The 56,013-nt window shown below is 45.6% G+C and carries 60 protein-coding genes and 1 riboswitch (1 of these 61 only partly in view); of the genes, 36 read left to right on the forward strand and 24 right to left on the reverse strand.

Translation table 11 applies throughout. From position 1 onward, the window contains the following. Positions 1-160: 160 nt before the first annotated feature. Positions 161-1,117 (reverse strand): UV DNA damage repair endonuclease UvsE, encoded by a 957-nt coding sequence (gene uvsE, locus BLQ53_RS00005; protein ID WP_093724737.1) that lies wholly within the window; start codon positions 1,115-1,117, stop codon positions 161-163. Positions 1,118-1,311: 194 nt separating this feature from the next. On the opposite strand from uvsE, the gene BLQ53_RS00010 reads away from it, so the two are divergent. From BLQ53_RS00010 to BLQ53_RS00030, 5 genes are all read left to right on the forward strand, one after another. Continuing rightward, positions 1,312-1,824 (forward strand): DUF4178 domain-containing protein, encoded by a 513-nt coding sequence (locus BLQ53_RS00010; protein WP_093724739.1) that lies wholly within the window; start codon positions 1,312-1,314, stop codon positions 1,822-1,824. Between the two features lie 23 nt (positions 1,825-1,847). Next, on the forward strand, positions 1,848-2,516 hold the full coding sequence (locus BLQ53_RS00015) for a PspA/IM30 family protein (protein ID WP_093724741.1): 669 nt from the start codon (positions 1,848-1,850) through the stop codon (positions 2,514-2,516). A gap of 94 nt (positions 2,517-2,610) precedes the next feature. After that, on the forward strand, positions 2,611-3,264 hold the full coding sequence (locus BLQ53_RS00020) for a DUF4247 domain-containing protein (RefSeq protein WP_170829520.1): 654 nt from the start codon (positions 2,611-2,613) through the stop codon (positions 3,262-3,264). A 32-nt stretch (positions 3,265-3,296) separates the two neighbouring features. Continuing rightward, complete coding sequence (locus BLQ53_RS00025; RefSeq protein WP_093724745.1) at positions 3,297-3,692, forward strand: DUF350 domain-containing protein; 396 nt, start codon at positions 3,297-3,299, stop codon at positions 3,690-3,692. Between the two features lie 27 nt (positions 3,693-3,719). Beyond that, positions 3,720-5,270 (forward strand): polyamine aminopropyltransferase, encoded by a 1,551-nt coding sequence (locus BLQ53_RS00030; RefSeq protein WP_093724747.1) that lies wholly within the window; start codon positions 3,720-3,722, stop codon positions 5,268-5,270. On the opposite strand, the gene BLQ53_RS00035 is transcribed toward BLQ53_RS00030, so the two are convergent. Continuing rightward, on the reverse strand, positions 5,264-5,707 hold the full coding sequence (locus tag BLQ53_RS00035) for an Lrp/AsnC family transcriptional regulator (protein ID WP_093724749.1): 444 nt from the start codon (positions 5,705-5,707) through the stop codon (positions 5,264-5,266). The two genes, BLQ53_RS00030 and BLQ53_RS00035, sit on opposite strands and share 7 nt — an antisense overlap. 203 nt (positions 5,708-5,910) lie before the next feature. Between BLQ53_RS00035 and BLQ53_RS00040 the strand changes: the two genes are divergently transcribed. The 4 genes from BLQ53_RS00040 (at position 5,911) to aguB (ending at position 9,388) form a co-directional block, all read left to right on the forward strand. After that, positions 5,911-6,522: a YitT family protein gene (locus tag BLQ53_RS00040; RefSeq protein ID WP_244499187.1), complete on the forward strand. Its 612-nt coding sequence runs from the start codon at positions 5,911-5,913 to the stop codon at positions 6,520-6,522. Positions 6,523-6,577: 55 nt separating this feature from the next. Then, positions 6,578-7,399, forward strand: a complete 822-nt coding sequence (locus BLQ53_RS00045) for a DUF2785 domain-containing protein (RefSeq protein WP_170829521.1) — start codon at positions 6,578-6,580, stop codon at positions 7,397-7,399. Between the two features lie 76 nt (positions 7,400-7,475). Next, a complete protein-coding gene (locus BLQ53_RS00050; protein WP_425288269.1) occupies positions 7,476-8,507 on the forward strand; it encodes an agmatine deiminase family protein in 1,032 nt (343 codons plus the stop codon). Between the two features lie 5 nt (positions 8,508-8,512). Continuing rightward, complete coding sequence (gene aguB / locus BLQ53_RS00055) at positions 8,513-9,388, forward strand: N-carbamoylputrescine amidase (protein ID WP_093724755.1); 876 nt, start codon at positions 8,513-8,515, stop codon at positions 9,386-9,388. Between the two features lie 84 nt (positions 9,389-9,472). Here aguB and BLQ53_RS00060 read toward each other — a convergent pair whose 3' ends face one another. Beyond that, positions 9,473-10,480, reverse strand: coding sequence for a YeiH family protein (locus tag BLQ53_RS00060; protein ID WP_093724757.1), 1,008 nt, complete (start codon positions 10,478-10,480; stop codon positions 9,473-9,475). A gap of 111 nt (positions 10,481-10,591) precedes the next feature. Between BLQ53_RS00060 and BLQ53_RS00065 the strand changes: the two genes are divergently transcribed. Further along, positions 10,592-11,449 (forward strand): LysR family transcriptional regulator, encoded by an 858-nt coding sequence (locus tag BLQ53_RS00065; protein ID WP_244499188.1) that lies wholly within the window; start codon positions 10,592-10,594, stop codon positions 11,447-11,449. A 350-nt stretch (positions 11,450-11,799) separates the two neighbouring features. Here the strand turns inward: BLQ53_RS00065 and BLQ53_RS00075 are convergent, their stop codons facing one another. Genes BLQ53_RS00075 through BLQ53_RS00090 form a run of 4 tightly spaced genes read right to left on the reverse strand, consistent with a single transcriptional unit; the run spans position 11,800 to position 15,198 of the window. Then, positions 11,800-12,699, reverse strand: a complete 900-nt coding sequence (locus BLQ53_RS00075) for a glycine betaine ABC transporter substrate-binding protein (protein WP_139180821.1) — start codon at positions 12,697-12,699, stop codon at positions 11,800-11,802. A 19-nt stretch (positions 12,700-12,718) separates the two neighbouring features. Next, a complete protein-coding gene (locus BLQ53_RS00080) occupies positions 12,719-13,468 on the reverse strand; it encodes an ABC transporter permease (protein WP_093724765.1) in 750 nt (249 codons plus the stop codon). A 13-nt stretch (positions 13,469-13,481) separates the two neighbouring features. Beyond that, positions 13,482-14,453 carry an ABC transporter ATP-binding protein gene (locus BLQ53_RS00085; RefSeq protein ID WP_093724767.1) on the reverse strand — a complete coding sequence of 324 codons (972 nt, stop codon included), beginning with the start codon at positions 14,451-14,453 and terminating at the stop codon, positions 13,482-13,484. Between the two features lie 13 nt (positions 14,454-14,466). Further along, on the reverse strand, positions 14,467-15,198 hold the full coding sequence (locus BLQ53_RS00090; protein ID WP_342005024.1) for an ABC transporter permease: 732 nt from the start codon (positions 15,196-15,198) through the stop codon (positions 14,467-14,469). A 285-nt stretch (positions 15,199-15,483) separates the two neighbouring features. Here BLQ53_RS00090 and BLQ53_RS00095 point away from each other — a divergent pair, with 285 nt between their 5' ends. The 4 genes from BLQ53_RS00095 to BLQ53_RS00110 all read left to right on the forward strand — a co-directional run bounded on the left by BLQ53_RS00095 (position 15,484) and on the right by BLQ53_RS00110 (position 19,941). After that, the gene (locus BLQ53_RS00095) at positions 15,484-16,656 is read left to right on the forward strand and encodes an iron-containing alcohol dehydrogenase (protein ID WP_093724771.1); all 1,173 of its coding nucleotides are present in this window, start codon (positions 15,484-15,486) and stop codon (positions 16,654-16,656) included. Positions 16,657-17,022: 366 nt separating this feature from the next. After that, positions 17,023-18,042 (forward strand): PTS sugar transporter subunit IIC, encoded by a 1,020-nt coding sequence (locus tag BLQ53_RS00100; RefSeq protein WP_093724773.1) that lies wholly within the window; start codon positions 17,023-17,025, stop codon positions 18,040-18,042. 99 nt (positions 18,043-18,141) lie between these two features. Then, complete coding sequence (locus BLQ53_RS00105) at positions 18,142-19,089, forward strand: bile acid:sodium symporter family protein (RefSeq protein WP_244499189.1); 948 nt, start codon at positions 18,142-18,144, stop codon at positions 19,087-19,089. A gap of 108 nt (positions 19,090-19,197) precedes the next feature. Continuing rightward, positions 19,198-19,941: a ZIP family metal transporter gene (locus BLQ53_RS00110; RefSeq protein ID WP_093724775.1), complete on the forward strand. Its 744-nt coding sequence runs from the start codon at positions 19,198-19,200 to the stop codon at positions 19,939-19,941. A 195-nt stretch (positions 19,942-20,136) separates the two neighbouring features. On the opposite strand, the gene BLQ53_RS00115 is transcribed toward BLQ53_RS00110, so the two are convergent. The 5 genes from BLQ53_RS00115 to BLQ53_RS00135 form a co-directional block, all read right to left on the reverse strand. After that, positions 20,137-21,465 (reverse strand): ABC transporter substrate-binding protein, encoded by a 1,329-nt coding sequence (locus BLQ53_RS00115; protein ID WP_093724777.1) that lies wholly within the window; start codon positions 21,463-21,465, stop codon positions 20,137-20,139. 19 nt (positions 21,466-21,484) lie between these two features. Beyond that, positions 21,485-22,297: a carbohydrate ABC transporter permease gene (locus BLQ53_RS00120; RefSeq protein WP_093724779.1), complete on the reverse strand. Its 813-nt coding sequence runs from the start codon at positions 22,295-22,297 to the stop codon at positions 21,485-21,487. Further along, entirely contained in the window at positions 22,294-23,217 is a 924-nt protein-coding gene (locus BLQ53_RS00125; RefSeq protein WP_093724781.1) for a carbohydrate ABC transporter permease, read from the reverse strand. The genes BLQ53_RS00120 and BLQ53_RS00125 overlap by 4 nt, the downstream gene beginning before the upstream one ends. Continuing rightward, the gene (locus BLQ53_RS00130; RefSeq protein ID WP_093724783.1) at positions 23,214-24,338 is read right to left on the reverse strand and encodes an ABC transporter ATP-binding protein; all 1,125 of its coding nucleotides are present in this window, start codon (positions 24,336-24,338) and stop codon (positions 23,214-23,216) included. Before BLQ53_RS00130 ends, BLQ53_RS00125 begins: the two co-directional genes overlap by 4 nt. Positions 24,339-24,522: 184 nt before the next feature. Beyond that, positions 24,523-24,774: a GlsB/YeaQ/YmgE family stress response membrane protein gene (locus BLQ53_RS00135; RefSeq protein ID WP_093724785.1), complete on the reverse strand. Its 252-nt coding sequence runs from the start codon at positions 24,772-24,774 to the stop codon at positions 24,523-24,525. Positions 24,775-25,033: 259 nt separating this feature from the next. On the opposite strand from BLQ53_RS00135, the gene BLQ53_RS00140 reads away from it, so the two are divergent. After that, the gene (locus BLQ53_RS00140; protein WP_170829522.1) at positions 25,034-25,846 is read left to right on the forward strand and encodes a glycerophosphodiester phosphodiesterase; all 813 of its coding nucleotides are present in this window, start codon (positions 25,034-25,036) and stop codon (positions 25,844-25,846) included. 92 nt (positions 25,847-25,938) lie between these two features. Here the strand turns inward: BLQ53_RS00140 and BLQ53_RS18795 are convergent, their stop codons facing one another. Beyond that, positions 25,939-26,079, reverse strand: coding sequence for a hypothetical protein (locus BLQ53_RS18795; protein WP_170829519.1), 141 nt, complete (start codon positions 26,077-26,079; stop codon positions 25,939-25,941). A gap of 196 nt (positions 26,080-26,275) precedes the next feature. On the opposite strand from BLQ53_RS18795, the gene BLQ53_RS00145 reads away from it, so the two are divergent. The 4 genes from BLQ53_RS00145 (at position 26,276) to BLQ53_RS00160 (ending at position 29,780) form a co-directional block, all read left to right on the forward strand. Then, positions 26,276-26,602 carry a MerR family transcriptional regulator gene (locus BLQ53_RS00145; protein ID WP_038563668.1) on the forward strand — a complete coding sequence of 109 codons (327 nt, stop codon included), beginning with the start codon at positions 26,276-26,278 and terminating at the stop codon, positions 26,600-26,602. A gap of 481 nt (positions 26,603-27,083) precedes the next feature. After that, a riboswitch (SAM riboswitch) is annotated at positions 27,084-27,191 on the forward strand. A gap of 91 nt (positions 27,192-27,282) precedes the next feature. Continuing rightward, positions 27,283-28,092: a MetQ/NlpA family ABC transporter substrate-binding protein gene (locus BLQ53_RS00150; RefSeq protein WP_093724789.1), complete on the forward strand. Its 810-nt coding sequence runs from the start codon at positions 27,283-27,285 to the stop codon at positions 28,090-28,092. A gap of 12 nt (positions 28,093-28,104) precedes the next feature. Continuing rightward, positions 28,105-29,118 carry a methionine ABC transporter ATP-binding protein gene (locus tag BLQ53_RS00155; RefSeq protein WP_093724791.1) on the forward strand — a complete coding sequence of 338 codons (1,014 nt, stop codon included), beginning with the start codon at positions 28,105-28,107 and terminating at the stop codon, positions 29,116-29,118. Beyond that, the gene (locus BLQ53_RS00160; protein WP_093724793.1) at positions 29,115-29,780 is read left to right on the forward strand and encodes a methionine ABC transporter permease; all 666 of its coding nucleotides are present in this window, start codon (positions 29,115-29,117) and stop codon (positions 29,778-29,780) included. The genes BLQ53_RS00155 and BLQ53_RS00160 overlap by 4 nt, the downstream gene beginning before the upstream one ends. A gap of 39 nt (positions 29,781-29,819) precedes the next feature. Here the strand turns inward: BLQ53_RS00160 and BLQ53_RS00165 are convergent, their stop codons facing one another. Further along, entirely contained in the window at positions 29,820-30,818 is a 999-nt protein-coding gene (locus BLQ53_RS00165) for an inorganic phosphate transporter (RefSeq protein ID WP_093724795.1), read from the reverse strand. A gap of 10 nt (positions 30,819-30,828) precedes the next feature. Further along, positions 30,829-31,446, reverse strand: coding sequence for a DUF47 domain-containing protein (locus tag BLQ53_RS00170; protein ID WP_093724797.1), 618 nt, complete (start codon positions 31,444-31,446; stop codon positions 30,829-30,831). Between the two features lie 183 nt (positions 31,447-31,629). Between BLQ53_RS00170 and BLQ53_RS00175 the strand changes: the two genes are divergently transcribed. Next, positions 31,630-31,926 (forward strand): HesB/YadR/YfhF family protein, encoded by a 297-nt coding sequence (locus tag BLQ53_RS00175; RefSeq protein WP_093724799.1) that lies wholly within the window; start codon positions 31,630-31,632, stop codon positions 31,924-31,926. 31 nt (positions 31,927-31,957) lie between these two features. Here BLQ53_RS00175 and BLQ53_RS00180 read toward each other — a convergent pair whose 3' ends face one another. Next, on the reverse strand, positions 31,958-33,208 hold the full coding sequence (locus tag BLQ53_RS00180) for a M20/M25/M40 family metallo-hydrolase (protein ID WP_093724801.1): 1,251 nt from the start codon (positions 33,206-33,208) through the stop codon (positions 31,958-31,960). Between the two features lie 208 nt (positions 33,209-33,416). On the opposite strand from BLQ53_RS00180, the gene BLQ53_RS00185 reads away from it, so the two are divergent. The 12 genes from BLQ53_RS00185 to BLQ53_RS00240 all read left to right on the forward strand — a co-directional run bounded on the left by BLQ53_RS00185 (position 33,417) and on the right by BLQ53_RS00240 (position 44,305). Then, positions 33,417-34,226, forward strand: coding sequence for a basic amino acid ABC transporter substrate-binding protein (locus BLQ53_RS00185; RefSeq protein ID WP_425288278.1), 810 nt, complete (start codon positions 33,417-33,419; stop codon positions 34,224-34,226). An 80-nt stretch (positions 34,227-34,306) separates the two neighbouring features. After that, positions 34,307-35,020, forward strand: a complete 714-nt coding sequence (locus BLQ53_RS00190; RefSeq protein ID WP_093724805.1) for an amino acid ABC transporter permease — start codon at positions 34,307-34,309, stop codon at positions 35,018-35,020. Then, a complete protein-coding gene (locus tag BLQ53_RS00195) occupies positions 34,959-35,681 on the forward strand; it encodes an amino acid ABC transporter ATP-binding protein (protein WP_093724807.1) in 723 nt (240 codons plus the stop codon). Before BLQ53_RS00190 ends, BLQ53_RS00195 begins: the two co-directional genes overlap by 62 nt. A 377-nt stretch (positions 35,682-36,058) precedes the next feature. Further along, positions 36,059-36,835 (forward strand): ABC transporter ATP-binding protein, encoded by a 777-nt coding sequence (locus BLQ53_RS00200; protein WP_093724809.1) that lies wholly within the window; start codon positions 36,059-36,061, stop codon positions 36,833-36,835. Next, entirely contained in the window at positions 36,822-37,637 is an 816-nt protein-coding gene (locus BLQ53_RS00205; protein WP_093724811.1) for an ABC transporter permease, read from the forward strand. Before BLQ53_RS00200 ends, BLQ53_RS00205 begins: the two co-directional genes overlap by 14 nt. A gap of 10 nt (positions 37,638-37,647) precedes the next feature. Next, a complete protein-coding gene (locus tag BLQ53_RS00210) occupies positions 37,648-38,658 on the forward strand; it encodes an ABC transporter substrate-binding protein (RefSeq protein WP_093724813.1) in 1,011 nt (336 codons plus the stop codon). A 174-nt stretch (positions 38,659-38,832) separates the two neighbouring features. Continuing rightward, a complete protein-coding gene (gene zupT / locus BLQ53_RS00215) occupies positions 38,833-39,633 on the forward strand; it encodes a zinc transporter ZupT (protein WP_093724815.1) in 801 nt (266 codons plus the stop codon). Between the two features lie 68 nt (positions 39,634-39,701). Then, a complete protein-coding gene (locus tag BLQ53_RS00220; RefSeq protein ID WP_093724817.1) occupies positions 39,702-40,652 on the forward strand; it encodes an aminopeptidase in 951 nt (316 codons plus the stop codon). Between the two features lie 115 nt (positions 40,653-40,767). Further along, positions 40,768-41,892, forward strand: a complete 1,125-nt coding sequence (locus BLQ53_RS00225) for an ABC transporter ATP-binding protein (protein ID WP_093724819.1) — start codon at positions 40,768-40,770, stop codon at positions 41,890-41,892. A 69-nt stretch (positions 41,893-41,961) separates the two neighbouring features. Further along, positions 41,962-42,483, forward strand: a complete 522-nt coding sequence (locus BLQ53_RS00230) for a YfiT family bacillithiol transferase (RefSeq protein ID WP_093724821.1) — start codon at positions 41,962-41,964, stop codon at positions 42,481-42,483. 100 nt (positions 42,484-42,583) lie between these two features. Beyond that, positions 42,584-43,369 (forward strand): SDR family oxidoreductase, encoded by a 786-nt coding sequence (locus tag BLQ53_RS00235; protein WP_093724823.1) that lies wholly within the window; start codon positions 42,584-42,586, stop codon positions 43,367-43,369. A 33-nt stretch (positions 43,370-43,402) separates the two neighbouring features. Next, positions 43,403-44,305, forward strand: a complete 903-nt coding sequence (locus BLQ53_RS00240) for an NAD(P)/FAD-dependent oxidoreductase (protein WP_093724825.1) — start codon at positions 43,403-43,405, stop codon at positions 44,303-44,305. A 14-nt stretch (positions 44,306-44,319) separates the two neighbouring features. Here BLQ53_RS00240 and BLQ53_RS00245 read toward each other — a convergent pair whose 3' ends face one another. From BLQ53_RS00245 to BLQ53_RS00260, 4 genes are read right to left on the reverse strand one after another with little or no spacing between them, the layout of a single operon-like run. After that, positions 44,320-45,471 carry a mannitol-1-phosphate 5-dehydrogenase gene (locus BLQ53_RS00245; protein ID WP_093724827.1) on the reverse strand — a complete coding sequence of 384 codons (1,152 nt, stop codon included), beginning with the start codon at positions 45,469-45,471 and terminating at the stop codon, positions 44,320-44,322. Further along, the gene (locus BLQ53_RS00250) at positions 45,471-45,902 is read right to left on the reverse strand and encodes a PTS mannitol transporter subunit IIA (RefSeq protein WP_093724829.1); all 432 of its coding nucleotides are present in this window, start codon (positions 45,900-45,902) and stop codon (positions 45,471-45,473) included. The genes BLQ53_RS00245 and BLQ53_RS00250 overlap by 1 nt, the downstream gene beginning before the upstream one ends. A 2-nt stretch (positions 45,903-45,904) precedes the next feature. Beyond that, positions 45,905-47,989 (reverse strand): BglG family transcription antiterminator, encoded by a 2,085-nt coding sequence (locus BLQ53_RS00255; protein ID WP_244499227.1) that lies wholly within the window; start codon positions 47,987-47,989, stop codon positions 45,905-45,907. A 22-nt stretch (positions 47,990-48,011) separates the two neighbouring features. Continuing rightward, entirely contained in the window at positions 48,012-49,499 is a 1,488-nt protein-coding gene (locus BLQ53_RS00260) for a PTS mannitol transporter subunit IIBC (protein ID WP_093724833.1), read from the reverse strand. A 314-nt stretch (positions 49,500-49,813) separates the two neighbouring features. Between BLQ53_RS00260 and motA the strand changes: the two genes are divergently transcribed. The 3 genes from motA to BLQ53_RS00275 all read left to right on the forward strand — a co-directional run bounded on the left by motA (position 49,814) and on the right by BLQ53_RS00275 (position 52,345). Continuing rightward, entirely contained in the window at positions 49,814-50,605 is a 792-nt protein-coding gene (gene motA / locus BLQ53_RS00265) for a flagellar motor stator protein MotA (protein ID WP_093724835.1), read from the forward strand. Beyond that, complete coding sequence (gene motB / locus BLQ53_RS00270) at positions 50,602-51,408, forward strand: flagellar motor protein MotB (protein WP_093724837.1); 807 nt, start codon at positions 50,602-50,604, stop codon at positions 51,406-51,408. Before motA ends, motB begins: the two co-directional genes overlap by 4 nt. Positions 51,409-51,538: 130 nt before the next feature. Next, complete coding sequence (locus tag BLQ53_RS00275) at positions 51,539-52,345, forward strand: hypothetical protein (RefSeq protein WP_093724839.1); 807 nt, start codon at positions 51,539-51,541, stop codon at positions 52,343-52,345. Here BLQ53_RS00275 and BLQ53_RS00280 read toward each other — a convergent pair. Both BLQ53_RS00280 and BLQ53_RS00285 read right to left on the reverse strand, forming a co-directional pair. Then, on the reverse strand, positions 52,337-53,122 hold the full coding sequence (locus tag BLQ53_RS00280; protein WP_342005030.1) for a histidinol-phosphatase HisJ family protein: 786 nt from the start codon (positions 53,120-53,122) through the stop codon (positions 52,337-52,339). The genes BLQ53_RS00275 and BLQ53_RS00280 overlap by 9 nt on opposite strands. 130 nt (positions 53,123-53,252) lie before the next feature. Continuing rightward, complete coding sequence (locus BLQ53_RS00285) at positions 53,253-54,185, reverse strand: nucleoside hydrolase (RefSeq protein ID WP_093724843.1); 933 nt, start codon at positions 54,183-54,185, stop codon at positions 53,253-53,255. Between the two features lie 99 nt (positions 54,186-54,284). On the opposite strand from BLQ53_RS00285, the gene BLQ53_RS00290 reads away from it, so the two are divergent. Next, on the forward strand, positions 54,285-55,229 hold the full coding sequence (locus tag BLQ53_RS00290) for a fumarylacetoacetate hydrolase family protein (RefSeq protein WP_093724845.1): 945 nt from the start codon (positions 54,285-54,287) through the stop codon (positions 55,227-55,229). 34 nt (positions 55,230-55,263) lie between these two features. On the opposite strand, the gene BLQ53_RS00295 is transcribed toward BLQ53_RS00290, so the two are convergent. Together BLQ53_RS00295 and BLQ53_RS00300 are read right to left on the reverse strand one after the other, a co-directional pair. Next, on the reverse strand, positions 55,264-55,518 hold the full coding sequence (locus BLQ53_RS00295) for an HPr family phosphocarrier protein (protein ID WP_093724847.1): 255 nt from the start codon (positions 55,516-55,518) through the stop codon (positions 55,264-55,266). Positions 55,519-55,704: 186 nt separating this feature from the next. Beyond that, on the reverse strand, positions 55,705-56,013 hold the final stretch of the coding sequence (locus tag BLQ53_RS00300; protein WP_244499228.1) for a GntR family transcriptional regulator. Its footprint extends 423 nt past the window's final position; the window shows 309 of its 732 coding nt (coding positions 424-732); the start codon falls outside the window, past its right edge — the gene reads right to left on this strand; its stop codon occupies positions 55,705-55,707.

The following is a 56,013-nucleotide window of genomic DNA, read 5'->3' on the forward strand; positions in this document are numbered from 1 at the left end:
AGAAAAATTAGGCTACCACACACCAAAAGAGTTTGGTGGCATGGCAGCCTAATAAGGGTGTTTTATTTGTGTCTCACATCGCTATGTCAGTCTAAGTAAACAGTTTTATTTTTCACTGTCTACTTAAAGGGGAGCATATCATCTATGGAATGCCTTTTCTTTATAGTTCTACTGTCGCTTCGCCGATTCGCTTCACGCCGCGAATGCGGGAAATATCCTCTGCCAGCCGTAACGCGGCCTTATCCTTTTGTTTTGCTTCGATCATGAAATCCACGGATTGACCGATATCCTTCAAATGTTTGATTAACGGCATCAGAAATTCCACATCTACATAATCGGCGTGACTGCGAAAAGCCTTTTCTGATTTTGGTGAAGAGGTGTGGATTTTCGGCACATGTTTGCGGTTCTGCCAAGTGGCCATGAAGCGTGGAAGAACTTTCTCCAGTGGCTCCTCTCCAGTGTGGTTCGCCATGTAATGGTGGATATCGAACATCATTGGTATCCGATGCCTTTCACATACGTCCAGGGTTTCGGTTGTCGTATAGGTTTTATCGTCATTTTCCAATGTCATTTGTGCCTTGATCGGATCAGGAAGCTGCTTGATGTTTTCGTGAAAACGTTCCAGGGCCAGCTCTTTGTTTCCATATGCACCGCCGACATGGATGTTGATATATGCTTCATCTTCTAATCCCATAGCAGTCAGCATATTGTAATGGTATTGCATATCTTTCACAGCATTTGAAGTAATATGCGGTTTATCGCTTGTGAAAAGGGTAAACTGATTCGGATGAAAGCTAACACGGATGCCATATTCGCGAACCAACCGTCCTATTTCTCCGTACAAGTCGGTGAAGGGTGAAAGATAGTCCCAGCCGGCTTCTTCATGGGTGGCTAGCGGGGCGAGCGAGGAAGAAAAACGGTAAAGCTTGATTTGGTGAGCGATATTATAATGCAGGATTCGGATTGTGCGCTCCAGATTCTCTCTTGTCAGCGCATGCAGCTTTGCTTGCCTCTTTGCTTTCTCAAGCTTGGACCACCTGGCAAATGTCATCGTCTTTGCCGGTGAAGCTTCATATAAATTCAACGCAGTTGATACGTAGCCGAAACGGATGATCATACATTTTCTCCTTTGTGACAATCTATAGCTATTTTCCCCTTCTTTTGACGTTGGTAATCTTATTTTATCGCAGCAAAGTTCATGCATGTCAGGCTGTACACCTGTATAATTAAAACCGAGCAGGAAAAAAGTTTTGAAACCTTTTGTATCCCTGCGCGTATAGAAGGTACAAGATAAGAGGATGGTGAAAGGTTTTGGGTATTCTTTCCCGTATATTCAAGAAAAAAGCCCCGGAGCGTCCTGCTGTGAAGGAACGTCATGCACTTTCCATCCAAGTGGGGGACATTGTCGAATATGACTTGGTCACCTATGAAGTAGTCGGCAAAATCACATCCCGTCAAGGGAATTACGAATGGTTCGATTACCAGCTGGTGGAAGGGGATACAACATTATGGCTCTCTGCGGAAATGGATGACGAATTGGAACTGGGTATATATAAAAAAATCCCACTTTCGGTATCGAAACCGTATCCGAAGCAGTTATCCCATGAAGGCCGGACTTACTATCTTGATGAGCAAGGTGAAGCCCGGGTCGTAGGTGAAGGAAGAAGCCGTAATGTGAATGGCTCGATCGTCCATTTTGCGGATTATTATGATGAAGATGAAGAGCATTTCCTGGGCCTTGAAGGCTGGGGGAGCGAGATTGAAGTCAGCTATGGCTACGAAATCAAGCCGCGTGAAATAAAAATCATTGCGGGTTCAAACTAAATCAATTAAAGGAGCGAATTGTTATGTTTAAATTTTTTAACCGAGTAAAAACAGTCGTAAGCTCAGAATTGAATGCAATGCTGGATAAAGCAGAAGATCCGGTGAAAATGCTGGATCAGTTCATGCGCGACATGGAAGCGGATATCCGTGAAGCGGAGACAGCTGTTGCCAAGCAGATTGCCAATGAAAAGATGCTTAAACGCAAGTATGATGATGCCAAAGCTATGGCGGATAAGCGCCAGCAGCAAGCGGAGACAGCTATTGAAGCAGGCAATGATGATTTGGCTCGTCGTGCTTTGGAGGATAAGCAGACACATCAGCAGACAGCTGATACACTTTACGCCTCTTGGGAGCGTGCATCAAGTGACGCAGCATCCATCCGTCAGAAACTGGATGAAATGAAAAAAGAATATGCTGAAATGAAACTGAAAAAAGATTCCTTGAAAGCACGTGCCGAATCTGCCAAAACACGTACGAAGATGAATCGCACAATGTCAAATATCGGCAGTGATGAATCACGCAGCGGCTTCGATCGTATGGAAGAAAAGGTACTCCAGTACGAGGCGGAGGCAGAAACTAGCGAGGACCTTTCCAAATCGAATCGTTCCCTCGACGATGAATTTGCTGCTTTGGAGAAAAACGGTGTCGACGATGAGTTAGCTGCCCTTAAAAAGAAAATGGGTAAAGAGTAAGCAGCCATAGCCACCGGCAGGCTGACCCTTGCGTGAAGCAAGGGTCTTCGTCTGTCTGCTGTACATAAGAAAAATGGAGAAGGGAGGAGCTTTCATGAAATACTGGCTGGCAGGTATTTGCCTGTGTTTTGTCCTCACTCTGGCTGGCTGCGGTAATTCCGATGAACCGTCTGCTTCTGTCAGTGATATACCTGATGAGCCGGATAAGGAAACGGTCACTTCTGAATTTGAAAACAGTGTAGGGGAATCGATTGAAACGCTGATAGACAACAACTTCTATTTGCTCGATGTTGTTTCAGGAGATAGAAACGGCAGTGCGAATGTCTATGCAACACGTCTTTATACAGTGGACGAATTAGAAGAGCTGTTCAAGCAAGCCGAAGGTCCTGATGAAATCAGCGACAAGAAAAACGGACAGCAGATCATGATTTATGACGATGTCTTTATCACGTTGAAACCAAGTGAAGAAGATGAGGATGTCACCTTGATTGAAGTGGCAGATCGCACCTTTGTAAGGGAAAACTACTCACCGAACTATTTAAATACATTCTTTACATTTGCTCTTTTGAACTCCCTTTTCGGCAGCAACTGGAGCCAGTCTAGAATGGATACTTGTCAGAACGGCGGCTGTTATGGGGGCTATACGTCGACATATCGGTCGAATGATGACGGCGGCGGGTCAGGCGGCGGCACGACACGACGCGGAACGTCCAGCTATCGTGGCGGCGGACCAGATGCTGGTAAATAAAGATAAACCAATAAATAAGGAGGCATAGAATCATGAATCCATTTCTATCGACGTTTTTGTATTTTGCCATCGCGGTTGTGGTCGTCATCATCGGTCTTATCATCTTTGAGCTGATCACACATAAGTACCGGGACTGGGAGGAAATCGAGAAAGGCAATACAGCAGTGGCATTGTCGATTGGCGGTAAGGTCATCGGGATCTGTCTTGTATTGTCATTCTCCATTTATCACAGCAGCGAACTTTGGGAAACGCTTATCTGGGGTGCTTATGGTGTCGTTCTTCAGATGGTTGCCTATTTCATATTCGAAGGGGTGACGAGACGTTTCTCGGTTCAATCCAAGCTGAAAGAAAACAATATTGCTGTCGGAATTATTTCCTTGGCAGTTTCAGTCGGACTTGGATTTGTCATCGGTGCGTCCATTACGTAAGTTAATACCAGTTCGGAGATGAAATAGATGCAACAGAAAGTATCGAATAAAACGTCATTCATATATTGGGCTTCAGGTATCGTTTCGATTTGCGGTATCATTTTCGAAGTCTTATTCGGGGCTCTTGGCTCTTATATTCTCGGAGATGGTGTGAAGCAATATACACTCACCATCTCTTTGTTTTTGACTGGAATGGGGATCGGTGCCAGTGTCAGTGAACGTGTTACGAAGCGCTTGATCCTGGCATTCATTTATATCGAATTCTTCGTGGCCTTGATCGGTGGGTTTTCAAGTTTCACCATGTTCGGAATCACGGCATACACGCCCGATGGCACGGATGCATTCTATCTTTATTTCGTGACACTTATTGTCGGGGCGCTGACTGGTGTAGAGCTGCCGATCCTGATCCGTAAAGCAAATGAGATCGGGGAGACGCTCGGCCGCAGTACCGCCCGTGTCCTATTCAGTGATTATGCTGGAGGATTGATCGGCGGCCTGCTATTTGCCTTCTTGCTTCGTCCGCAGTTTGGCATCGTCAAATCGGCATTTTTAGTCGGTCTTGTCAATTTAGCAGTGGCACTCATCGTTCTCTGGCTGTTTCGTGAGGAAGTGAAGCGCGTTGCCTTGCATGCCACTGTCGGCATTGTCATTGGGATCCTTCTCATTCTTGGTGTCTTTTTCGGAGAAGAGACCGCGTTTTCCTTCGAACAGAAACTGTATCAAGATCCGATTATCCATATGGAGCAGAGTCAGTATCAGAATATCATCCTTACCAGGAATGGGGATGACCTGCGGCTGTATTTGAACGGCGGCTTGCAGTTCAGCTCATTCGATCAGCATCGATACCATGATGCGCTCGTCCATCCGGTCATGTCTCAAGCCAAGCAGCATGATCAGGTGCTGATTCTTGGGGGAGGGGATGGTTTGGCAGCGAATGAAATCCTGAAATATGAGGATGTGCAGGATATCACGTTAGTCGATCTCGACCCTGCTGTGACTGAATTGGCGAAGACAGAGCCCAAACTGCTTGATTTGAATAACCGGTCTTTGTTAAACGATAAAGTGACCATCCATAATCAGGATGCTTTTAACTATTTGAAGGAGACGAATCAAGTATATGATGTTATCATCGTTGATTTGCCCGATCCGAATGATGAGAGTCTGAACAAGCTTTATACCGAGGAATTCTACTCATTAGTACGCAATCACATGGAACCCGAAGGAGCGATGATCGTCCAAGCGACCAGTCCGGTGTTTGCGACCGAGTCTTATTGGACGATTGATGAAACCATTCGAGCAACAGGGCTGGAAACGGAAAATCTGCATCTGGATGTGCCGAGCTTCGGCAACTGGGGCTTTGTCATGGCCAGCAGGAACCCAATCGATCCAGCTAAACTCGAGGTCACGGTGCCGACAGAGTACTTGAAATCATCCATGATTCCCGGCATGACTGAATTCGGGAAGGATGAAGACAGCGAGATTACCAATTCAGACGGAGAAACCGTGACCCTCCGGCCGAATACGTTGGTGGATCCACACTTGATCGAGATTTATCAGCAGGAATGGAAGCACTACTGATTTTCTCTTGGCAGCAGTGCCCGATAGGCTACCGGGGAAGTCAGTACAGTAGATGTATTGAATGCCCCATATGGGATCAGCCGGTCGATCAATTCGCGCATGCCGTTCATATCAGGAACAGCTGCTTTCAGCAGGTAATTGATCGGACCTGTCACCCGGTGGCATTCGAGTACTGCTTCTTCTTGTGCAATCAGATTTTCAAACTCCAAATGGGATATCTTCAATTCACTGACTTGGATGAACAGCAGGATATCCAGGCCAACCTTCGCATGTGCCACTCGGGCAGTATAATGCTCGATGACTCCGCGCTCCTCCAATCTTGCCATCCGTTCCGATACGCTCGGTCTGCTCAAAGCAAGTTTCTTGGATAATTCACTGATCGTGATGCGTCCATCATGCTGCAGCAATTCGAGTAAAGTGCGGTCGATATGGTCCATAAGTTACCTTCCTTTCACATTGCAGGTCAGTGCCGCATATAATTTTCATTATGAATATCAAATCAATGTATTGCCTTCAAAAACCTATTCATTTCTTATGTTATTTATTCTAACATAGAAAGTGAATTAACAGGATGTCGTGATTTATATGTGGCCATATAAGATTTTCAGGCTGATTTTTAACTTGGAGAGGAGCAAATCGCTTGCTGCAGAAGTATTTGAAAATCGTTCTCGGCTGTTTCCTGGCCAGCCTCGGCTTGTATATGCTTAAAAGTGCAGAGCTGGTAACAGGTGGAACAGCGGGACTTTCTTTAGGGTTATCTTATCTGCTGTCCATGCCTTTCGGTGTCGTTTTCTTTATCATCAACATTCCTTTCTACATCTTTTCATTCATTAATATGGGATGGCGTTTCACTGTAACGACAATAGCATCCGTAACCATCCTGACCTTGTTTTCATTTCTTCATCCGTTTTATCCCGTCATTGAACTTCCGGGTATCGTCGCAGCGGTTGCTGGCGGCTTGATTGTCGGATTTGGCTTAATTCTTTTATTCATGAATCAAGCATCTCTTGGCGGAGCGAATATTCTCGCCTTGTTCCTGCAAAAACGATTTGGAACAAATCCAGGAACAATCAACTTTATATTTGATTTTTGTGTGGTAATGGTAAGCCTTTATTCGGTCGGTCTTATCAAAGGTATTTATTCCATACTCTCAATAGCGGTGACATCGTTTGTCATCAGTTACTTCAAAGAGAAGTTTGCCAAACCATTGCCAACACCTAAAGCAGCACCAGTTGCCCAAGCGGCAGAGTGACGAAGGAGAAATCCTTCTTTTTTTAATGGTACAATCTGGCTATGGGGAATGGAAAATGGACAGAGAAGTCTTAAAGCAAAAGCTTACGCAATTAAGGGTAAATGATCAGATCGACACGGCCGTTTCTATGGAAGAACTATTGTTCTCCATGCTGCCGCATATTGGTGATCACGATCCTTCTTTGCGGGATGAGCTGATATATGGTTCGGCTAGCAACTGGATAACAGAAGGATTGGTTTCTCCTAAGGTGATGAGTGAGTTACTGGTTGAGCTCCTGACAGATCGGTATCTATTCAACGAAGAAAAATATACTAGAAGTTTTGCAACATTGTGGATTGCAGCCATTCTTTTTCGACACAGAAACAAAGCATTTCTGTCTGAGTCTGTAATAGAGAAAGTTTATCAAGCTTTGCTTGCTTATATCCAGCAAGAGACCGTCGGAGGGGGATATGATGAAACATTTGGCTGGCTGCATACATTGGCGCATGCTGCAGATGCATTGGATGAACTGATTCTATTGACAGAGCTGACGGTCGATCATCGCCAGCAGCTTGTAAAAGCGGTGATAGATAAGATGGCTTTCCCTTACCACATCCTCTCGCATGAAGAAGATGAACGAATGACAATTGCGATCCATTCAGCCGTAAAGAATGGGCTGGATCCTGCGGTGGTCGGATTTATGGTGAAAGACAAAGCGTCGCAAGTAATTGCATGTTGGCCAGATGTAAAGGAAACGAATCTGCGTATGCGCTCAAATTTCAAGCAGTTCATCCGCAGCATGTATTTTTGCTTCGCTGACTATTCAGCCTTGCGATCCACCTTATATGAGTGCGAACAGTTATTTTCTGGTATCTATCATCAAAAGCCTTCTTGCTGATTGTTGTTGAGATACTTTTGTTATATGATAATCCCGAAAGTCTGTTTTAAAGAATCTATGATAAAGAGTGATGAAAATGGAACAACATTTGACATATATTATGCCTCCGGAATGGGAGAAGCATGAGCGTACACTGATCAGCTGGCCTGTGAAGGACTCCATGGTTTACCCGGAGGACTGGGAAGCTGTTTGTAAAGGTTATGCAGATCTGATCCTTGCAATTGCGGAATTCGAACCGATTACTGTATTGGTGAACAAAGAGGACCATGATGCAGCGGCCGCTTATGTGGGACAAGATGAGAATGTGACATTGCTCGAAGTCTCCCATGACGATGCGTGGCTGCGTGATAATGGACCGACATTCGTCCGCGATGAAGCGGGCAAACTTGCTGGTGTGAACTGGCGTTTTAATGCATGGGGAGAAAAATATTTCCCGTGGGATCTCGATGATGCTGTAGCTCCTGCGGTCTTGCGCCACCTGGGTATCAAGCAATTGGACGCCCCATTAGTGTTAGAAGGCGGATCCATTCATGTTGATGGGGAAGGGACGCTGATCACTACCGAGGAATGTCTGTTAAACCCGAACCGTAATCCGGATCTGTCTAAAGAAGACATCGAAGCTTATCTCCGTCACTATCTTGGTATTGAAAAAGTGATCTGGCTAAAACGCGGAGTCGCTGGAGATGAAACAGACGGACATGTCGATAATATCGCTTGCTTCGCAGCGCCTGGTAAGCTGTTGCTGCAGGTAACAGATGACCCTGAGGATGAAAATTTTGAGATCACACAGGAGAATCTGCGGATTCTTGATGAGACGAAGGATGCGAAAGGCCGTCAAATCGAAGTGATTGCAGTCCAGCAGCCGCCGAAAATAACTTGGAATGACACGCGTTTGACGTTGAGCTACATCAATTTCTATTTCGTAAATGGCGGCATCATCCTTCCTGTGTTCGGCAATACCGCAAAAGGAACGGATGAGCGGGCGATCAAGCTGCTGCAGGAGCAGTTCCCTGAACGCCGGATCCGTACGATTGATGGACTGGCTATCATCAAAGAGGGCGGAAATGTGCATTGTACGACACAGCAAATGCCCGCAATGGAGGAGTGAAGTAATTGAGGAAGGTAACAGTAGCAGCTACACAGATGGCTTGTTCTGGTGGGGTGGAAGAGAATATTGCTCATGCTGAGAAGCTCGTCCGCCAAGCGGCTGCCCAAGGAGCAAATATCATTTTACTCCAGGAATTATTTGAGACACCTTACTTTTGCCAAAAGGAAAAACCTGCGTACTACGCGTATGCAACAGAGCTGGATCAGAACAAAGCAGTGCAGCATTTTAAACAAGTGGCAAAAGAGCTTGGCGTGGTGCTGCCGATCAGCTTTTATGAGAAAAAGAATAATGCGAACTATAATACAGTCGCTATGATAGATGCAGATGGATCCGTGCTTGGCATCTACCGGAAAACGCACATCCCTGATGGACCTGGCTATGAAGAGAAATATTATTTCTCTCCTGGCGACACTGGATTCAAGGTGTGGAATACAAAATTCGGAAAGATCGGCGTAGGCATTTGCTGGGATCAGTGGTTCCCGGAAGCAGCGCGCAGCATGGCGCTTCAAGGGGCTGAACTCCTGCTGTATCCAACAGCAATCGGTTCAGAACCGGAGGATGCTAGCATTGATTCAAAGGATCATTGGCAAATGTGCATGCGAGGACATGCAGCATCCAATCTGATGCCTGTTTTAGCATCGAATCGGATTGGTGTGGAAACCGATGATGATTCCTCCATCACGTTCTACGGTTCTTCGTTCATTGCCGGACCGCAAGGCAATTTGCTAGCGGAGGCAGGGCGTACAGAAGAGGAAATCCTGACAGCCACCTTCGATCTGGATGAACTCGCGATGCAGCGTGTGGAATGGGGTCTCTTCCGTGACCGCCGTCCGTCGATGTACCGGAATATCCTAAGCTCCGATGGTTCTACGACAGTGTGAAGCTTGAGGCTTGTAAAATGCACCCTGCAGTGAACTCGTTAAGAGTTTGCCTGCAGGGTGCATTTGTATATGGATAGATTCTTATTACAGCCCCATCACGTAAATCAAACAGTACCCAGTTCCTGCCAAGACAATTGATCCCAGGAAGGCAGCATAGAAGACATGGAACCCCAATTTTTTGAAAACTGTCAGTTCCACATTCAATCCTAATCCCGCCATAGCCATTCCGAGAAGCAGATACGAGAATGTCACAAAATTCTCCACTATATTTACTGGTATGATTCCTGCTGTATTCACGGCACTCATGAAAAGAAAACCAAAGATGAACCAAGGTATAGGTAGCTTTTTAAAGGCGAAACTTTTCTTCTCTTCCTCCTTCTGGTCCAACCTTTGAGCAGTTATGCCGATCAGAAGTGCAACTGGAACGAGAAGTGCTACTCTTGTCAGCTTAACGACAATAGCAATGTCCTCGGATTCTGTACCTCCTGCGGAAGATGCAGCTACTGCATGAGCAATCTCATGCAGTGTACCGCCAGCAAACATGCCATATTCATAAGGGCTTAGGGGTAAGAATGGAAATAAAAATGTATAAATCAGCGTGAACAGCGTACCAAGCACAGCAATAACAGCCACACTTACTGCTGTAATACTTTCTTTTGCTTTGAGGAGCGGGGCTATTGCAACAATTGCTGCTGCTCCGCAAATTGCTGTACCGCAAGCCGTCAATAGGCTTAGCGTTTTATCTACCTTACATAATCTTGATAATGCGTAAACAAAGGTCAGTGCAATACTTAATAAGATCCCGGCAAACAAGAAAGTCCTCCATCCGGCATGATATATATCTGCCATATTCAGTCTTAACCCCAATAGGATGATCCCCACTCGTAAGAGTTTTTTACTGGAAAACTCGATTCCTATCCTATACTGTGGCTTAACCTTGCATGTATGACCCCATACGATGCCAATCAATATTGCAATAACCAGCTGCCCCACTATATCCAAATACGGCAATTTGGCCAGCAGTGCGGCTAGTATGGCAATAATGAGGGTGATGAATAGTCCTTTCGCGTAAGAATCTTGTCTTTGGCGCATGTGATCCCTCCTGTCATAAGTAAAGTATGGCACCTGGCTTTCTATTTGTGAAATTGATATATATAATCATACTTATTAATCTTATTAATAAGTGAGGTCTTGAGGATGCATATGGATGAGCTTGAAACGTTTCTAACTTTAGCACGGGAAAAGAATTTCACGAGGACAGCAGCGATAAGGGGGCTATCGCAGCCTACGGTGACAGTCCATATCAAGAATTTAGAAAATGAATTTTCTACCGCTTTCATCACACGGACGACCAAGCATGTACAGCTTACGACCGAGGGGGAACTTTTCTATGACCATGCATTACAGATGATGACTTTGTATAAGAACATCAAAGAGACATTATACGAACAGAAAAATCATGTTTCCGGTCTGCTCAGGATAGGCGCCAGCTATACAATAGGCGAGTACTTGCTGCCTAAGGTCCTTGCACATCTTCATGCAGTCTATGATCATTTAGAGTTCCAGCTGACCATCGGTAATTCAGATTCGGTAATAGAAACAGTCCGGCGTTTTGAGGTGGATATTGGTTTGGTGGAGGGAGAAATTCATTCCAGGGAAGTGCTTCAGGAATCCTTCCAGGAGGATCAGCTTGTGATTGTATCTTCCTCTGCAAAGCCGATTCGGACAGTGGAGGAACTCAGCGAGCAGGTATGGATCATTCGCGAGGAGGGTTCAGGTACAAGACAAGCATTCGACCATTTTGTATCGGAAAAAGGCCTTCGGATTAAGTCCAGATTTATTTTTTCTTCTACACAAGCAATCAAGAATGCAGTAAGCAGCGGAATGGGAATTGCTTTACTATCACAAGCTGCAATTCAAGAAGAACTTCGTTATGGGACACTGCAGGTCGTTTCAATCAATGGATTTCAAGAAAAGAGATCTTTTTCATATGTCATTGCGAAAAAGAAACAGATTACAAAAAATATGGAATTGTTTTTAGACAGTTTACTATCAGGATGATAGATTTGATTAGAGTATGGCTGCCGGGTAGTTTGTGTGTCAGTGGGGCCACGAGGTATGTTCCTTGTTTGTCCTATAGGTCATCTATCACATGATATTTTTTCCATTTCATCACATCTGAAGTCCTTTTATGGCTGTGTCACCAAAAGCATTGCGGTGTACATAGTCCAACACCAATCCAATCATACTCCTTTAACGGTGAAATGGCCAAAAAAGGAAAAGGGCAATGAACATGCAGCCACATCCCAAGAAGCCGGCAATCTCCCTGCGATCATGAAACATAGATGAAAACCGGTGAATTTGTGAAAGCGTGATATACATACAAAAAACGGCCCTGTGAGGGCCATTTTTCAATCTTTGAGTAAATCATTTTCGTCGAGGAAGTCCTTGGCTACACGTTCTACACTTTTTTGCTCAATATCTACCTGGTAGTTCAATTCACGCAAGGAATCTTCTGTCAGTGCATTTTGGAGCGGCTCCAATATTTCGGTTATTTCTGGATAATCATCCAAGGTTTCTTGATTGATGGTGGCAGCATAGTTGTAAGAAGGGAAAAATTGCTGATCATCTTCCAATATTTTCAGATCCATGGAATTAATCTGTGGATCAGTTACAAAGGCTTGGGTGACGTCGATTTCATCATTTTCCAATGCTGTATAATAAAGACCGATTTCCATTTCACGGATATTGGAAGGAGGGACATCGAATCCATAATATTCTTCTAATCCAGGCATCCCATCTCTCCGATTTCTGAATTCCGTCTCCATCCCGAATCGGAGATCCTCTGGATTTTCTTTCGCATAAGCTGCCAAATCACTTAACGTCTCAATGCCTAACGCATCTGCTTTTTCCCGTTCCATAACCAATGCGTACGTATTGTTGGCGTCAGTCAAGTTAGTCCATGCAATGCCGTTTTTCTCATCCAATTCCTGAACCTTTTGCATCGCTTCATCTTTATCGGCAATCGGCTCTTGATCCAAATAGGTGACAAGTGCTGTTCCAACATATTCCCATGACATATCAACTTGGCGGGTTTCGATTGCTTGACGCATGGCGGAGGAGCCTAAATTTTGAATTTCTTCAACATTATAACCGTTATCCTCCAATATGAAGGTCGTCATTTTGGCTATGACCAGCTGCTCAGTGAAAGTTTTTGCTCCGACAGTGATGCTCTTGCCACCAGGGGCGCATGCGCTTAGTACGATCAGCAAAGCCGTTAATAGGGCGAATAGGGTTAATCGTTTTCTCATGAATTGACGTATCCTTTCTTTACGAATTTTTTGCTTTTCTGGCAAGTCGGAGTCCTTTTGGCACTAAGGCAAACTGCAGCCATTTGAAGAGATAGTCGATCACGATGGCAAGCAGCGTGACGGGAACGGCTCCAGACATCAAGAAAGCATTATCGAAGAGACGGATACCAGTGAAAATCCATACACCCAGACCGCCGGCGCCGATTAGATAAGCAAGTGCAGCAGTTCCGATATTGATGACCAATGCTGTCCGCACTCCTGCGATAATCGAGGTGAGCGCATTCGGCAGTTCTATTTTCCAAAGGATCTGTGCATTGGTTAGTCCCATGCCTTTGGCTGCATCAATCATGTTGTCATCAACGGAATCAAGGCCAGCAATCGTATTTTGCAAAATAGGCAAAAGGGAATAGACGAATAAGGCAACGACTGCTGCGCTGATTCCAATACCCAAAAAACCCATGGCCAGTGCAAGCACAGCTAAGCTCGGGATCGTCTGCCCAAGATTCGCGATGCCTACGATCAGCCATTCCGATTTGCGGAACTTAGGCCGTGTAACGAAGATGCCTAGTGGTACTGCAAGCAGCACAGCAGCAGCTCCTGAAAGGAGTACAATCGTAATATGCTCACCGAGTAAGCGCAGGAAGGTATCCGGCTGTTCCCAGATTTTGCTGAACATATTATTGGCGAATGCCCAAACAAAGAAGGCGATGAGCAGCGCCCAGAAGATAAGCTTGATAATCAAGGCAATGGTTTTGTTTGTCCGTTCCATGATTGAAGCCTCCTCAGACGCTCTCCTTGATCTCACGGTGCAGGAACTGCTCGATCAAGTCCAAAGTAATACTTCCCTTGCGTGTACCATTGTCGTTCTCTACGATCAGCTGATCCGCTTCCTGGTTCAAGATCTTCGAAATAGCCACTCGCAGGGAAAGATTTTCGTTGATATTCTGAGAGTCTGGAGATTCAAGGACAGGTTTCAATGTCAGCGCATCGGCCAGGTCTTTCACTGTATATAGACTCATGCTTTTCAGCACACGGTCCTGGCCAACGAACTCTGCAACAAAGCTGTTGGATGGTTTGTTCAGCATCCTGGCGGGTTCGGCATATTGCATCATCTTGCCGCCTTTGAGCAGGGCGATTTTATCGGCCATCTTGACTGCTTCGTCAATGTCATGGCTCACAAAGAGAATCGTTTTCTTAAGTTCTTTCTGAATTTGCAGGAATTCCTCCTGCAAGTGCGTACGGATGATTGGGTCCAGTGCGCCGAATGGTTCATCCATCAGCATCACCGGCGGATCTGCTGCCAAGGCACGAGCTACGCCGACACGCTGCTGCTGCCCCCCAGAAAGCTCATGCGGATACCGTTTCCGGTATTCATCTGGATTCAGGCCTACTAGTTCCATCAGCATATTGAAGCGATCACGCATTTTTTTTCTGTCCCATCCGAGCAGATTGGGTACGATCATTGCATTGTCTTCGATATTCATATTGGGAAAAAGTCCATTGGATTGGATGACATACCCGATATTGCGTCGCATTTCTATTTTATTGGAATGCCGTACGCTTTTGCCGTTGAGCATGATGTCGCCGTCCGTGATGCTCTCCAGCTGATTCACCATCCGGAGCAAAGTCGTTTTTCCACAGCCGGAAGGACCGAGCATGATGACCAGTTCACCATCTTCGACTGTAAAATTCATATTTTCAATCGCTTTTACATTGCCGTTGTATACCTTTGTTACATCGTTGAAATGAATCATAATGTCACCCTTATTATTTTTTAACACCCTTGGGCGTAAATAGATTTTCGATTAAGCGCAGGAACAAATCCGCAATCAATGCCAAAATTGCAACCGAGATAGCACCTGCCAATATCATTGTGTTATTGGTACGTAATATTCCTTGATATATGATACCTCCAAGACCGCCTGCACCAATTAGCGTGGCGATGGCCCCGACACCGATATTCAAGACAGTGGCGGTACGGATTCCGGCCATGATCAACGGCATGGCATTTGGAAGCTCGACTTTGAAAAGACGCTGAAAAGTTGTCAGACCGATACCATTGGCAGCATCCCGTATATCGGGATCGACATTGCTGATTGCTGTGTACGTATTCCGGATGATTGGCAGTTGTGAATAAAGCACAAGTGCGATGACAGCCGGTAATGTACCGATTCCTTCGTTTATAAGTGAAAGAACTGGAATCATGATTCCAAATAAAGCGAGGCTTGGAATAGTCATCATGATAGAAGCAATTTGGAGGATGGTGGAGGCTGCGTATCTATTGACGGAGCAATAGATACCTAATGGGACGCCAATCAAAATGGCAATGATGATTGCTGAACCGACAAGTTTGATATGATCCCATGTGTATCCAAGTATAAATGTGAAATTAGTGGTAAAATAATCAATTAAATCTGAAATGGGAGGGCACCTCCTGAATTTGTCAGCAAAAGCTCTTGTAAGACTTTTGCTACCTATTGTTATACCCAGATAAACCAACATCCTAACATGAAAAAGTAACCATTACAAAGTTAGGATTAACTTATAATACTAAGTATATCGGAGGAAACAGGAGGAAAATTGTAGTCACAGATGCAGAGCTCAAGAAATGAACGAATTTCCTTCTAGACAGAATTCGCTAAAACGGCACTTATAAAAATTATATCAAAAAGAAAATTTGAAATTTGGATGTAGACCTTGAATTATTTTATATGAATGAATATAATTCTCCTTCTGAATTGAAAAAGATCTGCATTGTTTTAAAAAGAAAGGAATTAGCAGCTTATGAAAAATTTCACTTATCAAAATCCCACTAAATTGATCTTTGGAGAAGATCAGCTAAGTGCTCTGCCGGAAGAGCTGGAAGACTACGGGAAGAACGTCTTACTTGTCTATGGCGGCGGAAGTATTAAGAAAAGCGGGTTATACAATAGGGTATTGGACATGTTGGATGAGGCGGGAGCCAAGGTGTCTGAACTAGCGGGTGTAGAACCGAACCCTCGTTTGACAACAGTAAAAAAAGGAATTGAGATTTGCCGAAATGATGGGATAGAGTTCCTGCTTGCAGTAGGCGGCGGCAGTGTGATTGATTGTACGAAAGCGATTGCTGCTGGTGCCGAATATGCAGGTGATGTATGGGATATCATCAGTAAAAAAGTGACAGCAACTGAAGCACTTCCATTTGGTACTGTGTTGACACTTGCAGCAACTGGTTCTGAGATGAATCCTGATTCTGTCATTACAAATTGGGAAACAAACGAAAAGTATGTATGGGGAAGTACAGTTACGCATCCGAAGTTTTCGATTTTAGATCCAATAAATACATTTTCCGTCCCGCGCGACCAGACAGTATATGGAATGGTCGATATGATGAGTCACGTATTTGAACAATACTTCCATAATGTAAAAAATACAAAACTTCAAGATCGCATGTGTTATTCTGTGCTGCAAACCGTTATCGAAACCGCGCCAAAACTGCTTGAAAACCTTGAAAGCTATGAGTATCGTGAAACCATTTTGTATTCTGGAACTATGGCATTAAATGGAACCCTTCAAATGGGATACTTTGGGGATTGGGCTTCTCATACAATTGAGCATGCTGTTTCAGCTGTTTATGATATCCCGCATGCAGGCGGTTTAGCAATCTTGTTCCCAAACTGGATGAGACATACAGCTGATCAGGACATAGAGCGTATGAAACGATTAATGACAAGTATGTTCAAGATTAGTACAGAGGGAAAAAGTGATAAAGAAATCGTTTTTGAAGGAATCGATATGTTAAGTGCATTTTGGTCTAGTCTAGGCGCGCCTTCTCGATTGGCAGACTACAATATTGGATCAGATCGGTTGGAAGAGATAGCTGAAATTGCGGTTCGTGAAATGCAGTATGGTGGATTTGGCAACTATAAAAAACTTACAAAAGAAGACGTTCTTTCCATTTTACAAGCATCATTATAAAACAACGGTGGAAGAGAACGAGTGTTTTGTAGTATAAGCACCTTCACTGCTGCTTTTGAAAGAGCATTTGGAGGTGTCTTTTTTAGTGCCGGTTTCTATCAATTTTGGTTATAGGCATGGATGGACTTTCGTTAATATGTATTACTAAATTGCTGTTTCCTTGCCTAAGCAGCTGAAAGTTTAAAAATATTACAAAAAATATATTTACTTCTCCCTAAAAATGGTGTTAGTATATCTAAATACTAATATGTACTCATTAAATAAGTACTAGTGTAGAAGGAGTCACGCCCTTATACAAACAAAGAGAGAATGCAAAGCAAAATAGTCAGAATAAAATAACTATTTTGTAGAGAGGGAGCGAGAAGAATGAAGGAATACTTTATCGAGAGAATGTACAAAGCATCACAAGGAATGGCAAATGCAGTCCTCGTGACCCTCGGTATTGGTTTATTGATGGAGACCTTTGGTGAGTTCTTGAACTGGCCCACGATGGTTGCTGTCGGTACAGTCGCAAAAGCATTATTAGCACCAGCTTTAGGAGCGGGCATCGCTGTTCAGCTGGGTGGAAATACATTGGTTGTCTTCAGTGCAATGATCAGTGCTACAGTAGGCGGCGCTGCAATGACTGTCGGCGATGACGGCTTATTGACATCGATGGTATCCGGGCAGCCAATCAGTGCTGTTCTTGCAGCGGTAGTGGCTACCTTTGTCGGAAAGCGGGTAGCAGGTAAAACACCACTCGATATGATGGCCATCCCATTTGCAGCAGTATTTGTCGGGGGGATCGCTGGTGCAGGGCTTGCAGCAGTGACGACGCCGTTATTGACATGGATGAGCGGGCAGATTGCCAACTCTGTAACTGGTTCTCCGTTGCTTGCATCCATCGTCATTTCGTTAGTATGGAGCATTCTATTGATGACGCCAGCATCATCTGCAGCATTAGCAATCGCCTTGCAGCTGGATCCGGTATCCAGTGCTGCAGCATTGATCGGCTGTACCGCCCAATTTATCGGATTCACATTCATGAGTATCCGCCAAAACGATCTGGGTGGTTTCCTGGCACAGTTTGTCATTACACCGAAAGTACAGTTTCCTAACTTGATCAAGAACCCAGCACTTGTCATCCCGCCATTTGTCGCTGCAGTCGTATGTGCGCCGATAGCGACAGTTTTACTCGGATTTACGACGTCCTATGAACTGGCAGGATTGGGTCTGAATTCATTCATCGCACCACTTAATATATTGGCAAGCCAAGGCATGGAAGCCTTCTTGATCTATTTGGCAACAGGCGTAATTCTGCCGCTGATCATCTCGCTTGGGCTTTATCATGTAATCAAATCAATCGGATGGGCAAAGGTCGGCGACCTGCGCATGGAAATCCAATAATCAGAGCCGCAGCTATGAAGCTGCGGTTTTTTTCATGCAGATTTAAATAATATTGCTATACTGAAGGGAGATACAAAATAAGAAAGAAGGACAGTCTTCATGAATCATCTGAATCGTGTGCTCGCACGATATATGCCTTTTTTGACTCCGCTTAGCGTAGTGGCAGGTATTCTCTTCGCTGACTTCCTGCATCATGGAGAATCAATGGTACCTTGGATATTTGCAATCATGACATTTGCCGGAAGCTTATCCGCTAATTTCAGCAGCCTGCTGCATGCAGTTAAAAAACCTGGACCGATGCTGCTTGCCTTTGCTGTTCTTCATTTCATCATGCCTTTACTCGCTTTTGGACTCGGTCACCTTTTCTTCCCTGGAGATTTGTATACAATTACAGGTTTTGTACTGTTGACAGCCATACCAACGGGCATCACCGCATTTGTTTGGGTTGCAATGCAGGAAGGGGATATCGGACTTACTTTATCGACCATCTTGATTGGGACCTTGATTTCACCTATATTAGTACCGCTCGTTTTGCATGTCCTTGTTGGCGGTGATGTGCAGCTTGAGGTACTACCGATGATGCAGGGCTTGCTATGGATGATTGTCATTCCTTCCATCACAGGCATGCTTGTCAATCAACTTTGTAGCAATCGTCTCACAAGCACATTAAGTACAAATTTGGCCCCATTCTCAAAAATGGGCCTTATAGCTGTCGTGTCCATTAATGCCTCTGTAGTGGCTCCTCAACTGAAAGGGATGGATCTGACTGTCATGGGAATTGTGCTACTCGTTTTTTGTTTATCTGCTGGCGGTTATTTGTTGAGCTGGTTTCTTGGGAAGTTATTTCGTTATGGGAGAAGGGAAATTGTCAGCGTTACCTTCATAGGGGGAATGCGGAATATCAGTGCTGGTGTGGTGCTTGCCGTGAGCTTTTTTCCGTCTCCTGTTGCCATACCAGTCGTGATCGGAATGCTATTCCAGCAAGTGTTGGCAGCGGTTTTTTCCAACCTGCTGAAGAAATATGAACAACAGCAAGCTGCTGCTTGAAAGAAAACCGTCTGCGCGGTTTTCTTTTTTTATTTCTGGTTTCTTTATCCATGTTTACTATTTAATCTTTAAGGTAATGGCTCTACATGATAGAGAAAGGGGATGCTTATGTGGGAAGCGATTCTTTGGGGAGCCATTGCAGGTTCTGCTAGTTTGATTGGTGCTGCTTTACTTATGCTTGTCCCAGTGAAAAAACGAATTATCGGATTTATCATGGCTCTGGGTACAGGAGCGCTGATTGGTTCCACCTCTTATGAATTATTGGAGGAAGCGTATGAGCTCAGTGGGGGCTTGCAAGAAGAGGCGATAGGTTTTCTCGGAGGGGCAATGATCTTCACTATACTGGATATAGTCATTTCACGAAGCGGCGGGAAGAATCGCAAGCGAACTCGTTTGCATGAGACGCACAATAAAGAGGAGAAAGGTTCAGGTTTGGCGATTTTTGCAGGGACAGTGATGGATGCCATCCCGGAATCGGCCATGATCGGACTAAGCCTGGCAAGCGGAGGAGGTGCCAGTACAGCATTGATTGTTTCAATTTTCATCAGTAATTTTCCAGAAGGTCTTTCCAGCACATCCGGTATGCAAAGCAGCGGATATTCGCGAAAACGAATCCTGATCATGTGGTTGGCAGTAATGATAATATCAGCACTTAGCGCATTGGTTGGAGCTGTATTGCTGCAGGATACCAGCGCCAGTACGAGAGCAATCCTCAATTCATTTGCAGGAGGAGCGATCATTGCAATGGTTGCATCGACGATGGCACCAGAAGCATATGAAGAGGGAGGTCCAGTTGTAGGAATTGTGACAGCACTGGGTATGTTTATAGCCTTTTCTCTGGCGCATGTTTAAGGCGTGTTTATGAGGGGGATATAAAAGCGAAAGAATGGAGGCGTTTCAGTTGAAAAATCTTGTTCGAAAAGTGATTAAGTACGGACCTATCGTCTATCCAATCGTCAAAAAGATAATCAATAAAAGAAAAGCCAAACGTTCCGGGAGGACTTCGTATTAAAAAAACGTGAGAGCAAATGCCCTCACGTTTTTCCGTTATCTGCTTCGGCTGCCTTTTTCGAGTACGGTATCCACTTCAACTGCAGCTTTATCCAGCGCAGCTTGCGGATCTTCGCCTTGATAAAGGCTTTCCATGCCTGTTACAATTTGCTGACGTGCTTCAGGGAAGATGGAAATCAAAGCTCCTTGCGTGGCTGTGCTCGGAATCGTGTCATGAAGCTGATCCACGGTCACTTTCAGTTGCGGATACTTCTCCCATTCCTGTTTGACGATATCTTCTTCATAAGCAGCTGGATTGATAGCGAAGTAACCGGATTCAACATGCCATTTAGCCTGTACTTCCGCTGTGGATAGATATTTCATGAAGTCCCAGGCAGCTTGCTGCTGATTTTCATCAATATCCTTTGCCATCCAGAGGGAAGCACCGCCAATGATGACACCTTGCGGATCGACATCGTCAGGGTGGGGCAGATAGGCAACACCAACTTCGAAATCAGCATTATCCACAAGCCCTTTGATACCCGCAGAAGAATCAAGCATCATAGCCATCGTGCCGGTTTGGAAGGAGGCACGCATATCATCCCAGTTCTGACCGCTATTATAGTATGTTCCGGCTTCGTACATCTCGCTGATTAATTCAAAAACCTTCTGCCCTTTTTCGTCATTGAACGCCGCTTTCGTTGCGTCCCCTTCGCGTCCATTTTCATTGTTGACGTACATACCGCCTTGCGTTGCAAGCAATTCCTCGAAGAACCATCCATAGTTTAAAATGGAAAGACCATATTGCGTTGTTTTATCGCCTTCTTTGACGGTCAATTTTTCGGCAGCTTCCTTCAATTCGGTGTATGTGCGAGGCGCTTTCTCCGGATCCAGGCCTGCTTCCTTGAACGCATCTTTATTGTAAACAAGGACAGGAGTGGAGGAGTTGAAAGGCATGGAATACTGCTCGCCGTCGACTTGATAATAAGAAGAGATATTTTCTTCCCATTGGGAGGTATCATAGTTCTCTTCATCGATGAATTTCTGGACAGGCTGGATGTTCCCGCTGTCAATCATCTGTTTAGTCCCGGCTTCGAATATCTGGGTGACTGCCGGGGCATCGGCAGTACCGGCAACTGTTTTCAATTTCGTCAGTGATTCCTCATAAGAGCCTTGATAAACTGGTTCGACGGTATATTTATCCTGCGAGCTGTTGTATTCATCCACGATTTCATTGACGCTTGCTTCCAATTCACCGCCCATGGCATGCCAGAAGATGATTTCGGTCTTGCCGCCCTCCGTCGTACCGCTTGCGGAATCAGTACCAGAACAAGCAGCGAGGAATAGTACAAACAAAACAGATAAACCAGCTAATAGTCTTTTCATTATACAACCTCTTTCGTTTTTATTTGATTGCACCTTGCGTCAGACCTTTTTGCAGTTTCTTCTGTCCGGCGAATAACAGCAGGAGAGTAGGAAGGATCACGATGACAACGCCAGCCATCACTATCCCCCAATCAGACGCTATTTCCTGTGTCTGCAGCTGTTTGAGGCCGATTTGGACAGTTCTTGCTGATTCTGTATTTGTGACTAAGAGCGGCCAGAGATACATGTTCCAGTTTGTGAGAAAGCTGTAAATACCTAATGTGATCAAGCTGGACCTGCTGACCGGCAGGATGACATTCCAGAAAAAACGGAACCTGGAGATTCCGGCAACTTGGGAAGCCTCATATAGTTCCTTTGGAATTGTCTTGAAATGCTGGCGCAATAGGAAGGTTCCGAATGCCAAAGCAAAGAAAGGAACCGTCAAACCAATATAGCTGTTTGTCCAGCCAAGATTTTGTACGGTCATGAAATTCGGTACCATTGTCGCTTCCCATGGAATCATCATCGTGGAGATGAACAGGAAGAACAGAAAGTCCCTGCCTTTGAATTTCATGAAAACAAAAGCGAATGCTGCCAAGCTGCTTACGAGGAGCTGGCCAACCATGACAATGGCTGAAGTGGCAAAACTGTTGACCAGATAGGTGAGCAAGGGTACCTTTTGAAACACTTCCACGTAGTTATCCAATGATAGGCTGCTAGGGAGCAGCTGACCGCCCAATACTTCCCCGCCTTCCATAAAGGAAATGCTGAAAGCGTAGAAAATCGGAAACATCATGAAAGCCGCGCAGACGACAAGGACGGTATACAGACTGATGCGTTTTGCAAGGATCATTGATAGTGTACCTTCCTTTCGCCCAGTTTGAATTGCAGTATTGTCAGCAGCAGGACGCAGAAGAACAGGATGACTGCCTGCGCACTCGCTGCACCGACATCATTGTTGATGAATGCATCCTTATAGATTGAATAGACAACAACATTCGTTGATTCAACTGGTCCGCCCTTGGTAAGGATATCGATTTGCCCGAACGTCTGAAATGCATTGATGAGGGATACCGTCACAATGAAAAACAGCGTCGGGGATAGCATCGGCAGTGTAATTCGGCGGAGCTGATAAAAATAGCTTACACCAGCGACTTTTGCATTCTCATAGAGATGTGTATCGATGTTCTGTAAACCGCCAAGTATGATCAGATAAGCGAATCCAGTATTCATCCAGATCGTCGATAAGGACACAGCCAGCAAAGCATAATCCGGGTCCTGGAGCCACTGGATCGCGGGAAATCCAAGCAACTCGGCAACCCTGCTGAATACACCGATGGACGGGTTGTACATGAACATCCAAATGACGCTGGATGCTGCAACGCTCATTCCCATCGTCGAGGAAAAAAGTGTTCTAAAGATGCCGATACCTTTCATTTTTTCATTCGTCAGCAATGCCAAAAACAGTGCCAGCAGAATTCCGGCAGGTACGGTGTACAGGACGAAAAGGATGGTTGCCTTGACGCTGCTTTTGAAACTGTCGGAGCCAAGGATATACTGATAATTCTCAAGACCGACAAATTCAAATGGACCCATCTGGTCTGCCAGGAAGAAGCTCAAATAAATACTTCGGAACATCGGGTAGAAAACGAATACACCGAATAGGATGATGGACGGGAGCAGATAAAGCCAGCCTTCCAGGAAGGCGAAAGGGTTCCGTTTGGGACGATTTTCTTGGGAATGAACGGGCTGCAAGTCCCGCGCTGCGTTCATCTGAGCACCTCTCGTGCTGCTTGCTTTGGCTGCCCATCATTGGCTGCCCATAGGATCCGGCCATTGTCCTTTGAAAATAGATGGATAGTGTCCAAGTCAAAGCGGACAGGAATCCGGTCTCCGACAGAAAACTGCCATTGTCCATTCCACCTGGCGATCCATTGTTCTTTGGTGTTATCCAGCGTGAATGTCAAGAGTGTTTCTGTGCCGAGAACCTCGGTATTGACGATCTCTGCTACGGCATCTGCTTGTTCCGGGGCAGAAAACAGAATGTGCTCCGGTCGTATTCCAATTTGGACATTTTTGTTCGCGGTCTTTAGATTGCCTTTCATTGGATTCGACAAGATGCAGTGCGGAGACAGCTTGATCCCATTTGGTGATACATCTGCTTCCATTACATTCATGGCAGGCGAGCCGATGAATGTGGCGACGAATGTATTGGCAGGATGATTGTAGATATCGAGCGGTTTGCCGATTTGCATCGATTCCCCATCATGGAGGATCATCATCCTGTCTGCCATCGTCATCGCTTCTGTCTGATCATGTGTGACATAAATCATCGTGATCCCCAATTTTCGTTGTATTTGTCTGATTTCCGAGCGCATCCGGGTGCGCAGTTTTGCATCGAGATTGGATAAAGGCTCGTCCATCAGACAAAGAGGGGATTGGGTCACAATGGCCCTGGCTAATGCGACCCGTTGTCGCTGCCCGCCGGATAATTCGCGCGGTTTTCGTTTTAAATAATCCGACAAGCCGAGCATATCCGCCGCTTCCAGACAGCGGCGCTTTTGTTCCTCGCGTGAAATCTTCTTTGTATGTAAGCCGAAAGTGATATTTTGTTCCACATTCAAGTGTGGGTAAAGTGCATAATTCTGGAAAACCATCGATAAATCCCGTTTATTCGGAGGTGCATCATTCATCCGTTTGCCATTTACGAATAAGTCTCCGCCGCTAATCTGTTCCAAGCCGGCTATCATTCGTAAGATCGTGCTCTTCCCGCAGCCGGAAGGACCGACAAGGACGAAGAATTCTCCTTGCTGCAGCTGCAAATCGACTTGATTGATTACATTTTTTTTGCCATCGTATGACTTCTTCAATCCCGCCAGCTCTACATGTGTCATAATCTGCTCCTTTCTGGAAATTCCCCTATACTATAACGAGTGAAAATTGAGCTATTGTGAAGCAGGTATAAAAAAGCGTTTACACTAAGGCGGCAACTGAGCTTTGTTTTTACAAAGTTCATACAATCCCGCAATGAAAAAAGGACTTGCAGGTCATATGACCTGCAAGTCCTGTTATGCTCTGTTACTTTTTGCGCAGTCCGCGTAAAATGATGCTCAATACGAATACGACGATAATGGCACCGATCAGGGCAGGGATGATTGCCATACCAGCTATATCGGGACCAAGGTCGTTGAAGATCAGTCCGCCCAGCCATGAGCCGACAATCCCGGCAATGATATTTCCGATGATGCCTCCGGGAACGTCACGCCCAAGGATCAAACCAGCGAGCCAGCCGATGATACCGCCGACGATAAGATATAAGATGAAACTCATGATAACTACCTCCAAAAAGTGATGTATTAATCTGTTTTATAGTAGTAGCATTCCCGAACAATGCAGACTGCAAACGTCGTCTGTATGTTTACACGTTCTTAAGATAAGCTGCATCATTCTACACAGCAGCTCAACATCCACTTAATAAAAAGTCTTTATGCTAAAACTACAAGAAAATAAATGATGATCACTGTCCAAAGTTCGAAGATTACAATCGTACAAAGATTACAATCCAGATAACCCCAGGGAGATGATCCGAATGACGAATCAGTTTAGTCCATCGTACGAGTCCGTAACTACTAAATCGCTTGGTAGCCAGTCTGTCCACAGAAGTATCATGCCGGTTATCGCGCATCGCGGTGCTTCCGGGTTCGCGCCGGAGAACACCATTGCTGCATTCGATTTGGCTGTGCAGATGAACGCGGATTTTATCGAGTTGGATGTACAAATGACAAGGGACGGCCAGCTTGTCGTCATACATGACACGTCCGTCAACCGTACGGCAGCCAATGCCCCGGAAGAGACGGTATGTGTGAAGGACCTTACCTTTGCTTCTTTACAGGGCTATGATGTTGGCGCTGGATATGATTCTGTATATGAGGGGCAGCGTATCCCGTTGCTGGAGGATGTAATCAAACGGTATAAGGGGAAAACGAAGTTTCTCATTGAACTTAAATCGCCGGAACTTTATGACGGAGTGGAGGAAGCTTGCGCGGAATTACTGGAGCGATATGAACTGGCTAATGTACTGCATGAAGAAGTTATCCTGCAATCTTTCAATTTCGGATCGGTCGCTTATCTTTCGCAGCTTCTGCCGCACGTGCCACTTGGTGTGCTGACATCAAGAAGTGCGGACCTTACAAATCGTAAGCTTGATAAAATAGCTGCCTATGCAGATTATGTAAATACTCACTTCACCAATGTGACACTGGATGACACCTTGGTCGGCAGGATCCATTCACGCGGAATGCGTATTATGCCATGGACAGTCCGGGCGCCAGGAGAAGTCCAGCCGCTGATCCGTGCAGGTGTCGATGGTATCATCACGGATTATCCGAATTATGTGAGATGAAAAAAGGAGACCTCTTTTTTGATGTGCACCCCAAAAGTTGGAGTAACATTTAACTTTTGGGGTGCAGTTCATTTCAGGTCTCCTTTTGCGTGTCATCTATTTTGAACGAATCGAAGCAGTTCGAATGCTCTATCTCCAGCAAGTTCTGCAAGATCTTCCCAGCACTCATCTCGTTTCAGGTCGAGTTCAACAATCTGTTGGGCTAAATCAAGGGCTTCCTGATCATATGCCACGTGCATGACGCTCCTTTCTGGTCTCCTATTTCAGTGTTACGATCAGTATACATATAACTAAATTACGATGCATCAACCATGTAAGCGATGCTGACGAACTTTTTTATTGTTTGTTAGGTTTCCTAACATAAAGCTGGGATGCTCGGATAATTTCGGTATAATGTAAAGTAACAGCACATGGTGATGAGGTGAACAGATGAGTAATGAGCCTTCTTATAAGAACAGGAAAGTGATTACAATCGGCATTGTGAGCGAGCTGACTGGTCTGACCGAACGCAAAATTCGTTATTACGAGGAACGCAAGCTCATTTTTCCGGAACGTTCAGCGAAAGGGAATCGCAAGTACTCTTTTTCAGATGTAGAGCAGTTGATCGAAATCGCCAACAAAAGGGAAGAGGGTGTGCAAACCTTCGAAATTCGCCAGCAGATGCTGAGAGACAAAAGGAAGGAAGCGGAACGAGAGAGCCGTCAGCAAATGCTGCGTGGTCAAATCAATGCCCGCTTTGGTATACAAAGAGAATAGATATGGTGTACTTATGTGTTGGGAGGCCTTGTACACAGGGGAGCCGGATGTCTGTCATCCGGCTCTTTAGCATTGCTTGAATAGTGCAGTACATGATTTCGCTGCGTTTTAAGAATCCACGACAGGATCTCCCTAACCTTTACCGGTGATACATGGAAATTAATGATGATCTTTTCTAAATATAATTAGCCGTCTTATCCAGGGGAGAATTTGTCATTTTACGCAGGATTGACATAGGAAGGAAGCAGAGTTCTGTCGGTTGCTGCAGCTTGATCAATCGTTTGTTTTAACGCACTGTGATCATGTAAGTGAACCATACTGTCAGTGCAGCTAAATAAAACAGCTTCATATATATAGTTCATATCCAACTTGCCTATGTGACGACCAGAAACAATTTTTCTATAATTTTTGAAATTATATTGACAATCTTTAGATTGGAAGGTAAAGTAACAAACAGATCAACAACAAAAGTATAATGAAATTCTTATCAAGAGCGGCGGAGGAACAGGTCCTATGAAGCCCGGCAACCAGATCAGTGATCAGGTGCTAATTCCTGCAGACGGCGAGAAGCTGTACTGAGAGATAAGAGAATTAGTGCATACATATACATGCGCCTCTCTTAATCCAGAGAGGCGCTTTTTTATTGTGGTTGATAACAGCGAAGAAAAGGGGAGAACAACATGAAAAAAATCTTAAGCTTTGGACTTATCGGATTATTAGCATTATTTTTAGCGGCATGCGGCAATGATAAATCTGCTGCCCTGGCAGATGACAAAATATTGGTCGGCGTCAGCGGCGGGCCGCATGAGCAAGTCATGGAAAAAGTAAAAGAACTTGCTGCAGATGAAGGTATCGATGTCGAAATCAAGACTTTTAATGATTACAATACACCAAACAGTGCATTGGATGACGGAAGTTTGGATGCGAACAGCTATCAGACACTTCCTTTCCTCGAAGATCAAGTGAAGAATCAAGGTTATGAATTGGAAGAGGTATTCAAAACGCTAACGTTCCCGATGGGGATTTATACAGACAAAATTTCGGATATTTCCGAATTGAAAGAGGGCGACAAAATCGCTGTGCCGAATGATCCTGCCAACGAATACCGTGCGTTGAAACTCTTTGAGACAGCAGGAGTATTGAAGGTGGACCCAGACGCTGAGAACTCTGCAACAGCAAAAGATGTCATCGAGAATCCATTGAATCTTGAAATCGTTGAATTGGATGCTTCCCAGCTTCCGGCCCAGCTACCGGAAGTGGCAGCAGCGTCAATCAACACAAACTTCGCCATGGGTGCAGACTTGAATATCAATGACGATGCAATCTTTGCAGAGGAATCGGAAAACAACCCGTGGTCCAACTACTTCGTTGTCAGATCAGCGAACAAGGACGATGAGGTTGTGAAGAAGCTTCAAGAAATCTACCAGTCAGATGAAGTAAAACAGTTTGTGGAAGATGAATTCAAAGGATCCGTCGTTCCAAGCTGGTAAGGGGGAAGCAATATGATCGAACTAAAAAATGTATCTAAAACCTTTACCACCGGCAAGAAAAAAGTGGAGGCGTTGAAAGACGTCTCCTTGAAAATCAATAAAGGTGAAATCTATGGCGTGATCGGATTCAGCGGAGCAGGGAAAAGTACCCTGATCCGCTGTGCCAATTTACTGGAGCGCCCGACTGAAGGCGAAGTATGCATCGACGGTGTAGATCTTACCAAACTAAAGAAATCACAGCTTCGTAAGACAAGAGGAAAAATCGGCATGATCTTCCAGCACTTTAATCTGCTGACGACGGCAACAGTATACGAGAATGTTGCTAGACCACTGAAGCTGAGTAAAGTGCCGAAGCACGAAATCAAGGAACGTGTTGATAAATATCTGAAAATCGTTGGCCTGGAAGAAAAGAAGCATGTTTATCCGGCCCAATTGTCTGGTGGGCAGAAACAGCGGGTAGCTATCGCACGAGCTCTTGCGCAAGAACCGGAAGTGCTGTTAAGTGATGAAGCAACAAGTGCTTTGGATCCAAATACGACGTCTTCCATCCTTGAATTGCTGCTCCGAGTGAACAAGGAACTTGGCATCACCATCTTCTTGATCACCCATGAACTGGACGTCATTCAGCGTATATGCGATCGTGTCGGTGTCATGCACCATGGGGAGCTGGTGGAAGAAGGATCTGTTATTGATGTCTTCACCAAACCGGAACATCCGCAGACACGGAAATTTGTCTTCGATGAAGCGAACTTCCAAGTTCCGGACAGCGTGAAGAAAGGACTTTCTGCCACAGGACGTCTCGTTTCCCTGACGTTTATTGGAGAAGCTTCGAATGAGCCATTCCTTGCCGCTATCACAAAGAAATTCGATGTTGTGCCAAGTATACTGGCAGGCGGAATCGATCAGCTGAAAGCTAGCTCTGTCGGTAAGCTGCTGATCCACTTGCAAGGGGATGCAGCTGAAGTGGAGAGGGCGATTTCGTACTTGGAAGCTCAGCATGTAACGGTTGAGGAGGTGGCGTCATGATTGCCGAGTTCTGGACAGAATGGGGTACGGACATCACGGAGGCGTTTTGGCAGACACTGCTGATGACGGGTATATCATTGGCTATTTCAATCTTGATCGGCTTACCACTGGGAATTTTGCTGGTCATGACGAGGAAAGGCGGTCAGGCAGAGAATCGCGTATTCTATTCGATTGTGAATACAATCATCAACATCATCCGATCGATTCCTTTCATCATCCTTTTATTCCTGCTTCTGCCTCTGACCCGGGCATTAATCGGAACCACAATAGGTGTGGAAGGTGTCATCCTTCCGCTCGTCGTCTATACAGCGCCATATATCGCGCGATTGATGGAATCGGCATTATTGGAAGTGAATAAAGGTGTCATTGAGGCGTATGAATCGATGGGGATATCAACTAGTAAAATAATTTGGAGTGTCATCCTCAGGGAAGCACGTTCCACGATGATCTTAGGTTTAACGATCGCAACAATTGGTTTGATCGGTGCCACTGCAATGGCAGGTCTGGTAGGTGCTGGCGGTCTAGGAGATTTGGCATATCAATATGGTCACTTGCGTTTTGAGCCTGTAGTCATGTATGTAGTCATCATCATCCTGATCATTCTAGTACAAGCAATGCAGACGTTAGGGAATGTCTTGGCGAGACGTTTGCGTAAAGATTAAAAAACACGCTTGGTTATCCAAGCGTGTTTTTGTGTTATATCAGAAGAAAATATTCAAGATGTAATACATCAGACTACCTAGACAAGCTGTGATCGGCAAGGTAATGAACCAAGTGATGACCATGCGTTTCGCAGTACCCCAGTTTACACCTTTACGTCGGTGAGCCGCACCAACCCCCATGATGGAGGAAGAAATAACGTGTGTCGTACTGACTGGCAAGTGAATGTAAGTGGCGCCGAAAATGATAAACGCTCCAGTCAAATCAGCAGCAACGCCATTGACTGGACGGATCTTCATGATCTTACCGCCAACGGTTTTGATGATTTTCCAACCACCTATTGAAGTCCCAAGCCCCATCGCAGTCGCACAGGCTGCTTGTACCCAGAATGGGATATCAGATGTTGTGTGCAATCCTGCTGTAATCAAAGCCATCGTGATGATTCCCATTGCTTTTTGGGCATCATTCGTACCATGGGTAAAGGATTGCAGTGCTGCAGTCAAGATCTGTACGCGACGAAAATTCTTGTTCGTCTTCGGTAAGTTCTTTTCCCGAAATATCAGCTTGATGATATTATATAAAATGAAACCAACAATAAAAGCCAGAATCGGGGAAATAATCAATGCTTGCAGGATCTTAAAGAATCCATCCAAATTGAGAATGGCAAATCCGCTCGACGCAATGACTGCCCCTGCAAGAGAACCGATGATGGCGTGGGAAGAACTGCTCGGGATACCGTAGTACCATGTAATCAAGTTCCATGCAATACCAGCGATCAAGGCAGCCAGAATCACAACAGACCCATTGACGATGTCGTTCGGATTGGCGATATCACTTGTTATTGTTTTCGCTACCCCAGTAAAAGTCATGGCACCAACGAAGTTCATGACAGCCGCCAGGATGATGGCATGTCTTGGTTTCAATGCTTTCGTTGAAACAGAAGTAGCAATGGCATTGGCTGTATCATGGAATCCGTTGATGAAGTCGAATGCCAGGGCGAAGATGACGGTTAGAATGGTTAATACTAATAAAACATCCATTGTTTATGCCTCACGCATTCTTCATGATGATTGTTTCAAGAATATTTGCTACAGATTGGCAGCTGTCGGCGATTTCTTCCAGGATATAGTACAATTCTTTGTACTGAATGACCTTGATAGGATCCTTTTCGTTCTGGAAGAGTTGTTTCAAGGATTTACGGAAAATCGTGTCACAGTTTTGCTCGTGTTCTTTGATTTTGATTGCATGTTCCTGGATTTCCTTAAGTTTATTATGAGATAGCAGATCGATTGTACGCATGATTTCCTTTGCACAAGAGCGGATTTCTTCGGTAAATTGATCGATGAAGCTATCTGAAGAATAGATGCCGTATGTGTCCATCATTCCAGAGAATTCTTCTATTCCATCGAGTACATCATCCAGGCTGTTCGTCAGCTGAAGGATGTCTTCGCGTTCGATAGGTGTAATGAAGGCATGGTTCAATTCCTTGATGATCGTATGTACAAGCTGATCACCTTTTGTCTCGAATTCCTTCAATTTATTGGAGAACTCGGATAAAGTCGCTGCATCTTTAACTTTATACGTTACGAAAAACTCAGCAGTCTCATCAATATTCTTTGCTATATCGGCTAAAAGCAAAGAGAATTTGTCTTGTTTCTTCTTGAACATTACAAAACCTCCGAATGGTGTGTGAATAAGGTTGTTCCTGGGAACATATAATGATATTTTTTTGTAAACTACTCTAGAGATTGTAAACTTTTTATTAATAATTATCAACGTTTTCGCGTGAATTTTGTCGAATGAGGTGCACTTGGCTACTATTTGTTATAGTTGTATAGAAGGGGTGAAATTATGCAAATCTCCATTACAAAGCCTGCATCGAACTGGTTTGTTCAAGAAATGGATCTTGAGCCAGGCAGTGCGGTGCGTTTCTATGTCCGCTATGGCGGACTTGGAGGCATTAAAGAAGGATTCTCACTCGGCATAACTGCGGAACAGCCGAATGACCCGATTGCAAGTGAAGAGGTACAAGGAATCACGTACTTTGTCGAGCGCTCGGATGCGTGGTATTTCGAAGGGGTAGACTTAAGTGTCAAGTACTCACGCAAATGGGATGATATCCAATATGAATATCCTTCGCATGATTAAAAAATGAGCAAAAGCCGCATGCGGCTTTTGCTTATTTTTGTTCCCGTGAAGGTAGCAATGGAGCAGCATTATCTTTTATGCCAACCATTGCGAGCAAGGAAAGCAGGATTCGCTGAGGGCCGTAAAAAGCGTCAGTCGGATCGAAGAATTCCTCTAGCGTATGGTGTCCGCCGCTATTGCCGCCACCACCAAGTGTCAGGGCGGGGATGCCAAGACTGATTGGCACATTTGCATCGGTACTCAGAGGTTCTTCCCGCTCGACCTCGAGGCCAAGAACTTCAGCAGCCTGCAGGGCGATCTGACGAATCGGCGCATCTTTTGGCTGGCTGCCTGCAGGTCTGTCCCCGACAAGTTCACACGTTACAGATATGCTGCCGGGCTGCTTTCGTGCTTCGCCCTCTGTCTGTGCGGCCTCTTTGATAAGTGCTAATGCATTTTCCTCCAATTCAGCCAGCGCTTTACTGGATACAGAACGTAAATCAAGCTGGAAACCGGCGTCCTGGGCAATCGTATTGATGGATGTGCCGCCATGGATTGTGCCGACATTGTATGTCGTCTTCGGATCCTCAGGAACAGACATATCCGCCAATGCAGCGATAGCTCTCCCAGCTGCATGGATGGCACTTGTGGTGCCGAAGTCCCCAAAGCTGTGACCGCCTTTTCCTTTAAAGGTTACGTTGTAGCGCTTGCTTCCGACGCCGCAATAAATCAAGTCGCCCGGAGCACCCGGCTCCACAGAGATAAAACCATCCACATAGGCATTCTCATGGAAAAATGACTTCATCCCGCGTAAATCCCCTAAACCTTCTTCGCCAACATCCGCGAGGAAGATGATGTCACCTTCTGTTTCGATCTTGTTTTCTTCCAACGTGCGCAGCAATGTGAGCAGTACAGCTAAACCGCGGCCGTCATCCCCGATCCCGGGAGCGTACACAATACCATCGGCTATTTTTGCTTTTACATTTGTCCCGGCAGGAAAGACGGTATCCAGATGGGCTGCAATGACAACCGTAGGTCCGCTGCCGCGGCCTTTTCGTATACCATATACATTTCCTTCTGCATCGGTCTTCAAGTTTTCCAAGCCGAATGCGGCCATTTTTTCTTTGAAAAAGGCTGCGCGGTTTGCTTCATTGAATGGAGGAGCCTCCACTTCTGTCACTTCTATCTGGTCATTTGTAGTCTGCTCATTATCTTGTTTGAGAAAATAAAGTGCATTACGTACTTGCTGAAGCTCTACTAGCTGTCCGAATTCCTTTGCGAAAGTCCCGCTGGTTGCTGCCATATGTCTCCCCGCTTTCCTATGGTATAAGTGAACTGTAACACAAAATCTCAATTTACTGACTATTTTAAATGCAAGAATAGTCGAAAGGTAACGATTAGTTCTATTTTTGTATTTACAAGACATAGGATGTTATGTAAAATAAGTGAACCGGAATGAATATTTATAGATTTTATTGCAAGTTTACAATATAGATAGAAAAGGGAGAATTATTATGAAATCAGTGAAGAAGCTCATGGCAGCAGCTGGACTTATCAGTATTTTGTTATTAAGTGCATGTATATCCAATGAAGAATCAAGCGGTTCCGGCGAGGGGAAACTTACCATCGGAACGGAAGCAACATTCGCTCCTTTTGAATTGATGGAAGGGGACAAAATCGTCGGATTTGATGCAGACTTGCTGGATGCAATCATGAAAGAAGCAGGGCTGGATTATGAATATAAAAACACTGGCTGGGATCCGATGCTTGTTGGGGTAGAGGATGAAACGCTGCAAGCCGGAATGGCTGGTATTACAATTACAGATGAAAGAAAAGAATCATACGATTTTTCTGCGCCATATTTTGAAGCAACACAGGTGATTGCTGTACCGGAAGGATCAGACATCCAATCGGCCGAAGATCTTAGCGGACTCAAGGTCGGTGTACAAAACGGTACGACTGGTGATGAAGCAGCGCAGAAGTTGGTTGGAAAAAACAGCAGTGACCTTTCTAAGTATGATTCATCAGCAGCAACGATGATGGCATTGCAAAATGGTGACGTTGAAGCTGTTGTAACAGATATTGCAGTAGCACAGCATTATGTGAAAAACAACCCTGATGCCAACCTTACTTTAATTGAAGACGAAGATAATTTTGAGAAGGAATACTATGGCGTACTGCTTCCGAAAGACAGTGAGCATAAAGAAAAGATAGATGAAGCAATCCAGACGATTATGGAGAACGGAACGTATGAGGAAATCTATCAGGAATGGTTCGAAGGCACACCGGATATCGAAGCTCTGGAAAGCACACAGCCATAAGAAGAATCATATAGCGTAACGATCATAACCGTTACGCTATATTTACGTTTTGTTTTATCAGCTATACTGAGGTGAGAGAGATGGATTTTAGATGGGAAATTATTAGCGAATATTTGCCTTTCTTCATGAGAGGTTTAGGTTACACGATCCTGGCATCTTTGATTGGATTCCTCATTGGTGCTTTAATCGGCCTGGTGATCGGAATGGGGAAAAGCCTGTCCAATCCGATACTCCGGCTGCCGTTCATTTGGTATGTGAATATTTTCAGAGGCACCCCGCTGCTCGTACAGATTTTCTTGATTCATTTTGCGGTGATGCCTATTTTCATTAAGCCGCCAGAGCCGCTAATATCCTTGATTGTGGCATTGGCATTGAATTCTGCTGCGTATATTGCAGAGATTTTCCGTGCCGGCATCAACTCGATCGATAAGGGACAGCGTGAGGCCGCTTATAGTCTCGGTATGAGTCACGCGCAAGTGCTGCGGCATGTCGTCCTCCCGCAAGCATTCAAACGCATGATTCCGCCGCTTGGCAATGAATTCATCGTCTTGGTGAAAGATTCCTCGCTTGGAGCAGTCATTGCAGCGCCGGAACTGTTTTACTGGGGCAGAGTGGCAGTTGGGGCGTATTCCCGGGTTTGGGAGCCATATTTAGCTGTAGCCGTTTTGTATTTTGTCGTTTGTTTAGTATTATCATATGTACAGAGCTTTTTAGAAAGGAAGTATGCGACAGATGATCAGCGTAAAAAACCTAAAAAAAACCTTCGGCGAACTCGAGGTACTGCGGGACATTAACGTCGAAATAAAAGAAAAGGAAGTAGTCGTTGTCATCGGTCCTTCCGGTTCCGGCAAGTCCACTTTCATACGCTGCCTCAATCGGATCGAGGATATCACGGATGGTCATGTTTATATAGAAGGAACAGATATCTCAAATAAAAAAGTTAATATCAATAAAGTGCGGACAGATGTCGGTATGGTATTCCAGCAGTTCAACCTGTTCCCTCATAAAACAGTATTGGAGAATATCATGCTTTCCCCAATGGTTGTGCGCAAGTGGAAGAAGAAGGATGCGGAAGAGAAAGCACTGGCATTGCTGCGCAAGGTCGGTTTGGAGGATAAGGCAGGCGTTTATCCAGAGTCCCTTTCCGGCGGACAGAAGCAGCGGGTTGCCATTGCCCGTGCCTTGTGCATGGAGCCGAAGGTGATGCTATTCGATGAACCGACGTCTGCATTGGACCCGGAAATGGTCGGAGAGGTGCTTGAGGTCATGAAACAGCTTGCCCAGGAAGGGATGACAATGATCGTGGTCACCCATGAAATGGGCTTCGCGCGCGAAGTGGGTGATAGGGTCTTGTTCATGGATGGCGGCTATATCGTGGAAGAAGCAAAACCGGATGATATTTTCAGCAATCCGAAGGAAGAACGGACAAAGGCTTTCTTAAGTAAAGTACTATGACAAGTACAGCCAGTGCATGCATGCACTGGCTGTTTCCTTATAAAAAGGGCGTCATATTATCTTACAAGTTTGCTGTCATCCTTTATTCCCCATGCTAAAGTAAAGATAAGATTTTCGGGTAACAAACGAACTGTAACCAATAGGCAACATTCGTCATGTTCTCGGTTAATCCCTCTCATTTGCAAGCAGAATGCATTGTTCGGCTTGTCTTACAGCTTGTACAGGTGGTATGTTGCGTGGCATATCCGACTGTGCAGGCTGTTTTTTTTGTGCTTTTTGCTGAAATAAGGAAAATTGTGCTGGACATGCTATGAATTTGTAATCATTTAGCACGCTCCTGCGTATGATGGGTCTATAGAAATGACAGGAGTGGCGCAATGTATAAATTAAAAGTCGTAGATGCTAGCAAGATATTCAGACGCGACGGACAGGAAGTTGTTGCATTGCAGGAGACAACAATGCAAATACCTGCTGGACGCTTTGTCAGTATTATTGGCCCCAGTGGCTGCGGCAAGTCGACACTCTTTAATATGATTGCCGGGCTTATCAAACCGACTACTGGAAAGATCCTTTTGGATGGGCAGAATATTGTCGGTAAGAGTGGTTATGTCGGTTATATGCTTCAAAAGGATTTGCTGCTGCCGTGGCGGACGATTTTGGATAATGTGATTCTCGGTTTGGAGATCAAAGGTATATCGAAGAGGGAGGCGAGAAAAAGAGCGCAGCCATTACTGGAAAGGTATGGACTGCAAGGATTTGAGAACAATTATCCTCCGGAGTTATCCGGCGGAATGCGCCAGCGGGCGGCGTTATTAAGGACATTGCTGTATGATCAGGACGTCATTTTGCTGGATGAACCATTCGGGGCGCTGGATGCCCAGACCAGACTCCAGATGCAGGAATGGCTGCTTCGTATTTGGGAGGACTTTCAAAAAACAATTCTCTTCATCACCCATGACATAGATGAAGCCATCTTCTTGTCAGATGATATTTACGTCCTGTCTCAGCGTCCGGGGAAATTAAAGGCAAAGATCCATGTGGAACTGGAACGTCCCCGTACAGAGGAAACGCTGCTATCGGATGAATTTAGATCATTAAAGCAAACATTGCTGGATTTGCTTAGAGAGGAACCGAGAGAGAATGGCACAACCTGAAAAGAAACGCTACATCGAGGACGAGAAAAAACGCCAGCAGCGAATGAAACGGATAGTATTTGGAGGGCAGATTGGTCTGGGGGTTCTGGTGATTGTGTTGTGGGAGGTCCTGACACGATACGAAGTGATGGATCCATATTATTGGAGCAGCCCAAGTACAATCTATGAAACTGCGAAAATTGCTTTTTTGGAAGGCACGCTTTGGAATGATTTAGTCTATACATCGCTTGCTACATTGGCCGGCTTTGCATCAGGGACATTGATTGGTTCATTGGTCGGTCTGTCTTTTTGGTGGTCGGCTTATTATTCCCGGATATCTGAACCATACTTGATCGCTTTCAATGCGATTCCGAAGCTGGCGCTTGGACCGGTCATTGTCATTTTGTTCGGCATCGGGTTCTTTTCCAAGGTAATGCTGGCGTTCCTTATGACCGTCATTGTCACCGCGCTTGCAGCACATAGCGGAATTAAAGCGATAGACAAAGATCTGGAAAAGCTGCTGTATTCCTTGGGAGCCAAACGCAGACATGTGTTTACGAAAGTGGTCGTTCCGACAACGATGCCTTGGATCGTAAGCAGCCTGCGAATCAATATCGCATTGGCGCTTGCCGGGACGATCGTTGGGGAATTCATCAGTTCCCGTCAAGGAATCGGCAGAATGATCCTATATGCAGGACAAATTCTGGATATCGACCTTGTGTGGGTCGGTGTCGTCGTATTGTCGATATTGTCCTTGCTCATGTACGCAGGGACAGTCAGTTTGGAGAAGTTATTGCTGCGCGGTCAAGAACCGAAACAATAGGAGGTGTCCCATGGGAAAAGCGCGGTTGTTTGGTGTGTTCTTTTTGGCTGTCCTGCTTGGCATGCTGGCAGGCTGTTCGGGTGGCGGCAGTGGGGAAGGGAAGCTGAAGAAAATAACCATTGCTGAACCGGTGCATTTGACCGGCTATCTGCCGCTATATGCAGCAATCCATGAAGGATATTTTGAAGAAGAAGGTTTGGATGTGGAAGTAGTCACTGCAACTGGCGGAGCGCATGTAACCACTGTCGTAAGCGGGGATGCCTGGGGAAATATCGCCGGTCCGGATTCGAATGCACTAGCCAATATCGATTCGAATGATCCAATCGTCTCTGTGGTCAACGTCGTCAACCGGGCCAATGTCTACTTGATGGCTGGCGGAGATACGCCTCCGGCGGGAGCATCCGAGGAAGAATTGGCAGCATATTTGGAAGGAAAGACAATTGCAGCAGGGCGCTATGGCGGCAGCCCGAATTTACTGACACGTTACTTGATCATGGAACTAGGCATGGAGCCAGGAAAGGATGTCCTGCTTGAGGAGCCTGCCGATGCAAGTGCAGTCGTGTCATTGGTGGAGAACGGTCAGGCGGATATTGCCAATGGCGCCGAACCGCAAATATACGATGGAATTGAAAAAGGGGTCTGGAATGAACCGTTCTACGGCTTTCCTAGTCTAGGAGATTATCCATACAGTGTCATCAGTGTGAAGCAATCTACCATTGATGAAGATCCAGAAACGGTCCAGAAATTCGTAAATGCTATTACAAAAGCTTTGAAAGCAGTGGATGAGGATGAAGAATTGGCGATGGGGGTATTAAAGAAGGAATTCCCGACAACCGATGAAGCGAGTCTCCAAGCCTCACTTGATCGAGCATATGCGGATGAGCTTTGGAGCAAGGATGGCTATATTACAGAGGAAGCAACGGATAAAACAATGGATGTGGTTACGAAAACCGGGGTGTATAAGGGAGATTATCAATACGAGGAATTGGTCAATATGGAGTTCGTGGAAAGCTTGGAATAGTTCGGGCTGGCAATCCAATTGCCAGCTTTTTTTCTTGTAAACTTGGGCAAGTTACAGCCATATAGTATGGAAGGGCAAGGATCTCTGATGCTTAAAAGTTTCTACTAGGAAACTTTATTGTTATAGTGCATAATAAAAGGAAAACAGATTGTCAGCAAAACGAGGAGGGCAACGATGGACGAAAATGTATTACTAGCCTTGGGTTTGACCTTGATGGCGGGCCTTGCAACAGGTATAGGCAGTCTGATGGGATTTTTCACTTCCACAACGAATACAAAATTCCTATCACTCAGTCTTGGATTCTCTGCCGGAGTGATGATATATGTCTCGATGGTCGAAATCTTCGTCAAGGCAAAAGATGCCCTCACTGGCGCGATCGGTATCCAGGCGGGCAACTGGGCCACGGTGGGGGGATTCTTTGGCGGCATGATTCTCATCGCGCTGATTGACAAAGTGATACCGAAGCAATCCAATCCGCATGAAGGCAAAAAAGTCGAGGAGATGGATAGTCCGGTTCAGAATCAGGCTTTGCTCAAAATGGGTACTTTTACTGCATTGGCCATTGCAATTCATAATTTCCCCGAAGGGATTGCTACCTTCACTTCTGCTTTGCAGGATCCGTCACTGGGGGTAGCCATTGCCATCGCCATTGCAATCCATAATATACCGGAGGGGATTGCTGTTGCCGTCCCTGTCTACTTTGCGACAAACAATAAAAAGAAGGCTTTTGGTCTTTCTTTCTTATCTGGACTGTCGGAACCCGTAGGTGCCATTCTTGCTTATCTTGTTTTGATGCCGTTTCTGAATGATATAATGTTCGGGGTCATTTTTGCTGCCGTGGCAGGGATCATGGTCTTTATCTCACTGGATGGATTACTGCCAGCCGCCAAGAAATATGATGAAGGCCATACGTCGATCTATGGATTGATCAGCGGCATGATCGTGATGGCAGTCAGCTTGCTATTGTTCATCTGAATCAAGAACCGTTTGCTTAAGCAGACGGTTTCTTTGTGTATAATAGGAGGAAACAGGAGGGATGCCCAATGGGAAGTAAACTCGTGGAAAATAGCAAGAATGCCTTGATCAGCAGCCTGGCGCTTGGAAGAGGAGAAACATTGCTGATTGTTACGGATGACAGCAAAAAGGAGCTGGCAGAAGCTCTTTACGCAGCGGGCAGATCAATCGGGGCGGAAACATTGCTGCTAGTCATGCAGGACAGGGAGAAATCCGGTCAGGAACCGCCAAGCGGTATTGCCGAAGCGATGAAGCATTGTGATGTGGCTGTGTGTATCACGGAACATTCCCTGACCCATACACAGGCGAAAAAGGATGCGGTTGCAGCTGGTGTCCGTGTCGCAACGATGCCAGGGATTACATATGATATGTTTTTGGAAGGCGCAATCAGTGCAGACTATGATACAGTTGAAAGGTTGACATACGAAGTTACCGAGAAATTAAGCCGGGCACATCAAGTGTGTGTGGCAAAAGACAGGGAAGAATTGGTGTTTTCCATCAAAGGCCGCAGCGGTGTTCCTAGCACAGGGATTTACCGGAAAAAAGGGCAATCCGGTAATCTGCCTTCGGGTGAAGCTTTCATTGCACCATTGGAAGGTACAGCTTCTGGACGTATTTGGATCGATGGCTCGATTTCAGGTCTTGGCAAGCTGGAGGAACCGATTCTCCTCACAATCGAGGAAGGGCGTTTGACAGCAGCTACCGGCAGGCAAGGGGACATGCTGCTGCAGATGCTGGGAGATGGTCCTGGCCGCAATGTTGCCGAATTCGGTGTCGGTACGAATGACAAAGCACGAATCACCGGTAACGTTTTGGAGGACGAAAAAGTATATGGAACGATCCACGTTGCTTTTGGAAGCAACAACACATTCGGCGGTGTTGTATCAGCCGGCGTCCATATAGATTGCGTAGTGAAAACCCCGACGGTCTTTCTGGATGATGTATTGCTCTTGGAAGATGGGAATATGAAGCGCGGCTAAATCGCGCTTCTATGGCATAACGCACAATAAAAGCGCTTACATTTTGTGCAAGTGACAAATGGAATCAAAAGTCGAAAAGAGGTAAAGTAAAGATATACAAAAAGGAGGCGCTTACATGGCAAAGATAGAGTTGAAAAATATCCAAAAGGTCTACGATAAAAACGTAACGGCAGTTGAAGACTTCAACTTAGAAATAGATGACAAAGAATTCATCGTTTTCGTTGGTCCCTCCGGCTGCGGAAAATCGACTACTTTACGGATGATTGCTGGTTTGGAGGAAATCTCAGGCGGTGACTTCTATATGGACGGAGAACGAATGAATGACGTCCCGCCAAAGGATCGGGATATCGCCATGGTATTCCAGAACTATGCGCTTTATCCACATATGAATGTATACAACAATATGGCTTTTGGTTTGAAGCTCCGTAAATTCAAAAAGGATGAAATCGACAAACGTGTCCAGGAAGCCAGCCGGATCCTTGGGCTGACAGATTATCTGAACCGGAAGCCAAAAGCACTATCCGGCGGTCAGCGCCAGCGTGTAGCACTGGGGCGAGCGATTGTCCGGGATGCGAAAGTATTCTTGATGGATGAGCCGCTTTCCAACTTGGATGCAAAGCTGCGGGTGCAAATGCGGGCAGAAATCCAGAAGCTGCACCAGCGCTTGCAAACGACTACTATTTACGTAACGCATGACCAGACCGAAGCAATGACGATGGCGAGTCGGCTTGTTGTCATGAAAGACGGTATCATCCAGCAGGTGGGGGCGCCGAAGGATGTTTACGATAATCCAAATAATATGTTCGTTGGAGGCTTCATCGGCTCACCATCCATGAACTTCCTCAACGTGACCATCCAAGATGGCAAAGCGAAACTGGGAAATGTCACATTCCAGCTTCCGCCGGAGAAAAAGCAGATGCTGCAGGATGCGGGGTATGGCAGTGGGGAAGTCGTGATGGGAATCAGACCGGAACATATCCATGATGCCGATTATGAAGAAAGCCTGGCGTATGCTCATGAAGTAGAAGCGACAATCGATGTTGTCGAATTGATGGGGGCCGAAAGCTTCCTCTACGCTGATATGGCCGGACAGGAGTTCGTGGCCCGAGTGGATGCCCGTTCCGATATCAAAGGCAAGGATAAGCGCAAGCTGCTATTCGATATGAGTCAGGTGCATTTCTTCGATAAAGAAACAGAAGGTCGAATCACCGAAGCAAACGCAGCCTCTCAAGTTTCCTGATGTAAAGACTGCGCCCAGTGGGTGCGGTCTTTTTATGATAAAATGAGAGATAATGGAAGGAGGGAATTGATGGACAGAAGATATCCCATCGGTCAGTTTCATGTGGAAGTACCTATTTCGGAAGAACATACAAAACAATGGATAGAAGAGATCAGCCAGCTGCCTGAGCAGTTGTCCCTGCTCGTGAAGGGGCTGTCGGAATCTGAGCTCCTGTATACATATCGGGAAGGTGGTTGGACTATCAAGCAGCTAATACATCACCTCTCTGATAGTCACCTTAATTCTTACATCCGCTTCAAATTGGCGCTGACAGAAGAAAATCCAATCATCAAGCCTTATGAAGAATCAAAATGGGCCGAGCTTTTAGATTATGAAATGCCTCCTCAATCCGCCTTGGATTTACTCGCAGCCATCCATCGGAAATGGGTCGTGTTGCTTCGCTCACTTAGCGCTGAACAGCTTGAACGAACATTCCGGCACCCGGAATCCGGAGAAGTGAATTTGAAGGAGAACATTGGCATCTACGCTTGGCACGGCAAGCATCATTTAGCTCATATCCGCTTGGCCTTGGAAAACGACCATAAACAGTAAAAGAGTATCCTGCGAGGATACTCTTTTTTATGTTACGTGGTTTTACTTAGATAGCAGGAAGGAAATAACTATGTAGATAGATAAAGGAGTGGATGACGGGATGGATGCATCATTGGACGGAAAAGTAGCGGTTGTAACCGGGGCGGGGTCTGGTATCGGAAAGGCTGCTGCAAGAATGCTCGCTGACAACGGTGTCAGGTTGGGACTATTCGATATGGATACTAGCGCTGTTGAGCAAACCGCTTCTGAAATTGAGGAAGCGGGCGGAACGGCAATAGGCGCTGCAGTCGATGTTTCGGATAGCAGCCAGCTCAAACAGGCATACAAACAAATGCTTGATGCGTTTGGACGGTTGGATATCGTCTTTGCCAATGCAGGCATCAATGGTACGCTTTCTGCTATTGAACACTTGCCCGAGGAAGATTGGGATAAGACACTTGGAACGAATGCGAAAGGCACTTTCCTGACGGTCAAGCTCGCCATACCGCATATGAAAGAGCGGGGAGGGAGTATCATCATCACCAGCTCGATAAATGGAAACCGAACATTCTCTGGTTTCGGAATGAGTGCCTATAGTGCATCAAAAGCGGCACAGACGGCTTTTGGTAAGATGGCCGCCTTGGAGCTATCCAACTATCGCATCCGGGTGAATGTCATCTGTCCAGGAGGAATAGAGACCAATATCGACAAACGAACGAAGAAGGATGAAGAGCATTTGGCGGAAATCACCATCCCGAAAATATTCCCTAAGGGACAGCATCCATTGAAAGGAAGACCTGGAAAACCGGAAGATGTGGCATCGATTGTCTGCTTCCTGGCATCCGATGCTTCTGGACATATGTCAGGAAGTGTTCTCTACGCAGATGGCGCGGAGACATTATTATGATACTTGCAATGCGAAAGTTAGGAGGACGAGTAGGTGTTTGATGTTATCATTATCGGCGGCGGGATTGCCGGAGTTCAGGCTGCCATTCAGTTCGGCCGCTATCAGCGTGAAGTCCTCGTACTGGATAAACGAAACGATGGCAGATCCCATTGGTGTAAAAGTTACCATAATTTAATAGGCTGGCCCGATGGGGTTTCGGGCAATCATTTGCTGGAGTTGGGCCGTCAGCAAATGGAATCATACGGCTGCATCAAGGTCGAACAGCAGGAAGCGGTGGAGGTAGAAAAGTGGAAAGGTGGGTTTACAGTCAAAACAGCAGGTGGCCAAACCCATGATGCGAAACTGCTGCTATTTGCCACCGGCATAACGGATCGGATACCAATCAAAGAGCTATATCCGCTGCTTGGCACGGATGTATATGTTTGTCCTGATTGTGATGGATACGAAATCAGCGGGAAGCGGACTGTAGTTGCCGGATCAGGTGAAGCTGGGGCGCATTTGGCTGTCATGCTTTCCTACTGGTCCAATGATATTGTCTATATCAATCATGAACAGGAGCCGGTTTCGGAGGAATCATTCGAGAAATTGAAGAGTCACTCAATTGAGTATCACGAACAGCCGATTCAAGAGGTCGTGCTCAATGAAGAGGAGCAATTGGAAGGCTTCATGATAAATGATGGAGAAAAACTGTGGGCGGAGAAAGCTTTTGTCGCTTTCGGTAAAAACCGAGTGAACAGCAAGCTTGCAGAATCATTGGGTGTGGAGCTTCACAAGAACAAGCATATCGAAAATAATCCCCGAACGAAGGAAACGAATATTGAAGGCGTCTGGGCTGCCGGAGATATTACGGTGCATTCCGAACAGGTCAGCATTGCAATGGGGGACGGTATGCAGGCAGCCATCTGGATGCAAAAGCGTTTATTGAAGACAAAATGAAAAGACAGAGCAGCTTAGGCTCTGTCTTTTTGATGTTCATACTTATCGTTTGCTTTCGTCACAAGCTCGCTATCTTTAGGCTGCCCGCTGATACGGGACAAAGCAGAAACAACGCCTTCAGCCTTGATGCGTTCTTGCAATTCTTTTGCTTCCTCATCGCCTTCTGGATCGAATTCCAATGCATAAGCGATGGTGGTAAGCAGCGCATCAGCCGATTTGCCTTTATCCAGCAATGCTTGTGCTGGATAAACCAATCTATCTTTCGGGCCAAGCTTGCGGATTGGGCCGCGGCCTACACGTGTCAGCCTATCGGAAATGTATGGATTTTGATAACGCTGCAGTATTTTCGCAATGTAGTGGGCCAAATCATCTTCCTCAAAGCCCCATTTTTCCTGCAGCAGGGAACTGGTTTCTTCCAGAGCCTGTTTCGCAAGATTTAGGATTTCTTCATCCTTTATTGCTTCGATGATGGTTGCGTAGCCTTTGGCATAGCCTGCATAGGCAATGGCTGCGTGACCTGTGTTGACTGTAAGCAGTTTTCTTTCGATATATGGTTCCAAGTCATCGACAAAGGTAATAGCTTCTATAGCAGGGAGGTCGCCTTGCCAGTTCCTTTTCTCCACAACCCATTCAAAGTACGGCTCCACTTGAACAGTCAGCAAATCCTGCTGCTCCTGGATTGGTACGATTCTGTCAACGGCTGCATCGCAGAATGCGGTATAGCTTTCTACCAGCTCGACATCCTGCCCATCAACATGTGCCATGACAAACTCACGCAATTGACTCGAGCCACGGATCATATTTTCGCATGCGATCACGTGGATCGGTTTGGGCTGTTTGGCACGCTTGACAAGTCCTTTGGCGATGACTGGTGCTACATGTGGCAAAACGGATGGACCTACTGCAGTGGTGACCAAATCCGCCTCCGCGATCGCCTTGATGACAGCTTCTTCTTCTGTTGCACTGTTCAGTCCGGTAACACCAGTAATGGTCTCGGCATGTGTTTCTTCCTGTGCATAAATCACCTCATACTGCTGCTTTTCTTTTAGAGCAGAGATTATATCGCTATTCACATCCGCGAAAGTCACTTGGACGTCAGCATGAGAGAGAAGTGCGCCTATAAATCCTCTGCCGATATTGCCGGCACCAATGTGTACGCTTTTCATTACACATCCACCTCAGAGAACATGTCAATGATCTCTTGTTTGCTTGTTGCATGGACAAGCTTATCGATGTTTTCCTCCTCTGAGCAAACGATGGCAATTTGTGAAAGGATATCCAAGTGTTCGTTGTTTTTGCCGGCAATGCCGAAAACAAGTTTCACTTCATTGCCATCGAATGTAACGCCCTGGGGCGCCTGGATGATCGAGATACCGGAAGCAAGAACCTCATCTTTTGCCTCTTCTGTACCATGTGGTATTGCTACGAAGTTACCCATATAAGTGGAAGTCAATGCTTCGCGTTCAATCATTTTGTCCACATATGTTGTGTTGACGTAGCCATTATCCACAAGGATCTGTCCGGCTTTCCGGATAGCATCCTCCTGATTTTCCAAGGTTGTGTTCAATAGAATATTTGCTTCTTGTAATACTTCCATGATTACCCTCCTAAATGATCTGTGAATTGCTGGATGTGGGCAGTAAGCAGCTGTGCCAATTCCTTGCTGAGTGCCTCCTGATCTGCAGCGCGGATCAGAGGCTGGATATGTTCTTCCAAAATGAAAATGCTGATTTTGCTGAATAGCTCGTAACAGCTCAAAGGCAAATTGTCCGGTGCAGCAAGGATAAAAAGGCGGTCAGCCTCCATCACTTTATTATCCATCCCCTTTATTATGACAGGAGAGGAGAGCACCATCATCCAAAATGCAGGCTGTTCGATTTTGCTGTTGCGGCTGTGGTACAGGGCCATCCTTGTTTCAGGAATTCCCATACCTCCGAGTTCATCCCTTTGCTCAAGCAAGCAAGCGAGTATTCCTTTCTTTCCGATGATGCCAAGATTGGCAGCTTGTTGATCGATATATGAGAATAGATCCATCTTTTGCTGAAAGTTTTCATCAATTTTAAAATTATCCCAAACTGTACGTATCACAGCTGTCAATGTCTTCAGTTCCTCTAATTTTGAATCAAAAGCCGAAACGGTCGGAAGAGCTGCTGGAACCGTTTCAGCCGGTGCTGCTTGTTTTCTTTTTTTGTAAATGACCGGCAGCTCTTGCTGGATAAATGCATCCACTCGTTTGACATCGGGACCGGGCAAAAGCGGATTGACAAGTAAGTATTCCCGATGGAATTGGTCGAGGTTGATCGTCGAGATCAGCAAATCAAATCTTTCCAGTTCCAAATCACTCAATTCAAGGAAAGATGACATCGTCACTTGTGTGATTTCGGGAAATTCATTTTGCAGTCTGCTGGCCAGCATTTTGGAAGTGCCGATTCCACTCGCGCATACGACTAAGGCGTGCAATCGCTGTCTGCTTTTTTGCCTTTCCCTTGCTGAAGCGAAGTGCAAAGCCAGAAAAGCCACCTCGCCCTGTCCGAATCGATAAGTGGGGAACACTGTTTCGAGAGCTTGGCGGACAGCTGTCACGATTTCCTGATAATCTTGTTCAATCTTCTCCGTAAGCGGATTGTATGTTTGGATACCTTCCCTTGCACGGCTGATCGCTGGTTCGATATGGGCGAGCAGTCCATTGGTGAACGTTTCGTCCTTGTCCAGCTGGGGCAGCTGAATCTCGGCTGCAACCGTCTGGATGAAGGCTTGCACTTGCAGCTCGAATAGCGGGTCGGAACGATGTGTCGTTTCATTCCGCTTGGCTCCTTGAATCTGTACTGCGATATAACAGATCTCCGAAGCCGAAAATGTAATGGAGAAGGTAGTTTCCAATTCCCTGCTTAACGCTGCGGCAATCGCATATTCTTCCGTTTTTTGTAAAGATTCAAGTAAAGGATGTGATAAGGTTACCAATTTATCCTGCCGTATTCTTTGAATCGTAATACTGATATACGTGATAAGCGCAACATATGCGTTATCCGCAATGGAATACGGTAGTTTGGTCAAATGATCCATTACATATTTCTCCACCGTTGTCATGCTCTGTACTTTGATGATGTTTTGAAGGAACTGATGCAATGTTTGTTCTTCATAATCCTTCGTGAAAGAATAGATGGAAGCTTGATCCAGCTGCTCCATCATGAGCTGGACAAGTACTTTCCTCTTTTCATTCTCTTCGCCTTCCAGCTCAACTCCAACACCGCGTCTCCTTACAATGGATAGCGAATAATCAGCTAGTCTTGATTCCAATGCATCCAAGTAAACAGATATAGCTGTTTTTGATAATTGTACTTCATTTGCCAAATAGGCAACCTTAACCGGTTCGGCAGCTTCCACGAGCAAGTAAAGCAAATGGAGCAGCCGCTCTTCTTGTGTCGTATCCACTTCGATCGCATCGCGCAGCTGCTCTTGCAACGCTTCCATCTGAGCATTGTCTCCTTCGATCCGGATACCTGATCCGGTGACACGAAGCAATGATAGCTTATTCTCAGCAAGTGTCCGTTCCACTTGCTTCAATTCCCGGTGAATAGTTCGAGAGCTGACATTCAAATGCTCTGCCAGCTCTCGGATGGAGATGAATTGGTGTCTGGAACGCAGCAATTGCAGGATTATTCTTCTTTCTCTGCTGCTAACCATTTCCAAATCAATCACTCCTTACTTATGCTTGATGCTTTTTGAGGTTCTCGATCAGCTCTGCATATTTCGGACTGTTCAAGAAGTTTTCCACTGAGATATGCTCAGCATCCGGACGTTTATTGCGAGCGCGGTCTGTCAGGTTTTTCTGGGTGATGACGATATCGGCGTCATCCTGGATATTGGAGATGGCTGCATTGTCGACTTTTATATCAGTCAAGCCAGCATCTTTCATCTTCTTGCGCAGTAGGGAAGCACCCATCGCACTCGAGCCCATCCCGGCATCACAGGCGAATGTGATCTTGTTTACATTGCTGTAATCGAAAGTTCCACTGCTTTGATCTTCATGCTGTGCCGCTGTATCCAATGTTTCAGCAGCTTCATCCAAAGCACCGCCGATTTGGTTGATACCGACTGCTGCAGCAGGTTTTGTACCCTTCATTTCTTTAGACTTTGCAGTTGCTTCTTCGATATCCGTTTCGGAAGCTTTACTGCTTTTCATGATGACAGCAGAGATGGCGAATGATACCGCAGCTGCACCCAGAATACCAAGCGACAAGCCGAGGTAATCACTTGGGTTGCCCATCAAGAAGATGGCGATGATACTGCCTGGTGATGCCGCGGCACGAAGACCGACATCCATCAGGGAGAATATAAGCGTTCCGGCTACACCGCCGCCAATTGCTGCAACAATCAAAAATGGTTTCATCAGGATATATGGGAAGTATATCTCATGAATTCCACCGAAGAAATGGATGATTGCTGCACCTGGTGCAGATGCTCTTGCGCTGCCTTTGCCAAAGAGCATAAAGGCAAGCAGGATACCTAATCCGGGGCCAGGGTTAGCTTCCAATAGGAACAGAATGGATTTACCGACTTCAGCCGATTGCTCCAGTCCAAGCGGTGTGAAAATACTATGGTTGATTGCATTGTTTAGGAACAATACTTTCGCTGGTTCTATCAAAACGTTGACAAGCGGGAGAAGACCAAGTCCTACAAGCCAGTCAACACCAGCTGCTAATACATTCGTCAATCCTTCAAGCAGCGGGCCTACAAAGTAGATAGCGCCAATTGCTAATGCGCCGCCGATGATACCGGCAGAGAAGTTGTTGACAAGCATTTCAAAACCAGAACGGACTTTGGATCCGATATGCTGATCAAACAGCTTGATGGCATATCCGCCAAGCGGGCCCATCGCCATCGCTCCAAGGAACATCGGTGTATCCGGGGAACCGACAATCGCCCCCATGGTGACGATTGCCCCTACGACCCCTCCTCGGATATCGTGGACGAGACGACCACCAGTGAAACCAATCAGCAGCGGTAATAGATAAGTGATTGATGGACTAACGATTGCTGCAATTGTTTCGTTCGGGAAATACCCATCTGGTATGAATAAAGCAGTAATAAGACCCCATGCAATAAATGCGCCGATGTTCGGCATCACCATGCTGCTAAGGTAAGAACCGAATTTCTGAACACGAGCGCGGACACTGGCTTTTTCCTGTGCCATGCTTTTTCCTCCTTTTATATGTGAGCAAAATAAATGAAAAATGTAGTGCTTGCTTCTATCTTACGTCCTATGTATGCGATTTCACAACAGAAACAAACACCACCTTTGTCACTTGTCTTCCTGCCAACTGTGTCCATTCACTCAAGAATCCTTAAGGAAAATGGTTACGATATGCTGCGAATGTAAATAGGACATTTTTGTTACTGATTTCCTCTTCTGCTGGAAAAGAAACGTAAAGTTTATGAAAAAACATACAGATTTCATGAATGTATCCGATATTAAGGGTAATCAAAAATTTTTAGGAGAATGGAAATATGGATAAATCATCAATCATTGGTGTCATATTGGGCTTGATTGCCGTCGGTGTCGGTATGGTATTGAAAGGCGTAAGTCCAGCAGCACTTATCAACCCTGCTGCCATATTGATCATCATCGTCGGTACGGCAGCATCGGTCACATTAGCATTCCCGGGAAATGAATTGAAACGATTCCCGAAACTGCTTGGTGTAGTATTCAAAAACAAGCAGGAATTCGATACAAAAGAGCTTGTCCGCATGTTCTCGGAATGGTCGCAAATCAGCCGGAAAGAGGGGCTGCTGGCATTGGAGAATAGCGCTCGTGATGTAGAAGATGACTTTTTGCGTAACGGATTGAGCATGGCTGTTGATGGGGAATCACCAGAATATATCCGCAATGTGCTGAATGAAGAAGTCGATGCATTGGAGGAACGGCACGCAATTGGTGCAGCTATCTTTACACAGGCCGGCACCTATGCACCTTCACTAGGGGTTTTGGGAGCCGTTATCGGCCTTATTGCAGCCCTTGGCGACATTTCGGACATCGATAAACTAAGTCACGCCATTGCTGCTGCCTTCGTCGCAACGCTGATGGGGATTTTCACGGGATATGTCATCTGTCACCCGATCGCCAACAAACTGAAACGGAAGACACAGCAGGAAGTTCAGCACAAGCTTTTGATGGTGGAAGGTATTCTTTCCATATTGGAAGGAGAGACGCCGCGCATGCTGGAACAGAAGATGTTGGCTTACTTGCCGAGTAAGGAAAAAGCGGAATTTGCCGAAGCCGAAGAGGATGTGGCAGTATGAGCCGGAAGCGCAAGCGCAAAAAGCATGAAGAACATGTGGATGAATCCTGGCTGCTCCCGTATGCCGATCTTCTGACCCTGCTGCTGGCGCTTTTCATTGTCCTTTTTGCCAGCAGCTCGATTGATGCGCAGAAGTTCAACAAGATCTCTGATACTTTCAGCAATATCGTTCATGGCGGTGAAGGGCTGTTGGATTCCAATACGAGCATGACGCCAGGAAGTGAATCGGACTCTGCTGTAATTGATCAAAATAATGAGGAAGAAAAGAAAGAAGAGACAATAGCTGCCGAAGATGAAGAGAAGGATAACGAAGCTGCTTTGGAAGCAGCGGAGCAGGAAGAGCTGAAAAAAATTCAGGAGAAAATCGAGACATATATCAAGGATAAAGATCTCAGTGATAAATTCTCGACTGATTTGACAGACGAGGGCTTGCTACTGACGATCAACGATAATGTCCTGTTTAACTCGGGAAGCAGTGAGGTCAGTGTCAAGGATGAGGAGATTGCAAAAGAGATCTCCGACTTGCTTGTCATGGATCCGCCTCGGGAAGTAATTATCAGCGGCCATACCGATAATGTACCGATCAACACATCGTCGTATAATTCCAACTGGGAACTAAGCGTGATGCGGTCGGTCAATTTCATGAAGTTGGTATTGGAGAATGATAAGCTGGATCCACGCTGGTTCAGCGCCAAAGGGTTTGGGGAGTACAAGCCGATTGCATCGAATGATACGCCAGAAGGCAGGGAGAAGAACCGCCGTGTGGAAGTTTTGATTCTGCCGCGAACTGCCGAAACAGACTAACAGTCCTCTAAGGGCTGTTTTTTTATTATGGAATGAAACTGCTTACAAAAGAATAGGGAAATAAGGTAGGATTGAGTTGGGGAAAATTGTGAAATACTAGATATAAGCAGGAAAGAACGGAGGGAAAAGCATGATTACGAAAGAAACGTTACCAAATCCGGTGGTTGATGCGTCCGATCGCAGCCGCCAACAGGAAGATGAGCGTGTTGATGTTTGTCCGGCGGTCTGTAAGGACAACCAGATACCGGTCCATTATTATTTCACGTTTATGCCAAGCAATGAGCATTTGCTTGTTGCAGAGGATGGCAGGGTACCTGCTCAGCATGAAGTGGAAGAGTTGGCTGTTCGTTATTATAGTTATATGACCTGTGTCCAGATGATACGGAGGCTGACTTCTGACAATGGAGTGAAATTGACAGATCAGCGCTATCATTCCTTTCGTCAGTTGCTGGAGGCTGTGGAGAAGAATGTCATGCATCTGGCGACCGACATCATTCAGCAAGCTTTTACCAGATTCTTTGAGCTTCTTGATACGATTCAAAAAGAGCAGCAGGCGATATTAAAGCATACAGCTGAAGCGGAAAAACTGATGGATGATACGATCAGTAAGGGAACATTCACGACGGCGGAACAGGAATTGATGGAACAGCATTTAAATAAAGTCGTACAGGCGCAATATACAATTGCTCAGAAGAAAGAGGAGACGACAGCAAGTCAAGCAGAGGTATTTGAATTCTTCAAAGAAGAGATGTGGCTTGATCTCAAACTGATGTTTTATTATGTCAGGCTGCGGGTTTTGAAGAGGGAACTATGGAGTGAAGAAAATTCATATATGCAAAATCCCGACAATCCAGCATTGGTGCCGGAAAGCCAGGATGAGCAATTCAAAGCATTCATCAAACAAAAACTGCGTAATGAAAAGAAGATCTTAGCTTAGGGATACAGCTTTTGGTTCGCGCTTATCAAACTGATATATATGGGTGAAACCGCATTGCTTTGCAATTTGTGCAGCCTCTTTTATACCGGCACCGACTGTTTCGGCCTTATGGGAATCCGAGCCAAGTGTCAGGATCTTTCCACCTAAATCATGGTAAAGCGATACGATTTGCGGTGTCGGAAGAGCTTCCCCTAGAGAACTCCGAAGACCGGATGTATTGATTTCGATGCCGATGCCGCGCTGTATCGCTTTTTCCAAAACAGCGGCAATCTGATCTTTATATTGCTCGAATACATACACTTCATGTCCTTCCTGGACAGCATACCGCTTCATCAAATCGATATGTGCGAGTACATCGATATTTGCATCAGAAACGAGCTTGTACATTTCGGCGAAATAGTCATCATAGAAGGTGTCCTGATTCGCGCGCAAATGCAGTCTCAGTTTTTGGTTGCCGATATTATGCACAGATCCCATGATGAAATCAAATGGTATGGAGCTAAGCTCTTTCTCATATACATCCATCATCAAATGCGGCTCGCATAATTCAATCCCCATCTTGATGGTCAATCGGTCACCGTAGGATGCTTGTGAATCCTTGATATCCTGCTGATATATAGCGAAATCCATATGACCGTAGGTTGGGGCATCTGGATTTACGGAATAATGCTCGGTGAAACAGATTTCTTTGATTCCCTTGGTGATTGCTTGTTCACACACCTCTTGCATGACAGCCTTGGAATCGATTGAGTTATTCGTGTGATGATGGTAATCCATATACATAATCTCTAATCTGCCTTCTTTCCGTTCGTACTTATTAGGTTATCCACATGTGGATAACGGCCACGGAATAGTATAACAAATTTATTGTATATATGCGATACCAATTATATGAAACAAAGGTCCATTATGCTTTCATCAATGAGAGAATGTAAGAGAAGAAAGCATCATGATCGACATCATACACCAATTGAATTTCCTTCCCGTTCTCATCTTCATATGTACGTCCCTGTGACGGACCGTCAGCCTCGACACTTACTTGGACAGGTTTTTTCTTCACTAATGAGCTGTTCCCGACGGAAGCTGTCGTAAGTACATCCCATAAATAATAGGTCGAATTTGTCTCAAAGTGGACAAGCGGCGGTACGGCAGCATAGCTTTGTCCGACAAAATCCACCCCTTCATGCTTGCGATTACGGGCCCATTCTTCCCGGATATCCACAGTCAAAGGCACTTGATTGGTACTTTCCAGCGCTACCATATCAATTAGTATGTCACTTTTCCAAACAATGTCCATCGCTTCTGGATCCCAGAAAGCATTCCACTCGGCAGTCCCATCATGTTCCGGCTCTTCGACATTGCCTGTTGGCAGCAAGGTGCCTCCCATCCAAACAAGCTTCTCGATATGCTGTACGATGCTAGGGTCCATTTCCAGAGCACGAGCCAAATCCGTAAGCGGTCCGATGAAGATAAGGGTTGTTTTATCTTCTTGTGCTTTCAATTTATCGATCAAATCCAGATGGGCAGGTTTTTCAGCAACCTTGGTACGCACTGGCAGATGTTCATTCAAGATTGGTAATGCGTCAACAAAGAAAGCGTGCATGCGCCAGTCTTTCGGAAACGGGTTCTTGCCCCGGGAAGTGGATGCTGCAATCTCAAGTGTCTCGCAATTGCCAAAACGGTCGCTTATTTTCCTACTCGCGGATAGAGCTGGCTCTAAATAGCAGTCTGCTGGAATGACGGAGCATCCGATCAGGCGCACATTCTCCATTTTCAGTAAAAGATAAAGCGAAATAAGATCATCGACACCGCCATCATGATTCAAATAGACGTTTTTCATTGTTATGACTCCCTTTCTTCTATGCTGTCTGACTTTCTTACTATATCATAGAAAGAGAGAGTCAATTTTGAGTATTCGCAAAAGAAGGAGAGTGCTTGGATGAAGCTAGTAGCATATAAAGTTGGCAAGGACTTTAATCCGTATCGAATCGGCAGCAGGGTGGAAGGGCGTATCATTGATCTACAGGAATCGTACCGGCAGTTTCTCCTGTCAGAGGGAGAGGTGGATTTGGCGATGACGGTTGAGAGTCTGCTTCCAGCTGATCCGAATGCTTTTTACAGCATGGGGACGCATGCGATGAAGCGCGCTTTCCGGGCGGAGTCATTTGCAATTGCAGAAGGACTGGAGAAAGTTCAGTACAGGACCGAAGAAATCACCCTCGGGCCGCCGGTTCCAAAGCCCGGCAAAATTATTTGCGTCGGTTTGAACTATAAAGATCATATTGAAGAAATGGGTCGGGAATTGCCGAATTACCCTGTTCTTTTCGGAAAGTTCTCCAATGCGGTTTGCGCGCATGATCAAGGTGTGTATCATTCGAAGCTGACCGAAAAACTGGATTATGAAGGTGAATTGGCAGTAGTGATCGGGAGGAAGGCGCAGGAAGTAACGGAAGACGAAGCGATAGACTATATAGCAGGATATACCGTTGCCAATGATGTATCGGCACGTGACTTGCAGCGCCGGACGCCGCAATTCCTTCAAGGCAAGACATTGGATCGCAGTGCGCCGATGGGTCCGCATCTTGTCACTGCGGAGGAAATAGAAGATGTATCGAACCTATCGATACGCACGTTTGTGAATGGGGAAAAACGGCAGGATTCCAATACGAAGCATCTGATATTTTCCGTTCCTTACTTGGTTTCATTCATCTCGGGTATCATGACCTTGGAACCAGGGGATATAATCATGACCGGCACGCCAAATGGAGTCGGATTTGCTATGGACCCGCCACAGTTCCTGACTGAGGGGGACGTAGTCGAAATCGAAATTGAAGGAGTCGGACAGCTGCGGAATACAATTATTCCAAAGCCAGCCCGACTTTAAATATAAGACGGCTCCGTTGTCGGGAGCCGTCTTTTTATTTATTGCTTATCTCCACAGGGAGGCCGTTGCTGAGGAATACATCCCGCATCGCCTTCTTTGCCTCCTTGGCGTCTTCGCCATATATCTCCAAGCGGAAGAAATCGGACGTTAGTACACTATTGGATAGTCCGAGCATACTTTTGGCATCTACCACCCTATTATCCATTACTAGAACAATGCTCGATTTGAATTTGTTTGCAGTCTGGTTGATATCTACTGCAGCATGGATGAGTGTTTTCTTCGATCGCATAAATCATTCTCCTTTATCTAGCATTTTGCCATACCAAATTTTACAGCAGCAGCAGAAAAGTGCAAGCAGCCTAACCTCTTTGGTAGCGCTTACAACATTACTTGGTAGCAGTATAACATATTGTACAGCGAGTGCAATGATTTTAATAAGCATATGCAAAAAAGCGCACATCAGAGTGCGCTTTTATTAGAAAAATTCGAAGTTTTTTTCGCTCTGGCGGAAACTGACTTCAAATTTCCATTTCTTCGAATTGACAAAGTAGACGTTAACATCAACTGGTTCATCTGCTGCCGTGTAAGAGGTCCTTGTCACCTTGATCAAAGGTGTGAACTTCTGATCGAGTTGAAGTATTTCCTGGAGACGATCATCGGCGATCACAGCTTCGATTTCTTCGTCAGCCCGGGCGACTTTCACTTGGAATTCATCATTGAGTATCTCAGCAATGGAGAAGAAATTATCATTCGTTTGTAATGACTCGACCGGAAAACGAGGGTG

The organism is Terribacillus halophilus (assembly GCF_900101385.1).
Taxonomy (GTDB): Bacteria; Bacillota; Bacilli; order Bacillales; family Amphibacillaceae; genus Terribacillus; species Terribacillus halophilus.

What these genes read in the sequence shown, in the direction of transcription:
- uvsE (WP_093724737.1), bottom strand. Translation starts at nt 1,117, where the DNA reads ATGATCATCCGTTTCGGCTACGTATCAACTGCGTTGAATTTATATGAA.
- BLQ53_RS00015 (WP_093724741.1), top strand. Translation starts at nt 1,848, where the DNA reads ATGTTTAAATTTTTTAACCGAGTAAAAACAGTCGTAAGCTCAGAATTG.
- BLQ53_RS00020 (WP_170829520.1), top strand. Translation starts at nt 2,611, where the DNA reads ATGAAATACTGGCTGGCAGGTATTTGCCTGTGTTTTGTCCTCACTCTG.
- BLQ53_RS00025 (WP_093724745.1), top strand. Translation starts at nt 3,297, where the DNA reads ATGAATCCATTTCTATCGACGTTTTTGTATTTTGCCATCGCGGTTGTG.
- BLQ53_RS00030 (WP_093724747.1), top strand. Translation starts at nt 3,720, where the DNA reads ATGCAACAGAAAGTATCGAATAAAACGTCATTCATATATTGGGCTTCA.
- BLQ53_RS00035 (WP_093724749.1), bottom strand. Translation starts at nt 5,707, where the DNA reads ATGGACCATATCGACCGCACTTTACTCGAATTGCTGCAGCATGATGGA.
- BLQ53_RS00045 (WP_170829521.1), top strand. Translation starts at nt 6,578, where the DNA reads ATGGACAGAGAAGTCTTAAAGCAAAAGCTTACGCAATTAAGGGTAAAT.
- BLQ53_RS00050 (WP_425288269.1), top strand. Translation starts at nt 7,476, where the DNA reads ATGGAACAACATTTGACATATATTATGCCTCCGGAATGGGAGAAGCAT.
- BLQ53_RS00060 (WP_093724757.1), bottom strand. Translation starts at nt 10,480, where the DNA reads ATGCGCCAAAGACAAGATTCTTACGCGAAAGGACTATTCATCACCCTC.
- BLQ53_RS00065 (WP_244499188.1), top strand. Translation starts at nt 10,592, where the DNA reads ATGGATGAGCTTGAAACGTTTCTAACTTTAGCACGGGAAAAGAATTTC.
- BLQ53_RS00075 (WP_139180821.1), bottom strand. Translation starts at nt 12,699, where the DNA reads ATGAGAAAACGATTAACCCTATTCGCCCTATTAACGGCTTTGCTGATC.
- BLQ53_RS00080 (WP_093724765.1), bottom strand. Translation starts at nt 13,468, where the DNA reads ATGGAACGGACAAACAAAACCATTGCCTTGATTATCAAGCTTATCTTC.
- BLQ53_RS00085 (WP_093724767.1), bottom strand. Translation starts at nt 14,453, where the DNA reads ATGATTCATTTCAACGATGTAACAAAGGTATACAACGGCAATGTAAAA.
- BLQ53_RS00095 (WP_093724771.1), top strand. Translation starts at nt 15,484, where the DNA reads ATGAAAAATTTCACTTATCAAAATCCCACTAAATTGATCTTTGGAGAA.
- BLQ53_RS00100 (WP_093724773.1), top strand. Translation starts at nt 17,023, where the DNA reads ATGAAGGAATACTTTATCGAGAGAATGTACAAAGCATCACAAGGAATG.
- BLQ53_RS00105 (WP_244499189.1), top strand. Translation starts at nt 18,142, where the DNA reads ATGAATCATCTGAATCGTGTGCTCGCACGATATATGCCTTTTTTGACT.
- BLQ53_RS00110 (WP_093724775.1), top strand. Translation starts at nt 19,198, where the DNA reads ATGTGGGAAGCGATTCTTTGGGGAGCCATTGCAGGTTCTGCTAGTTTG.
- BLQ53_RS00115 (WP_093724777.1), bottom strand. Translation starts at nt 21,465, where the DNA reads ATGAAAAGACTATTAGCTGGTTTATCTGTTTTGTTTGTACTATTCCTC.
- BLQ53_RS00120 (WP_093724779.1), bottom strand. Translation starts at nt 22,297, where the DNA reads ATGATCCTTGCAAAACGCATCAGTCTGTATACCGTCCTTGTCGTCTGC.
- BLQ53_RS00125 (WP_093724781.1), bottom strand. Translation starts at nt 23,217, where the DNA reads ATGAACGCAGCGCGGGACTTGCAGCCCGTTCATTCCCAAGAAAATCGT.
- BLQ53_RS00130 (WP_093724783.1), bottom strand. Translation starts at nt 24,338, where the DNA reads ATGACACATGTAGAGCTGGCGGGATTGAAGAAGTCATACGATGGCAAA.
- BLQ53_RS00135 (WP_093724785.1), bottom strand. Translation starts at nt 24,774, where the DNA reads ATGAGTTTCATCTTATATCTTATCGTCGGCGGTATCATCGGCTGGCTC.
- BLQ53_RS00140 (WP_170829522.1), top strand. Translation starts at nt 25,034, where the DNA reads ATGACGAATCAGTTTAGTCCATCGTACGAGTCCGTAACTACTAAATCG.
- BLQ53_RS00145 (WP_038563668.1), top strand. Translation starts at nt 26,276, where the DNA reads ATGAGTAATGAGCCTTCTTATAAGAACAGGAAAGTGATTACAATCGGC.
- BLQ53_RS00150 (WP_093724789.1), top strand. Translation starts at nt 27,283, where the DNA reads ATGAAAAAAATCTTAAGCTTTGGACTTATCGGATTATTAGCATTATTT.
- BLQ53_RS00155 (WP_093724791.1), top strand. Translation starts at nt 28,105, where the DNA reads ATGATCGAACTAAAAAATGTATCTAAAACCTTTACCACCGGCAAGAAA.
- BLQ53_RS00160 (WP_093724793.1), top strand. Translation starts at nt 29,115, where the DNA reads ATGATTGCCGAGTTCTGGACAGAATGGGGTACGGACATCACGGAGGCG.
- BLQ53_RS00165 (WP_093724795.1), bottom strand. Translation starts at nt 30,818, where the DNA reads ATGGATGTTTTATTAGTATTAACCATTCTAACCGTCATCTTCGCCCTG.
- BLQ53_RS00170 (WP_093724797.1), bottom strand. Translation starts at nt 31,446, where the DNA reads ATGTTCAAGAAGAAACAAGACAAATTCTCTTTGCTTTTAGCCGATATA.
- BLQ53_RS00175 (WP_093724799.1), top strand. Translation starts at nt 31,630, where the DNA reads ATGCAAATCTCCATTACAAAGCCTGCATCGAACTGGTTTGTTCAAGAA.
- BLQ53_RS00180 (WP_093724801.1), bottom strand. Translation starts at nt 33,208, where the DNA reads ATGGCAGCAACCAGCGGGACTTTCGCAAAGGAATTCGGACAGCTAGTA.
- BLQ53_RS00190 (WP_093724805.1), top strand. Translation starts at nt 34,307, where the DNA reads ATGGATTTTAGATGGGAAATTATTAGCGAATATTTGCCTTTCTTCATG.
- BLQ53_RS00195 (WP_093724807.1), top strand. Translation starts at nt 34,959, where the DNA reads ATGATCAGCGTAAAAAACCTAAAAAAAACCTTCGGCGAACTCGAGGTA.
- BLQ53_RS00200 (WP_093724809.1), top strand. Translation starts at nt 36,059, where the DNA reads ATGTATAAATTAAAAGTCGTAGATGCTAGCAAGATATTCAGACGCGAC.
- BLQ53_RS00205 (WP_093724811.1), top strand. Translation starts at nt 36,822, where the DNA reads ATGGCACAACCTGAAAAGAAACGCTACATCGAGGACGAGAAAAAACGC.
- BLQ53_RS00210 (WP_093724813.1), top strand. Translation starts at nt 37,648, where the DNA reads ATGGGAAAAGCGCGGTTGTTTGGTGTGTTCTTTTTGGCTGTCCTGCTT.
- zupT (WP_093724815.1), top strand. Translation starts at nt 38,833, where the DNA reads ATGGACGAAAATGTATTACTAGCCTTGGGTTTGACCTTGATGGCGGGC.
- BLQ53_RS00220 (WP_093724817.1), top strand. Translation starts at nt 39,702, where the DNA reads ATGGGAAGTAAACTCGTGGAAAATAGCAAGAATGCCTTGATCAGCAGC.
- BLQ53_RS00225 (WP_093724819.1), top strand. Translation starts at nt 40,768, where the DNA reads ATGGCAAAGATAGAGTTGAAAAATATCCAAAAGGTCTACGATAAAAAC.
- BLQ53_RS00230 (WP_093724821.1), top strand. Translation starts at nt 41,962, where the DNA reads ATGGACAGAAGATATCCCATCGGTCAGTTTCATGTGGAAGTACCTATT.
- BLQ53_RS00235 (WP_093724823.1), top strand. Translation starts at nt 42,584, where the DNA reads ATGGATGCATCATTGGACGGAAAAGTAGCGGTTGTAACCGGGGCGGGG.
- BLQ53_RS00245 (WP_093724827.1), bottom strand. Translation starts at nt 45,471, where the DNA reads ATGAAAAGCGTACACATTGGTGCCGGCAATATCGGCAGAGGATTTATA.
- BLQ53_RS00250 (WP_093724829.1), bottom strand. Translation starts at nt 45,902, where the DNA reads ATGGAAGTATTACAAGAAGCAAATATTCTATTGAACACAACCTTGGAA.
- BLQ53_RS00255 (WP_244499227.1), bottom strand. Translation starts at nt 47,989, where the DNA reads ATGGTTAGCAGCAGAGAAAGAAGAATAATCCTGCAATTGCTGCGTTCC.
- BLQ53_RS00260 (WP_093724833.1), bottom strand. Translation starts at nt 49,499, where the DNA reads ATGGCACAGGAAAAAGCCAGTGTCCGCGCTCGTGTTCAGAAATTCGGT.
- motA (WP_093724835.1), top strand. Translation starts at nt 49,814, where the DNA reads ATGGATAAATCATCAATCATTGGTGTCATATTGGGCTTGATTGCCGTC.
- motB (WP_093724837.1), top strand. Translation starts at nt 50,602, where the DNA reads ATGAGCCGGAAGCGCAAGCGCAAAAAGCATGAAGAACATGTGGATGAA.
- BLQ53_RS00275 (WP_093724839.1), top strand. Translation starts at nt 51,539, where the DNA reads ATGATTACGAAAGAAACGTTACCAAATCCGGTGGTTGATGCGTCCGAT.
- BLQ53_RS00280 (WP_342005030.1), bottom strand. Translation starts at nt 53,122, where the DNA reads ATGGATTACCATCATCACACGAATAACTCAATCGATTCCAAGGCTGTC.
- BLQ53_RS00285 (WP_093724843.1), bottom strand. Translation starts at nt 54,185, where the DNA reads ATGAAAAACGTCTATTTGAATCATGATGGCGGTGTCGATGATCTTATT.
- BLQ53_RS00290 (WP_093724845.1), top strand. Translation starts at nt 54,285, where the DNA reads ATGAAGCTAGTAGCATATAAAGTTGGCAAGGACTTTAATCCGTATCGA.
- BLQ53_RS00295 (WP_093724847.1), bottom strand. Translation starts at nt 55,518, where the DNA reads ATGCGATCGAAGAAAACACTCATCCATGCTGCAGTAGATATCAACCAG.